Source organism: Ornithinimicrobium sediminis (assembly GCF_021272345.1).
GTDB lineage: Bacteria > Actinomycetota > Actinomycetes > Actinomycetales > Dermatophilaceae > Ornithinicoccus > Ornithinicoccus sediminis_B.
This window is the reverse complement of sequence record NZ_JAJSDQ010000004.1, coordinates 284849-338665: the sequence shown is the minus strand read 5'-3', so window position 1 is coordinate 338665 and position 53817 is coordinate 284849. Positions and strand designations below refer to the sequence as shown.

Genomic DNA, 53817 nt, shown 5'->3' with positions numbered 1-53817 from the left:
ACGCCGTTCGTCCCCTCTGAGAGGCACTGCGGCTCCTCGAGTCCCAGTCACCAGGCCCCCGGGTTCCACGGAACCCGGGGGCCTGTGCGTGTCCAGGCGGTATGCCGTCAGCAGACGGCGCCGACCTCCTCCAGCTTGTCCTCGGTCGGCGTGGCGGGAGCGTCGTCCTCGGTCGGCTCGCCGGTGGTCTCCTCCACCGTCTCGCTCGGGGTCGTGGTGTCGGTCGGGGTCGCGGTCTGGGTCGGCTCGGGAGCCTGCTCCGGGTGCATGGCCAGGTAGACCTGGTCGCGGATGTCGGCGTAGTCGGGGTCGACGACGTCGACGTTCTTGATCGTGAAGGGCAGCGACGTGATCGTGCCGTCCTGGACGCGCAGCACCAGGTCGGCCCAGGCCGGCAGCTCGCCCTGGGACACGTCGGACTTGACGTTGTCACCGGCCACCCCCACGATCGCGGGGTAGCGCTGGGCCATCGTCAGCGGGTTGACCTGGTCGAGCACCGCAGCGACGACGCAGCGCTGTCGGCGCATGCGGCTGAAGTCGTCGGTGGTGATGCGGGAGCGGGCATACCACATGGCCTGGTAGCCGCTGAGGTGCTGCTCGCCGACCTCGAGCCAGCCCGACTCGCTGCCGGGCACCAGCATGGGGTTGCCGTTGGCGTCCGTCGTCGTGCGACCGCCCATCGGCAGCCGCTCCTGCACGTTGATGTCCACCCCGCCCATGGCGTCGATGAGGTCCTGGAAGCCTGCCAGGTTGACGATCACGTGGTAGTCCATCGGCTGCCCCAGGACCGCACCGATGACGGCCTGGGTGGCGGTGCGCCCCGGGTTCGGGTCGTCCAGGTAGAGCTCGGGGTTCTCCTCGGCATGCGCCTCGGCCTCGGTCCAGATGGCGTTCATCAGGCACTCCGAGCCGCAGTCGAAGCCGTTCGGCCACTTCGCCGACAGCGGGTGGGTGGCCGGGATCGGGACGTTCTGCAGGTTGCGCGGGATGCCGAAGAGCACCGTGTCACCGGTGTCGGTGTTGACGCTGGCCACCATCATCGAGTCGGTGCGCACACCCTCGCGCTCGTCGGCGGCGTCGGTGCCGAGCAGCAGGACGTTGACCCGCGGTGTGTCCTCCCACGGGTCGTCGGCGGACAGGTCGGGTGCGGCCAGTCCCTCGTTGCGCTCGGTGTCCTCCCGGCCCACGAAGATCTGGTCGACGGCGTCGGAGTGCGCGTCGATGTAGCGCAGGCCCATCGCGGCGGGTGCGGCCAGCAGGCCGCACATGAGCAGGGTGAACGTGGTCAGGCCCAGGCGCTGTCCGCCCGTCATCCGTCGGGGACGGCTGAGCAGGGCGGTCATGGCGACCGAGCCCATCCAGAGCAGGACCAGCCCGGCAGCGATGATGCCGACGGTCTGCAGCATCTCAGGGCGCGCGCCGAGCCCGAGGACGGTCTCCTCGACCCCGTTGGTCAGGGTCCACAGGGCGACGACGACCAGGACGACGAGCGCCACCGCCAGCATCACGACGCCCAGGCGACGCCGGGGCGTCATGGTCAGGCCCAGGCCCGGGATCACGGTCCCCAGGGCGGTCAACGTGTAGGCACGGCGCATCTGGGCTGCTCTCGTCGTGGGGCCGGTCGGCTGGACCGGGTGGTGCAGCTGCTCACGGTGCTCGCGACGGGTCTGGGGGAAGTCGTGACCGTCACCCCACTCCCACTGGTCGCCGACATCACCACGGCGCGGAGGTGTGGGCATGCAGCGCGACCTTTCAGGGCAGGAACAACAGCATTGTGCCCCATGGCAGAGGGACGACAGGTCAGGATACGCCCCTTGTTTGGAGAACCCTGGACGTCGCGGGTAGCCTGATCGCCGTCCCGAGGCCGCTCTGACGAGACCTCGGGGACGGCATGGAGGCGTCGCCTAGTCTGGTCTATGGCGCCCGCCTGCTAAGCGGGTTTGGGGCTACAACCCCATCGAGGGTTCAAATCCCTCCGCCTCCGCCGACCGACGAGCCCCCGGACCGTGCTGGTCCGGGGGCTTCGTCGTGCCGCCCAGTGGCGCGGCACGGAGGGGTCGTCAGGCCGAGGGCTCGATGTCCTCCGGGTCGCGGGCGGCGTCCTCGTCCTCGGGGGATCCGACCTCGGACGACTCCTCGTCCGGGGCCTCGTCGGCCGCCTCGTCGGCGCTTCTGACCGACTCCGACCCCTGCTGACGGATGCGCTGGTCGATGGCGTCGACGATCTCGGTGATGTCCTGGCCACCCGGCGGCAGGGGCTCCACGGCCGACAGCGTGGTGGGATCGCCCCCTTCGGGGCTGCTGTGCGGACCCTCGATGCTCATGGTCGTCTCTCCTTCACGGTGTCATGATGCGCCGGGCGTCACGGTCACTCACCCAGCCGTTGCTCCAGTGTCTCCAACTCCGTGGCCATCTGCGCGGGGAGAGCGTCCCCGAACTTCTCGAACCACTCCTGGATCATCGGCAGCTCCTCACGCCACTCCTCGGCGTCGAAGGCCAGGGCCGCCGCCACCTCGTCCTGGGTGATGTCCAGGCCGGTGGTGTCGATGTCCTCCGGGCGGGGCAGCAGGCCGATGGGCGACTCCTCGGCGCCGACGCGGTCCTCGAGGCGGTCGACGACCCACTTGAGGACGCGGGTGTTCTCCCCGAAGCCGGGCCACAGGAAGGAGCCGTCCTCGCCGCGACGGAACCAGTTGACGAGGAAGATCTTGGGCATCCGGGACTCGTCGTGCTGCTTGCCCATCGCCAGCCAGTGCTCGAGGTAGTGCCCCGCGTTGTAGCCGATGAACGGCAGCATGGCCATCGGGTCACGCCGCACGACGCCGACCGCGCCGGTCGCGGCCGCGGTGGTCTCCGACGAGAGGGTGGCACCCATGAAGGTGCCGTGCTGCCAGTCGCGCGACTGCGTCACGAGCGGCACGGTCGTCTTGCGCCGCCCCCCGAAGAGGATCGCGGAGATGGGCACGCCCCGAGGGTCGTGGTACTCCGGCGCCAGGGTGGGCAGCTGCTCGATCGGTGTGCAGAATCGGCTGTTGGGGTGCGAGCTCGGGGTGTCGGACCGTGGTGTCCAGTCGTTGCCGCGCCAGTCGACGAGGTGCTCGGGCACGTCCTCTGTCATGCCCTCCCACCACACGCCGCCCTCGTCGGTGCGTGCGACGTTGGTGAAGACGGAGTGACCCTTCTCGATGGTGCGCATGGCGTTCGGGTTGGTGTCCCACCCGGTGCCCGGTGCGACGCCGAAGAGGCCGAACTCCGGGTTCACGGCATACAGCCGGCCGTCCTCGCCGAAGCGCATCCAGGAGATGTCGTCCCCGATGGTCTCCGCCGTCCAGCCCTCCAGGCTGGGGGACAGCATGGCCAGGTTGGTCTTGCCGCACGCGGAGGGGAAGGCCCCCGCGACGTAGTGGACCTCGCCTGCCGGTGAGGTGAGCTTGAGGATGAGCATGTGCTCGGCCATCCAGCCCTCGTCACGACCGATGGCGGAGGCGATGCGCAGGGCGTAGCACTTCTTCCCGAGCAGGGCGTTGCCGCCGTAGCCGGAGCCGAACGACCAGATCGCCCGCTCCTCCGGGAAGTGCACGATGTACTTGGTCTCGTTGCAGGGCCACGGCACGTCCTGCTCGCCCGGCTGGAGAGGGGCACCCACCGAGTGCAGGCCCTTGACGTATGCGGCGTCGAGCTCCTCCATCTTCTCGCGCACCGCGTCTCCTACCCGGGCCATGATGCGCATGGAGGCGACGACATACGCGCTGTCGGTGATCTCGACGCCGAACTTCGGGTCCTCCGACTCCAGGTGTCCCATGACGAAGGGGATGACGTACATCGTCCGCCCACGCATGCACCCCTCGAAGAGCGGCTCCAGGATGCCCTTCATCTCGCCCGGGTCCATCCAGTTGTTGGTGTGACCCGCGTCGGCCTCCTCGACCGAGCAGATGTAGGTGCGGTCCTCGACCCGCGCGACGTCGTCGGGGTCGGAGGCGGCATGGAAGGAGTGCGGGAGCACGTCGGGGTCGAGCGGGTGGAAGGTGCCCGCCGTGACCAGCTCGGTCTCCAGCCAGGCCCCCTCCTCGGGCGAGCCGGTGACCCACACGACAGCGTCCGGACGGGTGTGCTCGGCGGTCCGGCGCACCCACGCGTCGAGCTCTCGGTGTGTCGTTCCCCCGGTGACTGTGATCTGGTCCAACACGGAAGTCTCCCCTCTCTGGCGCCATTGCCAGTGGTTGTCGTCCTTGCAACGTATTGCTGAAAGCGCTGCCGGGGACAGTCGAAACGACTGTGGTCCTGCTCACCTTAGGCGGGCGGAGCATAGGTTGGGGTGGTGGACCCCATGTTCGTCTACCTCCTCGTCGGCCTCGGGCTGCTCCTGGCGACCGTGCTGCCGTCGGTGCTGGAGGGCCGCTCCCTGTCCGCTCCCGTGGTGGTGCTGGCCGTCGGTGTGCTGGCGGGGGTCCTGCTGCCGGGCGACGCCGAGGTCGACGTCATCCTCAACGCCACCTTCACCTCCCACCTGGCCGAGGCCTGCGTGATCATCTCGCTGATGGGGGTCGGCCTCGCGCTCGAGCGCCCGCTCAGCCGCCGGACGTGGCGGCCCACGTGGCGGCTGCTCGCGATCGGGATGCCGTTGTGCATGGCTGCGGTCGCCGGGTTCGGCTGGGGGGTGATCGGGCTGACCCTGCCGGCCGCCGTGCTCCTGGCCGCGGTGCTGGCACCCACCGACCCGGTGCTGGCCTCGGACGTCCAGGTCGAGGGGCCGGTCGTGGCCGGGATGGAGGAGTCCGAGGACGACGAGGTGCGCTTCTCGCTCACCAGCGAGGCGGGGCTCAACGACGCACTCGCCTTCCCGTTCGTCTACCTCGGGCTGTTCCTGATGGGCCGCGGTGACATCTCGGAGTGGGCACTGGAGTGGGTCCTGTGGACGCTCGTGGGCAAGATCGTGCTCGGTGCGCTCCTCGGCTGGGGCTGCGGCTGGCTGCTGGGACAGATGGCCTTCCGCAGCAGGACCACCCACCTGCGTGTGGCCGACTACGGCAACCCGCTCTTCGCGCTCGCCGCGACGTTCGCGGTCTACGGGTTCACCGAGCTGGTCGGTGGCTACGGCTTCCTGGCCGTGTTCGCGGCCGCGCTCGCGATGCGGTCCGTCGAGCGCAAGCACGACTACCACCGTGACATGCACTGGTTCGTGCACCAGGTGGAGACGATCCTCACCCTGGTGCTGCTGCTCATGCTCGGGGCGGCGCTCACCGCAGGGCTGCTCGAACGGCTGTCCTGGCAGGGCGCGCTGCTCGGGGTCGCCCTGGTCTTCGTGATCCGCCCGCTGACCGCCTGGCTCTCCCTGCTCGGCTCCCCGGGGCTGCGACGCTCGGAGCGGTGGGCGATCGCCGGGTTCGGGGTGCGCGGCATCGGCTCGATCTACTACCTGGCCTACGCGCTGAGCAGCGACTACATCGCGGAGGGGCTGGAGCTGTGGTCGGTGGTCGCGTTCACCATCGTGCTGTCGGTCGTGGTGCACGGCGTCGCGGCGACCCCGGTCATGCGCCGGCTCGACCGACAGCGCAGCGAGGCGCCGGACGGCGTGCCAGGCTGAGACGGGCCGATTTCGTGGCCTCCCGACGATCCGGTAAAGTGACGCGTCGTTGCCCAGGCAACGTGCACCTGCGCCCGTAGCTCAACGGATAGAGCATCTGACTACGGATCAGAAGGTTAGGGGTTCGAATCCCTTCGGGCGCGCACTGTGTTGAGACAGTAGACGGAGGCCCCCGAGATGTCGGGGGCCTTCACTGTCTCCGCGGCCAGGAGAACTCGATCTCGATCTGCAGCTCGTCGCCGTCGACCTCCACCTCCATCTCGGCGTCGACCTCCTCCGGCAGCTCCACGTTGACGGTGCCGGGACCGATCGGCAGCGTGGCGTGGCCCCCCTTGGCGAAGGCGTCGGCCAGGGTCCTCAGCCACGCGGCGGCCTCGGCCCGGGTGAGGTGCTGCCTGCGCTCGAACTCGAGGTCGGACATGGCGGGTGGCTCCTTCGGTGCAGGTGCGCGGATGGCGGTCGGGCACGGCGTGCCGGACGCTCCCTATTCTCTCCCTGGCCCCAGCCTGCCGCCAGGGTCTGCGGGCACGCTTCACCCCGTTGAGGTGATGTGGCGCTGACGCCCGAGCGCGAGGCTGGAGGCCTCCGGGGTCGGGGACTTCCTGCGTCGGACCACTGGCAACAAGGAGCGACACATGACAGTCGGACCCATCGACGTGGTGATCATCGGGTTCCCGGGCAACAGGTTCAGCGGCCGCATCGCGCCGGCCATCCTCGACCTGGTCGGCAGCGGCACGATCCGGGTCGTCGACCTCCTCTTCGTGAGCAAGGACGGCGACGGCGTGGTCACGACCGTCGACGCCACCGACCTCGAGGGGGGTGACGCCCCCGGCTACCACGCCATCGAGGTCCTCAAGCCCGGTGCGCTCGGGGTGGAGGACGCCGAGGAGGTCAGCGACGACCTGTCTCCGGAGAGCTCCGCGCTCCTCGTCGCGTTCGAGAACACCTGGGCGGCGGCCTTCGTCGACGCCTGCCGCGCTGCCGACGCCGTGGTCATCGACCAGATCCGCATCCCCGCCGACGTCGGCCAGGCCGTGCTCGGTGACACCGGGTCGGCGACCCTCACCTCCTGAACCCACCGAAAGGCACTCCCATGGGACTTCTGCGTATGGCGGCACGCACCGCCGTCATCTCCGGCACCGCCACCGCCGTCTCGGGGCGGGTCGCGCACCGTCAGGCCGGGCGCTACCAGCAGGAGGCTGCACCTCAGGCTCCGGCTCCGCAGTACGCTCAGCCCCCACAGCAGGTACCCGTCCAGGCCCCCGCGGCCGCACCTGCCGAGGACGAGGCCGTCGTCCACCTGCAGAACCTCGGCAGGCTGCACGCGCAGGGCGTGCTGACCGACGAGGAGTTCGCGGCGGCCAAGGCCAAGATCCTCGGGATCTGAGCAGGCACGGGTGACCCGGCCCGAGCCCTACACCCGGTTGGCGGAGGTCTACGACGAGCTGGTCGTCGACCCCTGCTACCCGGCGTGGGTGGACCATCTCGACCGGTTGTGGCGCACCGACGCGGAGGGTGTCCGCACGGTGCTCGACGTGTGCTGCGGCACCGGTCGTCTCGCGGTCGAGCTGGTGGACCGGGGGTATGCCGTGACCGGCGTCGACGCCTCCGCGGCGATGCTCGAGCTGGCGGCGCGACGGCTGCCCGGCTCGGTCGTCCTCCAGCGGGCTCGGCTGCCCGACCTCCCGGTCGACGGGCCCTTCGACGCGGCCGTGTCGACCTTCGACAGCCTCAACTACCTGAGCCCCGAGGACCTCCGTCACACGCTCTCGGCACTCGGGGGCCGCCTGCGCCCGGGAGGCTGGCTGGTCTTCGACGCGCACACCGACGCGATGATGCGGTTCACGCTGGCCAACCCCGTGGTGTGCGGTCTCGACCACGGGCGTCGCTTCGTGGTCACCACCGCCGTCGACGTGCTCGCCCGCAGCTGCCGGACGAGGATCGAGCTGTCCGGAGGCGACGGCTTCACCGAGACCCACCAGCAGTTCTTCCACTCCGACGCCACCCTGCGCGAGGCGCTGGGCCTCGCCGGCCTCGAGGTGTCCGCGGTCACCGAGGAGTACACCGCCGAGCCGGCACGTGAGGACACCCTGCGGGCGACCTGGGTCGTCCGCAGGCCTCAGGAGCCGTCGACGCGGACGATCTCGTAGGGCACGTCCGGCCCCGTGCTGCCGAAGCGGGCGTTCACCGCATACAGCGAGGACCCGAACGACGCGACCGTCGTCGGCACCGCGAAGTCGGGGTCCGTGAGCGTCTCGACCAGCGTGGCCGAGGACAGGTCGGGTGACAGCCGCAGCACGGCGATCTCGTTGAGCTGGTTGCGCACCACGGACAGCTCGCGACCCTGGAGCAGGATGCCGTCACCGGCGGTGAGCTCGGTGTCGGTGGCGACCTCGGTGGCCTCGCCGGTCCGGGGGTCCACGCGGTAGAGCGTGCCGGTGCCGCTGTTGATGACGAGCAGCGCCGCGCCGTTCGGGGTCGCGGCGATGCCGTTGGCGTTGAACCCGTCGGCCTGCACCCACTCGCCGGTGAGCGGCACGGCCTCGGGCTCGCCGGCCGGCACGCCGTTGCGCAGCGGCACGCGGTAGAGGGTGGGCTGGAAGGAGTCGGTGAACCAGGCTGCCTCGCGGGTGAGCGTGACGTCGTTGACGAACGCCCCGGGGCCGGCGAGCTGGTAGGTCTCGACCTCCGCGCCCGTGGCGGCGTCGTAGACGTAGGCCTGCCCGGTCGGCCCGCCGGCGACGAACAGCAGCCCACGGGACTCCTTCAGGCCCACGGCGATGCGACCGTCGGTGGCGGGCACGAGCACCTCGCCCGCGCCGGTGCGCAGGTCTGCCTTGTAGACCGCTCCGGTGGCCAGTGACCCGGCGTACACGGAGGTCCCGGAGCCGACGGCGACACCCTCCGCCTGCCAGCCGTCCGGCAGGGGGACGAGGTCCGGGAACGCGCCGCTCGCGCCGGCCGCCGGAGCGGTGGCGAGAGCGGCCGAGACGGCCAGGGTCAGCAGCACCTTCGTCGGCTTCCTCATCGTCCTACGGTACGTGAGGCTGGTCGGAGTCCGCGAGAGGCGTGCTCAGGTCATGTCGAAGACCAGCCGGGCGGGCACCTTGCCGGAGAGGACCTCCTCGAAGCACTCGTTGACGTCCTCGAGTCGGCGGGTCTGCGCGATGACCCGCGTGCGACCCATCGCGTGCAGCTGGAAGGTCTCGGCGAGGTCGTTGCGGGTGCCGACCAGCGAGCCGTGCACGGAGATGCCGGACAGCACCGTCTCGAAGACCGGCAGGGTCAGGCTGTTGTCGGCGGGCAGCCCCACCAGCACCAGACGGCCCCGCGGGTTGAGGGCGGCGTGGGCCGAGGCCATGACGGCGGGGGAGGGCACGGTCACCAGGGCGATGTCGGCACCCCCGGCCTCGGCGACCTGAGCGGCGAGGTCGCCTCGCGCGTCGACGACGTGGTCGGCACCGAGCTCCTCGGCGAGGGCCAGCTTGTCGTCGTCGACGTCCACCGCGATGGTCCGGCAGCCGAACACGGAGCCGTACTGCAGGCCGAGGTGACCCAGGCCGCCGATGCCGACGACCATGACCGACTCGGTCGGCTGCGGAGCCACGGACTTGAGGGCGGCGTAGGTCGTGACCCCGGCGCAGGTCAGGGGTGCAGCGTCGAGCGAGCTGACCGCATCGGGCACGCGCACCACATGGCTGGCGTAGCCGACGGCATACTCCGCGTAGCCGCCGTTCATCGTGTAGCCCATGTACTGCGGGCTCTGGCAGTAGGTCTCGTGGCCGCCGACGCAGTAGCGGCAGTGGCCGCAGGCGTGAGCGAGCCAGGGCAGCGCGACCCGGTCGCCGGGCTCGAGGGTCGTGACTCCCTCTCCCAGCGTCTCGACGCGGCCCACGCCCTCGTGGCCGGGGATGAGGGGCAGGGTGGGCTTGACCGGCCAGTCACCGTGGGCGGCGTGGATGTCGGTGTGGCAGAGCCCGCTGGACTCGATGCGCACGAGCACCTGGCCGGGGCCCGGCTCGGGGCGGTCGACCTGACCGACGCGGAGCGCGCCTCCGAACGTGTCGACGACGGCAGCCTTCATGGTGATCTCCTGGTCCTTGGGGGTGGTTGTGCTCCTCACGCTACGGAGGCACAACACCCCTGACCAGGGACTTTGGGCCCTGTTCGGGTCCGGCGGGGCCAGCGGGTGGGTCAGGCCGGACGCTGGGCGGCCGCCACGTTCGCCGCCAGCCTGCGGATGGCCAGCGCGAGGGCGACCAGGGTGACGCCGGTCATGAGCACGTGCACGGCGAGGACGACCGCGAGGACGGCGACCGAGATGAGGGGGCTGCCGAAGAGGAAGACCAGGCCGGCGAGCACCGACAGCAGGCCCATGGCGAAGCTCCAGCCCCAGCCCTTCGCCTGGCCCCTGGCACGCCACGACATGAGGGCCTGCACGATGCCGCCGGTCAGCAGCGAGATGCCGACGGTGAGCACGAGCACGAAGAGCGTCACGCCGGGCCACGCGACGGCGACGACGGCGCCCGCGGCATACAGGAGCCCGGCCAGCCAGCCCACCCAGCGGCGCTCCCGCAGTGACGCGGTGGCGAAGGCCTCGACGGCGGCGAGCACCAGGGAGATGACGACGAGCCAGCGCAGCGTGCTGACGCTCGCGGCCAGGTTGAACACGAGCAGCAGCCCCAGGCCCAGCATGAGCAGGCCGAGCACGAGGACGCTGACCCAGCTGCGGCGGACCCAGGAGGGCAGGTCGTCGACGCCTCGAGGGTCGGCGGTGGTACCAGTGGTGTCGGTGGTGCTCATGGTCTCCCCTACAGCGCAGCAACGGCGCCGGGGAACCGGCGTCGAGTGTGAGAGTAGCGCCGCCGAAAAACGCAGGTCAAGGGTGTTGACCCGAGCAGGTGCGCGCTCAGGCCACCGGGTTCGGCGGCTGCCCGCCGCTCAGCACCGCGAGCACGTTGGTGGCGGCCCGCTCGGCCATGGCGCACCGTGTCTCCTCGGTGGCCGAGCCGAGGTGGGGCAGCAGCACCACGGTGTCGAGCTCCAGCAGGCCGGGGTGCACCCGCGGCTCGTCCTCGTAGACGTCCAGGCCGGCCCCGGCGATCGACCCCGCCCGGAGGGCGTCCACGAGGGCCTCCTCGTCGACGACCGGCCCACGGGCCGTGTTGACCAGGTATGCCGTGGAGCGCATGAGCGCCAGCTGCTCGGCCCCGACCAGGTGCCGGGTCTCGGGGGTGAGCGGACAGTGCAGCGACACCACGTCGGCCGTGGCGAGCAGCTCCTCCAGCGGCAGGCGCCGGGCCCCCAGATCCTCGACCACCCCGGGGTCCGCGGGGCTGCGGGAGCTGTAGGTGATGCGCATGCCGAACGCCCGTGCCCGGCGTGCGGTGGCCCGGCCGATCTCACCGAGGCCGACGACGCCCAGAGTCCTGCCCTGCAGGCCCCGGCCCAGGAGCAGCGACATGCTCCATCGCCAGGGCTGCCCGGAGCGCACCAGCCGCTCGCCTTCGCCCAGGCGCCGGGACGCCATGAGGACCAGGGCCATCGCCAGGTCGGCGGTGGCGTCGGTGAGCACGCCCGGGGTGTTGGTGACCATCACCCCGCGCTCCCGGCAGGCCGGCACGTCGACGTTGTCGTGGCCCACCGCCACGTTGGCCACCACGCGCAGCTGTGGACCGGCGGCGTCGAGCAGCGCGGTGTCCACCCGCTCGGTGACCAGGGTCACCAGGGCCCGCGCCCCGCGCACCCGGCGCAGCAGCTCCTCACGAGGGATGAGCTCCTCGGAGTCCCACGGGTCGACCTGGTGCGCCGCGCGCAGGGCCTCGAGGGCAGGCTGCGGCAGCCGTCCCGTCACGACCACCGTGCCGTTGTCCGGTGACTCCACGAGCGTCCTCCCGTCCGTCGTCGTCACCACTGTAGGTGTCGACCTGCCGGTCGGTGTGATCTGGGCCACACCGACCGCCGGGACGGGCAGCCGCCCGCCGCGTCCGACGGGGCGGCGACGACGCTCTTCCTGGCCAGCGCCCAGTTCGTCGGCATCAACGTGATCTTCTCCTACTCCTCCACGCTGTGGCAGTCCGTCGCATTCAGCGAGGAGGACGCACTGACCCAGACCGTGATCACCTCGGTGACCAACATCGGGCTCGGTTTCGCCTACGGCTTCTACGCGACCGCTGCCGTCCTCTCCCTCCTGTTCGTCCTCACGTTCGTGCCGGAGACGAAGGGGAAGGAGCTCGAGGACATGTGACTCCGGCGCATGTGACTCGGCGACGTCGGATGCGTACCATCGACGCCCGTGTCCGACCCCGCTGGCCTCGACCGACCCGGTCTCACCATGTGCGCCCTCTGCGCCGGGGACACCCTCGGACCCGCCGACCCCCGTCCCGGTGGCCAGGGCGGCAGGGTGCGTGAGCTGGCGGCGGCGCGCCGGACCGGTCTGACGGAGGTCGAGTGCCTCGACGTCTGCGAGTCCGACGTGGTGGTGGTGCGCCCCTCCCCGGTCTGCCGCCGCACGGGTGCCCGTCCGCTGTGGCTGTCCCGGCTGGCCGGTGACGAGGCCACCGAGGCGCTGGACGACTACGTCGCGGGCGGCGGCCCGGGTGCGGTCGCGGTCCCGCCGGGCCTCACGGCATACGTCGTCCCGTCACCCGCCGAGTCCTGACGGCGGGCGCGGTCGGGTCAGACGTCCTCGGCCTTGAGCGCTCCGGGCAGCCACTTGGTCGTGCCCTCCTCGGCCCAGCCGCGGTCCTTCACGGACTCGCGGGCGGCACGCTTCCAGGGGCCGGTGAGCCGGTCGACGTAGAGGTAGCCGTCGAGGTGGTCGGTCTCGTGCTGCAGGCACCGGGCCAGCAGCCCCTCACCCTCGACGACCACCTCGTTGCCCTCCAGGTCGGTGCCGGTCACCCGTGCCCGGGGGAAGCGGGCCAGCGGGAACCACTCGCCGGGCACGGACAGGCACCCCTCACCGTCCTCGTCCTCGTCGAGGGGCTGCGGGGTGCCCAGGCGCTCCAGCACCGGGTTGACGACCACACCCCTGACGTTGTCCCCGTCGGGCATCGGGCAGTCGTAGACGAAGATCCGCAGGCGCACACCGACCTGGTTGGCGGCCAGGCCGACCCCCTCGGCGGCCTCCATCGTGTCGAACATGTCGGCGACCAGGGTGCGGATCTCGTCGGTGACCTCACGGACCCGCTTGGTGGGCTGGTGCAGGGCCCGGTGGCCGATGACGGTGATCTCACGGACTGCCACGTCAACTCCTCGTCGTCTGAAGTGTGCCGGACGAGTCTAGGTGCGGGCGCGAGCGGGCACGGAATCCTGGCACGGCCGGTGACGGTGCACGGGCGACGGCCTGTGCGGCATACCCTGCCCCTCATGGAGCTGATCGAGATCATCGGGTGGACGGGCTCGGCCGTGCTGGTCGTCTCCCTGCTGCAGACCCGCGTGGTGCGCCTGCGCCTCATCAACCTCGTCGGCTGCCTGGTCCTGATCGGCTACAACTGGGTCGTCGGGGTCTGGCCGATGGTGGGGCTCAACGTCGTGCTCGCCCTCATCAACGTCGTCTACCTGTGGCGGATGCTGAGCACCCGGCACGACGAGCGGTCCTACAGCGTCATCGAGGTCGACCCGGACGACCGCTACCTGGCGCACGTCCTGGCGGTCCACCGGGAGGACATCGTCCGGCACAACCCCGGCTTCGTCCACGACCCCGCCGCCGGCCACGCGTCCTTCCTGGTCGTCCGGGGGGACGAGACGGTCGGAGTGGTGCTGGTGCGCGACGCCGGTGACGGGGTGGCCCAGGTCGTGCTCGACTACGTCACGCCCCGCTACCGGGACCTCTCGCCGGGGGAGTTCGTCTACCGCACCTCGGAGGTCTTCACCTCACGGGGCTACCGCAAGGTCCTCACCCCCGCCGGCATGGTCGCGCCCTACTACGCGCGCATCGGCTTCCGTCAGGAGGGCCCGCACTGGGCCCTCGACCTGGTGTGACCGGAGGTCCTACCAGCCCGGCAGGGGACCGGTGATGTCGTCGTCGTCCGCCACCGGCCGCACGCTGCGCCGGCGGGCCGGCACGGGGGTGTAGGCCGCGTCGCCGGCCTGGGAGACCTCCCACCCGGGCCCGTCGTCCGTGCCGGTGTCGGCACCGGTGTCGCGGTGCCGGTCAGGCTGCTTCCCCCCGTCGTGCGGTGGCTCGTCGCGGGCCAGGCTGTCGTCGCTGTCGTAGCGTCCCTTGCCGGGGCCGAAGATGATGTCGCAGATCGAGCGGTAGGTGGTGTCGGGCTCGGGCACCCAGGTGATCTCGCGCAGGGCCTGGTCCTGGCCGGCCGACTCCATGAGGAAGGTGCCGTAGCCCAGGAACCGGCCGAAGATCGACCGGCCGTAGTTCATGTCGGTGACCTTGCCCAGCGGCATCATCGCCACCTTGTGGGTGATCAGGCCGTAGGTCTTGAGCAGCCGCTTGTCGGTGGCGACGAACCACTCGTTGCGCCATTCCAGCAGCTTCCAGCCCATCCGTGCGACCAGGGCGAACCACAGCCACCACAGCCACAGCGCCGGCTCACCGAGGGAGCGCTCCAGGACCGGGCCCACCCAGGCGACGACCAGGAACCCCGCGACAGCCGTGGCCACGGGCTCGGCCAGCTTGGCCCAGTGGTGCCGGGTCGCGACCACGACCTCCTCGCCACGCAGCAGGTAGCGCTCCAGGATGCGGCTGCTGAGCTTGACCCCGGAGACGGTGCTGGTCGACCCGAGCACGGTCAGTCCATCAGCGCCTGGAAGAACTGCCCGATGCTGGAGAAGCCCTGCACGATGATGTCCCACACGGCCTCCACGATGTCGGCCGCCCGGTCCGGGCTGGTGACGACCGCGTAGATGAGGAAGGCGAACAGCAGCCACAGCAGGATCTGCTTGATCTTGGCGGGCATGCGGGGCTCCTGGGTGCGGGCGGGCGTCAGACGTCCCGCACATCATGGCAGCAGGGGTCGCGTCCTTACCGCAGGCACGCCGACGGCGCCAGTCGAGACGACGTCACGCAGGTCAGTGCAGCAGCGGCGAGCCGGCCATCCGGTCCAGCGCCTCGTCGACCTCGGCCGTCGAGCCCGCGAAGCTGAGGCGCATCATCCGCCCGCCGCGCACCGTGTCGAAGTCCACGCCCGGGGTCAGCGCCACCCCGGTCTGCTCCAGCAGCTCGCGGCACCAGGTCACCGAGTCGTCCGTCAGGTGCCCGATGTCGCACCAGGCGTAGAAGGCGCCGTCGGGGGGTGCGTAGGAGCGGATGCCCAGCGCGGGCAGCCGTCGCAGCAGCAGCTCCCGGTTGTCCGCATACCTGCGCACGTGCCCGGCGAGCTCCTCATGGGCGCTCGCCCCGAAGGCCGGCACCGCGGCATACTGCGCGATCGCGGGTGGGCAGATGGTGAGGTTCTGCGCGAGCACCTCGATGGGCCGGCGCAGCCCGTGCGGCACCAGCGCCCAGCCGAGGCGCCATCCGGTCATGGAGAAGTACTTGCTCACCGACCCGACGACGACCCCGGAGCGCGAGGTCTGCCAGGCGCTGGCGGCCTCGCGGCCGTAGGTGAGGCCGTGGTAGATCTCGTCGCTGATGAGCAGGCAGCCGCTCGCCTCGCACCACCGTGCGATGGCGGCAAGCTCGCCGGGGTCGATGACGGTGCCGGTGGGGTTGGCCGGGCTGGCGAGGATGAGACCGGCCGGCGGCTCGGGCAGCTCCTCGAGCATGGCGACGGTCGGCTGGTAGCGGGTCTGCGGTCCGCAGTCGAGCTCGAGCACGCGGCAGCCGAGTGCCGTGAGCGTGTTGCGGTATGCCGGGTAGCCGGGCCTGGTCATCGCCACCGTGTCGCCCACGTCGAAGGCAGCGAGGAAGAGGGTGGAGAAGGCACCGGAGGAGCCCGTGGTCACCACGACGTCGTCGGCGTGGACGTCGACGTCGTACCAGTCACGGTGGTGCGCGGCGACCGCCTCGCGCAGGGCCAGGATGCCGGTCGACTCCGTGTAGCCGAGCACCTCGTCCTCGAGGGCACGCGCCGCAGCGGCACGGACCACCGCCGGGGCGGGGGTCGAGGGCTGCCCGGCACAGAGCATGAGGACGTCACCGTGCGTGCGCTGACGCTCGGCGCCGGCCTTGAGCACCTCCATGACGTGGAAGGGCTCGATGTCCGACCGCTGGGAGGGGGGCACGGGCTGCCTCTCAGACGACGCCGTAGAGACGGTCCCCGGCGTCGCCCAGGCCCGGGACGATGTAGCCCTGCTCGTTGAGCCGCTCGTCGACGGCCCCGGTGACGAGGGTGATCGGCGGCACGATCTCCTGGACCGCCTGGCGGAGCCGCTCGATCCCCTCCGGGGCGGAGAGCAGCGTGATCGCGGTGATGTCGTCGGCGCCCAGGTCGACCAGGTAGTGGATGGCCGCGGCCAGCGTGCCGCCGGTGGCCAGCATCGGGTCGAGCACGTAGCACTGGCGCCGGTCCAGGTCATCGGGCAGCCGGTGGGCGTAGGTCGTCGCCTCGAGCGTCTGCTCGTTGCGCTCCATGCCGAGGAAGCCCACCTGGGCGGTCGGCAGCATGCGCATCATGCCGTCGAGCATCCCGAGGCCGGCGCGCAGGATCGGCACCACCAGCGGCTTGGGGTTGGCCAGGTGGATGCCCGTCGTCGGTGCCACGGGTGTGTCGATGTCGAAGGGAGCGACCCGCACCTCGCGGGTGGCCTCGTAGGCCAGCAGCGTGACCAGCTCGTCGGCCAGCCTGCGGAACGTCGGGGTGTCCGTGCGCCTGTCCCGCAGGTAGGTCAGCTTGTGGGCGATGAGCGGGTGGTCGGCAACGTGGACGCGCATACGGGAAACTTACACACGTGAGCCCTGACCGCACACCGTCGCCGCCCGGCCCCAGCCTGCCCGGCTGGGGGCAGGAACGGTATGCCGGCTGGATGCGTACGGCGCTCGACGTCGCCGCCGGCACCGCGACCGGCGGCGACGTGCCGGTCGGGGCCCTCGTGCTGGACGCCGAGGGCGTCGAGGTCGGCCGGGGGCACAACCTCCGTGAGGAGGACGGCGACCCGACGGGGCACGCCGAGGTGGTGGCCCTGCGGGCGGCGGGGCGGGCCCGGGGCAGCTGGCGGCTCGAGGGCTGCACCCTCGTGGCGACCCTGGAGCCGTGCGCCATGTGTGCCGGTGCCGCGGTGCTGGCACGCGTGGACCGCATCGTGTTCGGCGCCTTCGACCCCAAGGCCGGAGCCTGCGGCTCGGTGTGGGACCTGGCCCGTGACCGCCGCGTGCTGCACCGCCCTGAGGTGGTGGGGGGCGTGCTGGAGACCGAGTGCGCGGAGGCGCTCCTGCGATTTTTCGCGGCGCAGCGCCTCGGGTAGCCTGCTCTGCGGTGGCGTGTCCGAGCGGCCTAAGGAGCACGCCTCGAAAGCGTGTGAGGGCGCAAGTCCTCCGTGGGTTCAAATCCCACCGCCACCGCCATTGTCCTGTCTCAGGACATAGGAAACCCCCGAGCCCCCGGCTCGGGGGTTTCCTGTGGGTTCAGGGGTTGGTAGGTCCTGGTGGGGTCGATGGTGAGCTCGCGGAGGAGCTCGCCGGTGGTGGCGTGGATGACGCGGACGTGGTGGTCCTGGACGAGGAGGAGGACGGGGGTTCGGGCGTGGGCCTCCCCCGAGGTGGGAGTGGACAATGCATAAACGTAACCAGATCGTGATATCGCGCATCTTGAAATGTGCGCACCGCGTCCGAACTGGTTAGATGTCCAGGACCAGGGCCAGGTGGTCGGACAGCGCCAGCCGACGGGTGACCGCGTGCCGCACCTCCGGCGGGGAGCCGTGACCGAGGGCGTGGTCGAGCTGGATGCGGGGTCCGTGGGACGGGTGGGTGCGAGCGCGTGCCAGCACCTCGAAGCCCGAGACCCGGCCCACGACCGAGGGCGGCAGGTTGAGGTCGCCCAGCAGCACCCGCGGCCCGGGCAGCGTGCGCACCCAGCGGGACAGTCGGCGCAGCTGCAGCAGGTTGGGCCCCGGCACGAAGGAGAGGTGCGCCGTCACGACGGTCATCGTGCCGTGCGGGGTGTCCACCACGGCGGCCACGGCCGCCCGAGGCTCGTCGCCCATCCACCACAGCGGTCCGCTGCGGGGGAGCGAGGCCGGCACGCGCACGGGTGCGGGCGCCATACGCAGCGTGTGCCACTGACGCACCGGGTGCCGGGACAGCAGGGCGACGCCGTATGCCGGGTGGTGGTCGGCGGCGTCGTCCGCGCCGTGGGCATGGTGCGCGTCGCCGTGTGCGTGGCGCCAGCGCCACGGAGGTGTGCCGACGAGGGCGGGCGCGTAGCGCCAGTCATGGGCACCGGTGGCCGCCGCCAGGTCCGCGGCCTGGTGCGCATGGTCGGAGCGTGGCTGCCCCAGGTCGACCTCCTGCAGGGCCAGCACGTCGGCATCCAGCGCGGCGGCAGCCGAGGCCAGGGCGTGGTTGTCCACCGGACCGTCGTCGGTGACGAGGCCGTGGTGGGTGTTCCAGGTGGCCAGCCGCACCCTTCCGACGCTACCTGCCCGCAGCGCGGGTGACGTCCCGGCACGTGGCACAGGTCGGCCCCGGGGCTCCGCTACGATGCGCGGACAAGCCTTTCGTCGGGGGAAGACCGGTGCGAACCCGGCGCTGACCCGCAACCGTGAGGTGCCACCGAGAGCGTGCCGTGCAGCGGCGCGCACACCGCGGTGGCGCCGAGCCGGAATGCCCGGGGGAGGTCTTGGCTCGAACCATCCCGTCGTGGTCTGCGGGTCCGAGCCCTGGGTGCGCCGTGCCTCGCTGCCTGCCGTCCCCCGGTCACCGGAACCTTGGACCCTTTCTGCCGAAAGGTCCTTCATGTCTCGCTCCATCCGTCGCCCCGCTCTCGCGCTGGCGCTCCTGCTCACCCTCGGCACCGCGGCCTGTGCCGAGGAGTCCACCACCGACCCGGGCGCCGGCAACGCCACCGCCGAGACGGCGGCCGAGCCCGGCGGGGACACCGCCGACGACACCGGCGACGCCACCGCCGGGTCCGACGACGTCGGCACGACCTCCGCCGCCCCGGCCGGCGCCGAGGAGTCGGCGGCCGCGGCGGCAGGCTTCCTGGCTGGTCAGCTCGAGGAGGGCTCGCACTTCCCCGAGGACGAGGGCAGCCTGACCGTCGACGGCCTCATCGCCCTCGCTGCTGCCGGCGGCCACGACAGCGAGGTGGCGGCCATGGCCGACTGGCTCGCCGAGCAGGCCCCGGCCTACACCGAGGGCAACGGCCCGGCCGCCGGCAGCCTGGCGGTCGCTGTCGCCGCGGCGGGTCAGGACCCCACCGACTTCGGGGGCCTCGACCTCACCGAGATCGTCGTGGAGTCCATCGACGACACCGGGCAGTGCGGCGAGTTCGCCGGCGCCTACACCCAGTCGCTCTGCGTGCTGGGTCTGGTCCGGGCGGAGGCCGAGGTGCCGCAGGCGGCCGTCGACAACCTGGTCGCGCTCCAGGACGCCGAGACCGGCTCCTTCGGGTTCGACAACGAGGGGGAGTACACCCCCGACCTCGACTCCACGGCCCTGGCGGTCTCCGCACTGAGCGGGGTCCTCGACCAGGACGGTGCGGTCGACGCCGTCGTGACCGCTCGCGGCTACCTGCTGAGCGAGCAGGCCGAGGACGGCTCGTGGCAGGGCTTCTCGGCCGTCAACACCACCGGCCTGGCGGCGTCGGCCCTGGCGGCGCTGGGTGAGGACGTGCAGCCTGCGGTGGACTGGCTCACGGGTGTGCAGCTGCCCGACGGCGGCTTCGCGGCCGAGCAGGGCGGGGAGCTCGCCGACGTGCGCGCCACGACGCAGGGCATCCTGCCGCTGACCGGGGAGAGCCTGCTCTCCGTCGGCGTCGGAGGCCTCGACCGGGTCGAGGTGCCCGCCGGCCGCTGAGGCCCTCGGCCCAGCAGTCCCCGTGACCGATGTGCGCTCCGGTGTCGCCTTCGAAACCGACACCGGAGCGCGCATCGGGCACGCGGGGGCACGCGGGTGCCCTCGGGGGCGGGCGTCCCGGGGCTCACACAGGGGTGGCGGCTGCGGCCGCGATGTCATCGAGGTCACGCTCGATCGTCCGGCGGGTCAGCCGCAGACCCAGCGACCCCATCGCCTTGCCGAGGGCCTTGCGCACGCCGGTCGGCGCGTCACCGTTCTCGCCGGAGAACTGCATGGTCAGCTCGGTGGACCGCTCCCCGAGCGGCTTCAGGGTGAACACGGTGCGGTAGTCGGTGCCCCCGGATGAGGCCTCGATCACGGTGCTGCGCAGGGGGTCGTTCTCGGCGACCCACATCTCCTCGGTCGTCTCGACGCCGAGCATCTTGCGCGTCTCCCGCCACCGGGTGCCCACGGCGTACGGGCCGTCGGTGAGGACCCGCACCCCGGTCACGTTGGTCAGCCGCTCCTCGGCATGGTCGAGGTCGGTGAGGACGGCCCACACCTGCTCCACGGGGGCGTGGACAGTGCGGCGGACGGTCAGGCTGTGAGTGCTCACGGGTGCTCCTCGGGCTGGCCTACTGCCTTCGAGTGTAGGCAATGTCACCGGCAGTGCTCGGCCAGGCCCGCGTCGGGCGGCCCCCAGCGACCGGGGTCGACGATCGCGGCCAGGGCCTCGATGCCGTCGACGATGCGCGGCCCCGGGCGGGCGTAGGAGGCGTTGGCGTCGACCGCCCACACCTGCTGCACACCGGGCATCGCGGCCAACGGCCCGTCCAGCAGCTCACGGGTGAGGCGCGCCGAGGTCGCGAGGTCGAACCCGCAGGGCGCGACCACCACGACGTCGGGGGCACTGGCTGCGACGGCGTCCCAGGTCGTGGCGACCGACCTGGCACCGGCCGAGCCCAGCACGTTGAGCCCACCTGCCACCTCGACCATCTCCGGCACCCAGTGCCCGGGGGCGAAGGGCGGGTCGGTCCACTCCAGGACCGCGACCCGGCGCGCCCCCGGCCCCGGGGCGCCGGGCAGTGCCTCCAGGCGGCGGCGCAGGCCCGCCACCAGGTCGAGCGCCGCCGGCTCCCGGCCGCAGGCCCGGCCGATGTCGACGATGCTCTCGAGGACCTGGCCGATCGTGTGCGGGTCGGTGGTCAGCACCTGGGCGGAGCAGCCGAGGTGCTCCAGGGCGTCGCGCACCTCCGAGACGTCGACGGCGCACACGGCGCAGAGGTCCTGCGTGACGACCAGGTCCGCGTCCAGGTCGGCCAGCGCGCCACGGTCGAGGTGGTAGAGGTCCTCGCCGGCCTCGAGACGGGCCCGCACGGCGGCGTCGATCTCGGCGGGTGTGGGGACGTCCTGTCCGTGCGCCGTCGGCAGCGAGCTGGTGGAGACGACCCTGGCGTCGGTGCGGGCCCGGGCCGGCTCGTCGCACTCGAAGGTGACCCCCACCACGTCGGGTCCGGCGCCGACGGCATACAGGATCTCGGTGGCCGAGGGCAGCAGCGAGACGATGCGCACGTCGCTCAGTCCTCGGGCTCTGCGGTCGCCTCGCTGTCGTCGGACGGGAGCTCCGGCAGCTCCTCGAAGGCGTCGCCGAGCACGAGGTCGATCTCTGGGCCCTCGCGCTCGTCGGCCACCAGCTCGGCACCGGGCACCTCCTGCTGCAGCAGCAGCGCCGCCTCCTCGCCGGACTCACCGTGGCGGATGTCGGCGGAGTGCTCGATCGTCTCGTTCTCCGGGTCGTTGTCGACGGAGCCGACCTCGAAGCCGCGGGCGGTCACGGCCTCGGCCGTGCGGCCTGCCAGCCCCGGGACCCCGCTGGCGTTGTAGACGTTGACGACCACGTCCTCGGGCTGCAGGCCCGCGTCGGTCTCGGTCGGCGAGCTCGTCGTCTGCGCGGCCTCCTCGGAGCCCGGCAGCCAGCCCTGGTAGTACGCGCCGGCGTAGGCGAAGACCCCGGCCAGCACCAGGACCATCGCCGTGAGCACGAGAGCCGTGCGGCGGCGTCGCCTCCTCGCGGCGGTGGACATCCCGCCCGTGCGCACGTATCCCATGATGGAACACCGTAACCGGACGGGTCCTCAGTCCAGCGTCAGGACACGCCCGTGCACTGCCGGGCGGCCCTGCAGCGCAGCACGCAGCGCCCGGTGCAGACCGTCCTCCAGGTAGAGGTCGCCCTGCCACTGCACGACGTGGCAGAAGATGTCGCCGTAGAAGGTGGAGTCGGCCGACAGCAGGGCGCGAAGGTCGAGGGCGGAGCGGACGGTGATGAGCTCCTCCAGACGGATCATCCTGGGCGGCAGGTGGGCCCAGTCCTTGGGGTCCTCCAGCCCGTGGTCCGGGTAGGGGCGGCCCTCACCCACGGCCTTGAAGATCACCGCGGCAGTGTATGTCGTCTGGTCCGGGCACGCCCTCGCCCGGGGACCCGCGGCTACAGTCGGACGTGTGAGCGACGACGCCCGGATGTCTCAGATCGAGTCCATCACCACCGGCTACTCGTTCGCGGAGCCGAGCATCGTGCTGGGCGCGGCCGTCGACCCGGGCGCCCCGGTGCCCGAGGCCGTGGTGCGGCTGCCGCTGGGCTCGATGAACAAGCACGGCCTGGTGGCCGGCGCCACGGGCACGGGCAAGACCGTCACCCTCCAGCTCATCGCCGAGCAGCTCTCCGCCGCGGGTGTGCCGGTCTTCCTGGCCGACGTGAAGGGCGACCTCACCGGGCTGGCCACAGCCTCCCCGGGGCACCCCAAGGTCGACGAGCGGATGCAGGCCCTGGGCCAGGAGTGGGGCGCCACCTCCTACCCCGTGGAGCTCCTCACCCTCGGTGCGACCGGCACCGGGGTGCCGGTGCGGGCCACGGTCAGCTCGTTCGGGCCGCTTCTGCTCAGCAAGGTGCTCGACCTGAACGACACCCAGGAGTCGAGCCTGGGCCTGGTCTTCTACTACGCCGACCAGCAGGGCCTGCCGCTGCTCGACCTCAAGGACCTGCAGGCGGTCGTGCAGCACCTGATCTCCGACGAGGGCAGGGCCGAGCTCAAGGCCCTCGGCGGCCTGGCCACCTCCACCGCCCGCGTGATCCTGCGTCAGCTGGTCACGCTCATCGCCCAGGGTGCCGACGAGTTCTTCGGTGAGCCGGAGTTCGACACCGCCGACCTGCTCCGGGTCGACGAGGCCGGCCTCGGGGTCATCACCTGCCTGGAGCTGCCGGGGGTGCGCGACAGACCCGTCCTCTTCTCCACCTTCCTGATGTGGCTGCTCGCCGAGCTCTTCCAGGACCTGCCCGAGGTCGGCGACCCCGACAAGCCCGAGCTGGTCTTCTTCTTCGACGAGGCGCACCTGCTCTTCGACGACGCGTCCAAGGCCTTCCTCGACTCCGTGGAGCAGGCCGTGCGCCTCATCCGCTCCAAGGGCGTCGGTGTCTTCTTCGTGACGCAGACCCCCAGCGACGTGCCCGAGGGTGTGCTCGGGCAGCTCGGCAACCGGGTGCAGCACGCGCTGCGGGCCTTCACGCCCAAGGACGCCACGGCACTCAAGGCCACCGTCTCCACGTTCCCGACGAGCGACTACGAGCTCGGCGAGGTGCTGACCCAGCTCGGCACCGGCGAGGCGGTCGTCACCGTGCTGTCGGAGCGCGGCGCCCCCACCCCGGTGGCCTGGACCAGGCTGCGGGCACCTCAGTCCACCATGGGTCCCTCCGACGAGGCCGTGCTGGCGAGTGCCGTGGCCGCCTCGCCGCTGCACCCGAAGTATGCCGCGGCGCTCGACCGCGAGTCGGCCTACGAGAAGCTCGCCGCCCGGCTGGCCCGCGGCGCGGAGGCGGCCGACGCCCCCGCTTCCGGCGGGGTGGACGCCGAGCTCGAGCAGGCGGCCGAGCAGGGGCGCTGGGCCGGGGAGGAGCCCGCGGCACCCCGGCGCCGGCCCGAGCCGCAGGAGCCGTCGATGGTCGAGAAGGCGCTGGAGTCTCCCGCGGTGAGGTCGATGCTGCGTTCTGCGGGCACCGTCATCGGCCGCGAGATCACACGCAGCCTGTTCGGCACCGGCCGCCGCCGCTGACCCGGGGCGGAGCAGCCGACGACACCACGAAGCCCCCGAGCACTGCTCGGGGGCCTCGTCGTGGTGTGGCGGAGGATGCGGGATTTGAACCCGCGAGGGGTTTCATCCCCAACACGATTTCCAATCGTGCGCACTAGGCCACTATGCGAATCCTCCGCCGGAGAGGCTACCCGAGAGCCGCGTCGCCGCCGAAATCGAGCACCGCCGAGGGCCCGTGTGCCGCCTCCCGGGCCGGTTTCACCCTCACGCGGCCGGTGCGTAGACTGCTCACCGGCCCCCCGCGTGGTGGTACCTCACTGAACTCCCCCAGGGCAGGAATGCAGCAAGGGCAGGTGAGCTCTTCCAGGTACGCGGGGGGTCCTTCCTGCCCTGCGTGCCCACCGGGCCCGCGCCGGGCTCAGGGTCGGAGCATCACCTTGATCGCGCGGCGCTCGTCCATCGCGGCGTAGGCCTCGGCCACGTCGTCCAGCGGCAGGGTCAGGTCGAAGACCGCGCCGGGGTCGATCGCTCCGGCCAGCACGTCGTCGCGCAGCTGCTCCAGGTAGTGCCGCACCGGCGCGACCCCGCCGGCGAGGTTGAGGTTGCTGCCGAACATCTGGCGGATCGGCACCTCCACCCCGTGCGGCACCCCGACGTAGCCGACGGTGCCCCCGGGCCGGAGGCTGTCGAAGGCCTGCTGCATGGACTCCCCGGTGCCGACGCACTCCAGCACCGCGTCGGCGCCGACGCCGCCGGTGAGCTCCTTGACCGCGGCCACTCCCTCCTCGCCGCGCTCGGCGACGACCTCGGCGGCGCCGAACGCGCGGGCCACCGCCTGCCGCGGCGCGTGGCGCGACATCGCGACCACCCGCTCTGCGCCCATCCGGGTGGCGGCGAGCACGCCGCACAGCCCGACAGCTCCGTCGCCCACCACCACCACGGTGTCGCCCGGCTTCACCCGGGCCGACACCGCGGCGTGCCAGCCCGTGCCCATGACGTCGCTGAGCGCCAGCATCGCCGGAAGCAGTGCCTCGTCCGGCGCCTCCGGCGCCGCGACGAGCGTGCCGTCCGCCTGCGGCACCCGCACCCACTCGCCCTGGCCGCCGTCGACCAGGTGGCCGTGCTCGTCGGGGCTGCCCCACCCGCCGCCGTGGGCACAGGCGGTGTGCACGCCGGCCCGGCAGTGCGGGCAGGTGTTGTCGGAGTAGGTGAACGGCGCGACGACGAAGTCACCGGCCCGCAGGGTGCGGACCTCGGAGCCGACCTCCACGACGACGCCGACGAACTCGTGGCCGATCCGGCGTGGCCTGCCCACCGGGCTCACGCCCCGGTAGGGCCACAGGTCCGAGCCGCAGACACAGCTGGCGGTCACGCGCACCAGCGCGTCGGTCGGCAGCACGATCCCGGGGTCGGGCACCTGCTCGATGCGGATGTCGCCGGGCGCGTGCAGGAGGGTCGCCTTCATGGCTGCCATCCTGCCACCGGGCAGTGACAGGATGGGGTCCTCGCTCGGCAGACGAAGGGACAAGGCCAATGACACTGCACGTGGGCTCAGAGGTGGGCCGGCTGCGCCAGGTGATCGTGCACCGGCCCGGTCTGGAGATGGCCCGCCTGACGCCCGACAACAAGGAGCGCTACCTCTTCGACGAGATCCTGTGGGTCGAGCGCGCCCAGGAGGAGCACGACGGCTTCACCCGGGTGATGCAGGAGCGCGGCGTGACCGTGCACCACTTCGAGCAGCTGCTCACCGAGACCCTGGCCGTGCCGGAGGCCCGCCGGCGGGTGCTGGAGGTGTCCCTCGACGAGCGCCATGTCGGTCCGCTCGCGGCGGAGCAGCTGTGGCAGATGTTCGACGACATGAGCGACACGGAGCTGGCGACCTACCTCATCGCCGGCATCACCAAGGGCGAGATCCTCGACCGGATCTCGGGCACCCGCTCCATCAGCATCGCCCAGCTCGCCGAGCACGAGTCGCTGCTCGCGCCGCTGCCCAACCACCTGTTCACCCGCGACACCTCGGCCTGGGTGTACGACGGGGTGGCCGTCAACTCGATGCACAAGAAGGCCCGGCGCCGCGAGACCGTGCACTACGAGGCGATCTACACCTACCACCCGATGTTCGCCGGCTCCGAGGCCCGGTGGTGGTCCGAGGGCCTGGAAGGGGGCCCGGCCACGGCCGAGGGAGGCGACATCCTCGTCCTGGGCAACGGCAGCGTCCTGATCGGCCTCAGCGAGCGCACGACCGCACAGGGGGTCGAACGGCTCGCCCGGCGCATGCTGGGCCGGGGCGAGGTGGAGCGCATCATCGCCGTCGACATGCCCAAGTCGCGCTCGGCGATGCACCTCGACACGGTGATGACCATGCTCGACGAGGAGAGCTTCACCCGCTACAGCCAGCTGCCCGACCTCAAGTCGTGGACGCTCACCGCCGGCGACGAGCAGGACGGCGAGGTCGAGGTCGTCGTCGAGCCGCACGCGCCGGCTCAGATGGAGCAGGTCATCGCCGGCGCCCTCGGGCTCGACAAGCTCAGGGTGCTCGCGGCCGAGCAGGACCCGCGTGCCGCCGCGCGCGAGCAGTGGGACGACGGGTGCAACGTGCTCGCCCTGGAGCCCGGCGTCGTCGTGGCCTACCAGCGCAACACCGTGACGAACGACTACCTGCGGGGGCAGGGCATCGAGGTGCTCGAGATCTCCGGCGGCGAGCTGGGCCGGGGCCGCGGCGGGCCCCGGTGCATGTCCTGCCCGATCGAGCGCGACCCGCTCGGCTGAGCCGTGCCGCCGCGTCGCAGGGTGCCCGTGGCCGACGGTGAGCAGGCGCTGGCCGTATGGCGTGCCGCGCCGGACCGCTCCCAGGTGCCACGCGCGGTCCTGGCGACCGCCGTGCGCTACACCCTGGAGGAGCTGGCGGCCCGGGCGCCCGGCCGGTCCGTCGAGGTGCGCGTCCCGCCGCACGGGGCGGTGCAGTGCGTCGAGGGGCCCCGGCACACCCGCGGCACCCCGACCAACGTGGTCGAGACCGACGGCGCCGGCTGGCTCGGCCTGGCCACCGGGGAGCTGACCTGGGAGGAGGCGCGGGCCGGTGGCGCGGTCCGGGCCAGCGGCAGCCGGTCCGACCTCACGTCATACCTGCCCCTCCTGCCCTGATCAACGGGTGAGCGGGAACGAGTCGAAGTAGACCCGCATCCGGCGCGTCGTGGGGTCGTCGGGGTCGGGGTGCGCCTCGCGTGCGGCCTCGAGGTGCCGGACGAGCACGGCGAAGACCTCGTCGCGCATGGACGTGGCCTCCGCCAGCGTCATGGGAGCGGTGGCCGAGGAGTTGACGGTCGCCTCCACCCACTCCTGAGGCTCGTCGAGTGCCTGCTCCAGCCAGCGGCTCATCGTGGTCGCCCGGTGGTCGATGGTGGCCTGCAGCATCATCCGGACCGGCAGCTCGGCGGACGGGTCGTCGCGCACCTCGGTGCCGTGCAGGGTGTAGCTGACCGGCTTCCACCAGCGCTCCCGGCCGGACCCGCGCCCCGTGTCCTCCTCGACGAACCCGTGCCGCTCGAGCTGGCGCAGGTGGTAGCTCGTCTGGCCGGTGCTCTCGTCGAGGTGCTGGGCCAGCATCGTCGCCGTGGCCGACCCGTGGTCGGTCAGGTAGTTGTACATCGCCATCCGCAGCGGATGGGCGAAGGCCTTCATCGCGCTCGCGTCGAGCACTCGCTCCTGGGGCTTGTCATCCGTCATTTCCAGAGATACCTTTGCAGAGAAGTCTTTGCAGATGTTCCTTTGGACAAGCCTACGGGAGAGACCATGACCGCCGACACCAGAGCACGCGACACCGCCGCCGGCCAGCCCGTCGCGCCGCTGGGGCGCACCTTCCACGTCCACCTGACCGGGGTCGGCCTGGCCAACATCGCCGACGGCATCATGGCCGCGGCGGTGCCGCTCATCGCGGTCACCCTGACCCGCTCGCCGCTGCTGGTCTCCCTGATCTCGGTGGCCTTCTTCCTCCCGTGGCTGCTCTTCGGCATCCTCGCCGGTGTCGTGGTCGACCGGACCGACCGCAGGCGCACCCAGCTCGCCGGCATGGCTGTGCGCGTCACCCTGCTGGTGACGCTCACGACGTTGCTCGTGAGCGACCGGCTGACGATGCCGCTGCTCATCGCGGTCGCCTTCGGCTACGGCATCACCGACGTCGTGGTCGACCTCGCCGGCTCCTCGATCGTCCCCAGCATCGCCCCGCGCTCGCGGCTGTCGGCGGCCAACGGGCGGGTCCTGGCCGTGCAGCAGGTGTGCGCGACCTTCGTCGGCGCACCGATCGCCGCCGGGCTCCTCGTGCTCGGTGCGGGCTGGGCCGCCGGCGTGCCGGCCGCCCTCGCCGTCACCTTCCTGCTGGTCGTCGGGCTGGGGATGCGGGGCAGCTACCGCGTCGAGCGCACGGGGACCGCGACGGGGTGGGCGGAGGTCACCGAGGGCGCGCGCTTCCTGCTGCGCCACCCGGTGCTGCGTCCCCTGCTGGTCAGCGGCTCGGTGCTCAACATGGCCAACACCGGCTACTTCGCCGTCTTCGTGCTGTGGGTCGTCGGCGCGGGGTCCCAGGTGGGTCTGGCGGCGGAGCACTACCCGCTGCTCGTCATGCTCCTGGCCGTGGGTGCCGTGGTCGGCTCGCTGCTGGCCGAGCGGCTGGTGCGGCGCTGGGCCGAGATGCCGTTGATGTTCGCCTGTTGGGGGGTCAACTCAGTGGGCCTGCTGGTGCCGCTGCTCTGGCCGCGCCCGGTGCCCATCGCGGCGACCTTCCTGGTGCTGGGCGTCACCAACACGATCGGCAACGTCATCGGCCAGACCGTGCGCCAGCGACTCGTCCCCGGTGAGCTGCTGGGCCGGGTCGGTGGTGCGGCACGCACCATCGGCTACGGCCTGATGCCGCTGGGCGCGGTCCTGGGCGGCCAGGTGGCCGAGACGTGGGGCCTGCCGGCGGTCTTCGTCGGGGCGACGGTGACCTGTCTGCTGGCCGTGGCGTATGTCGCCTCGCAGGTCTCGCAGAGCATGGTCGACGCGCACGACACCCAGGCCGGGGTGCGCGGATGAGCAACGGACGTGCGCGGACGGGCGGAGGGTGCGCGAGCGGCGGCGAGGCGCGAGGATGAGGGACGTGCGCTACGGCATCTGCATCCTCCCCGAACACCCCTGGCGACAGGCCGAGCCGCTCTGGCGGCACGCCGAGGAGCGCGGCTTCGACCACGCCTGGACCTACGACCACCTCGTCTGGGGCGGGCTGCCGGACTCGCCCTGGCACTCGACCGTGGCGACCCTCACGGCTGCGGCGATGGTGACCGAGCGCATCCGGCTCGGCACCTTCGTCGCCTCCCCCAACTACCGCCACCCGGTGACCTTCACGCGGGACGTCGTGACCCTCGACGACATCAGCCACGGCCGGGTCGTGCTGGGTCTGGGCACCGGCGGTGAGCGCGACGCGCAGATCCTGGGCCAGCACCTGAGCCGGGGGGAGCGGACCCGGCGGTTCGCCGAGTTCGTCGACCTGCTCGACCGCACGCTGACCACCGACCACGTCGACCATCAGGGCGAGTTCTACGGGGCGGTGGACGCCCGCAACGTCCCCGGCTGCGTCCAGCAGCCCAGGGTGCCCTTCGTCGTCGCGGCCAACGGGCCCAAGGCGATGGCGCTGGCGGCGCGGCAGGGCCAAGGGTGGGTCACGACGGGTCCGGCCGGCCAGGCGCAGGACCTCACCGACACCGCCGCCGTCGACGCGTGGTGGGACGGGGTGGGGGAGCTGTCGGAGCGTTTCTGCGTCGCCGTCGAGCAGGCGGTGGCCGACGGCCACCGTCCCGGAGGGCACGACCCCGACCGCTACCTGTCCCTCGACTCCAGCGGCGTCCCGGCGCTGCGCAGCCCGGGCTTCTTCGCCGAGCAGGTCGGCCGGGCACGCGAGCTGGGCTTCACCGACGTCATCGTCCACTGGCCGCGCCCCGAGGACCCCTACCGCGCCGACCCCGCGGTGCTGGACCACATCGAGCTGGAGCCCTGAGATGCGTCTGCTCGTGCTGGGCGGCACCGGCTTCCTGGGTGCGACGGTCTGCCGGGAGGCGCGCGCGGCCGGCCACGAGGTGACCGCGGTGGCCCGCGGGGTGTCCGGCCGGGTGCCCGAGGGGGTGCGCTGGGTGCAGGCGGACAGGGACCGGGAGGACGCGCTGGCCGAGGTGCGGGCCGAGCGCTGGGACGCCGTCGTGGACGTGGCCCGGCAGCCGCACCACGTGCGTCGTGCCGTGCGTGACCTGGCCCCCGTCGCCGGTCACTACGTCTTCGTCTCCTCGGGCAGCGCCTACGCCGAGGCTGCCGGGGGGCGCGACGAGGACGACACGCCGCTGCTGCCGGCCCTCCCGGCCGACGAGATGCAGGGCCCCCAGGACTACGGGCCGGCCAAGGTGGCGGGCGAGCAGCTGGTCGTGGCGGCCTTCGGCGCCGAGCGCAGCCTGCTGGTGCGGGCGGGCCTCATCGGCGGGCCGGGGGACCGCAGCGGCCGCAGCGGCTACTGGCCCTGGCGCTTCGCCCACCCCGGCACTCCCGGCGACCGGGTGCTCGTGCCCGAGGCCGACGACCAGCCGGTGCAGCTGGTGGACGTCCGCGACCTCGCCACCTGGGTCGCCCACGCCGCGCGGCACCGGGTCGCAGGCGCGATGGACGCCGTGGGGCCGACGACGCCGCTCGGCGACGTCCTCGCCCTGGCCCGCGCCGTGGCAGGACACCGTGGGCCGCTGGTGCCGGCACCTGCGCCGTGGCTGCAGCAGCAGGGGGTCCAGCCCTGGGCGGGGCCACGCTCGCTCCCGCTGTGGCTCGGCGGCGAGCCCACGGCATACGTCCTGATGCAGCGCACGGGCGCACGTGCGCGCGCCCACGGGCTGGCCACCCGTCCCCTGGCGCAGACCTTGGCCGACGAGCTGGCGACGCTCGAGCGGCCGCCCTCGGGTGCAGGGCTGACCGACGAGGAGCACCGCTCGCTGCTGGACGCCCTCGCCCGCCGTCAGGACGTGCCGCGTACCCTGGAGGGGTGACCGACCCGTCCTCCGACCAGCCCTCCGGCTCGCCCGACGAGGCCGCGCCGCAGGTGGGCCGCACCACCTCCGACGGCCCGCGCACTCCCCGGCTGCTGCCGTTCCTGGGGACCGGTGCGGTCCTGGGCCTGGTCGTCGGCATCGTGCTGACGCTGCTGGGACCCAGCTCCCCGGTCGCCTCCGACGGGCAGGAGCTCGTGCTGCTCGGGATCACCGGGGCCCTGCTCGGGGGGCTGGCGGGCGCGGTGGTGTTCCTCGTCGTCGAGTGGACCACGCTGCGCTGAGCCGGACTGTGGGAGACTGGGCGTCGTGGCTCGACCCGACGGACGCCTCTCCCACGACCTCCTCCCCGAGGAGTCCCTCCCGCAGGACGCCTGTGGTGTCTTCGGTGTCTGGGCACCGGGGGACGAGGTCGCCAAGCTGACCTACTTCGGCCTCTACGCGCTGCAGCACCGCGGCCAGGAGGCGGCCGGCATCGCGACCAGCGACGGCCGGTCCCTGCTCGTCTACAAGGACGTCGGCCTGGTCTCCCAGGTGTTCGACGAGTCCAGCCTGGCCTCGCTGCGCGGACACATCGGCGTGGGTCACTGCCGCTACTCCACGACCGGGCGCAACTCGTGGGAGAACGCCCAGCCGACGCTCGGCGGCACCACCGGCGGCACCGTGGCCCTGGCGCACAACGGCAACCTCATCAACACCCACGAGCTGCGCGACATCCTCATCGACCTCCACGGGGGCGACAAGCGCGACGTGCCCGGCGAGATGGGGCGCGGCAACACCACCGACACGGCCGTCGTCACCGGGCTGCTCACCGCCGACCCGGACCGCTCGCTCGAGGCCTCGGCCATGCAGGTGCTGCCGATGCTGCGTGGAGCCTTCTCGCTGGTCTTCTGCGACGAGCAGACGCTGTATGCCGCACGCGACCCCCAGGGGGTGCGCCCGCTGGTCCTCGGCCGGCTGGAGCGCGGCTGGGTCGTCGCCTCGGAGACCGCCGCGCTGGACATCGTGGGTGCCAGCGTGGTCCGTGACGTGGAGCCCGGGGAGTTCATCGCCATCGACGAGAACGGCCTGCGCAGCCATCGCTTCGCCGAGCAGGCACGCAAGGGCTGTGTGTTCGAGTACGTCTACCTCGCCCGGCCGGACACCAAGCTCGCCGGTCGCTCGGTCTACGAGTCGCGCGTCGAGATGGGCCGCCGGCTCGCGCTGGAGCATCCCGTCGACGCCGACATGGTCATGCCGACCCCGGAGTCCGGCACCCCGGCGGCCATCGGCTACGCCGAGGCCAGCGGCATCCCCTACGGCCAGGGGCTGGTCAAGAACGCCTACGTCGGGCGCACCTTCATCGCCCCGAGCCAGACGATCCGCCAGCTCGGCATCCGGCTCAAGCTCAACCCGCTGCGCGAGGTGATCCGCGGCAAGCGCCTCGTCGTCGTCGACGACTCCATCGTGCGCGGCAACACGCAGCGTGCGCTGGTGCGCATGCTGCGCGAGGCGGGCGCCGCCGAGGTGCACGTGCGCATCTCCTCGCCTCCGGTGCGCTGGCCCTGCTTCTACGGCATCGACTTCGCCACCCGGGCCGAGCTCATCGCGACCGGCCTCAACTCCGACGAGATCCGGGCCTCGGTCGGCGCCGACTCGCTGGGCTACATCAGCGAGCAGGCCATGGTCGAGGCGACCGAGCAGCCGGCCGACCAGCTGTGCACCGCGTGCTTCTCCGGGGTCTACCCGATCGAGCTGCCGCGCGGCGACCGTCTGGGCAAGGACGTGCTCGAGCTGGAGTTCCCCGGCGGCGTCCCCGTGCCGGGCGCGCCGCGCCAGGTGCCTGTCCGCGGCTCCACCGTCGACGCCGACGGGGTGCCGGTGGGGGCCCCGACGGGCGCCGCCGACGCGCTGCGCCGTCCCTGACCCCGACACCCAGCGAGGACCCGATGAGCGACGAGCCGATCACGTATGCCGCAGCCGGCGTGGACGTCCAGGCGGGTGACCGCGCGGTCGAGCTCATGAAGGACGCGGTGCGCCGTGCCCAGCGCCCCGAGGTGATGGGCGGCCTGGGCGGTTTCGCGGGCATGTTCGACGCCTCCGCACTCAAGGGCATGAGCCGACCGGTCCTGGCGACCAGCACCGACGGGGTCGGCACGAAGGTCGCCGTCGCCCAGGCCATGGACGTGCACGACACGATCGGCATCGACCTGGTGGGGATGGTCGTCGACGACATCGTGGTGTGCGGCGCCGAGCCGCTCTTCATGACCGACTACATCGCCTGCGGCAGGGTCGTGCCCGAGCGGATCGCCGCGGTCGTGGGCGGCATCGCCCAGGGCTGCGAGCTGGCCGGGGTGGCCCTGGTCGGCGGTGAGACCGCCGAGCACCCCGGCCTGCTCGGCCCCGACGAGTACGACCTCGCCGGGGCGGCCACCGGGGTCGTGGAGCACGACGACGTGCTCGGCCCGCAGCGGGTGCGGGCCGGCGACGCGGTCGTCGCGCTGGCGGCCTCGGGTCTGCACTCCAACGGCTACTCCCTCGTGCGCCGCGTCGTGGCGGCCGCCGGTCTGGACTGGGGCACGCACGTCCAGGAGCTCGGGCGGCCCCTGGGGGAGGAGCTGCTCGAGCCCACCCGGATCTACACACGCCTGCTGCTCGACCTCGTCCGCAGCGACGGTGTCGACGTGCACGCGCTGTCCCACGTCACCGGCGGCGGGCTGGCGGCCAACCTGGCCCGGGTGCTGCCGGCGGGGGCCATCGCCACGGTGGACCGGTCCACCTGGGCCCTGCCGCCGGTCTTCGGCGCCGTCGCGCGCTGGGGGCGCGTGCCGCAGCACGACCTGGAGCGCACCCTCAACATGGGGGTGGGCTTCGTGGTGGTGCTGCCCGCGGAGCAGGCCGACGCAGCGGTCCGGCACGCCCGGGAGCGGGGGGTGGCCGCCTGGGCGCTGGGGGAGGTCGGGGTGGTCAGCGACCTCGACGAGGCCGACGTCGTGCAGGCAGACGTCGTGCAGGGAGCCAAGGGCGTCGACGGCGGCGCGGTCCGCATGGTCGGCGCTCACCGCTGACCCGACTGCTCAGGCGGTCCGGGAGCAGGCCGGTCTCAGCTGGTGCCGGGACGCGGGCCGACGAGGAGGATGAAGTCCTCGCTCTCGGCGACGTCGAAGGGGGAGCTCCAGCGCGTGCCCGCGACGTCCCCGTTCATCTCGCGACCGGGCCGCGGCGGGTCGGCGGCGGCGTCCACCAGCACGATGGCCGTGGCCGGGTTCTCCAGCACCACCTTGAGCGAGAGGTTGACGGCGTCGCCGTCGACGGACGGCACGACGACGGGGTCGGTGCCGGTCTGCCCGGACACCGGGGCGACACCGTGCAGGAGCTCGATCTCGAGGTCGAGGTCGGCCTGCCGGCAGCCGGCGCGCTCCAGGGCGGCCCACGACCGGTCGGCGGAGGGAGTGCTCGTGCACGACCACGCGTCGATGGTGATCTCGCGCTCGTCGAACCGGGTCCACTGGCTGGTCACCAGGAGGGCGAAGCCCACGACGATGAGGACCAGCCAGACCCACCCGGGCACGGTGGGCCGGGTGTCGGAGCGGCGAGTCCGCGCGGGGCGTCCGGCGAGGGCAGCATCGCGACGCGACGTCTCCCCCCGGTCCGCATCCATCCGGTGAGTCTAGGGCGACACGGTCCGGGCGCGAGAAATCCCGGGGCGGTGGCGCCCCGGGATGTCACACGTCGTGCGAACGGTCAACGACCGTCCGCGGCCCAGGGGCCTGATGTGTCGTCGACGTCGTCACCGTCCGCCTCGTCGTCCTCGGCGTCGTCAGGGACGACGTAGGTCGACTCGGCACTCTCGCGAGCTCGTAGCTCACGCTCCAGTGCGGTGAGGTCGGTGTCCGGGGAGTAGTACTTCAGTCTCCGGGCAACCTTCGTCTGCTTGGCTTTGGCTCGGCCGCGCCCCATGGCGTGACCCCCTCGTGCGTCTGCCGGGGCGGCATCACCTGACGGTCGATGCGTGGTGCACCGACCGGCGAGCGGAGCCGGCCCGGGAATGTGTATTTCTCGTAGGCGTAACGGTACATGAGCCGGAGAGGTGCCCGTGCACCCGGCGCGGACTCAGCGTCGTCGCACCGCGATCGCGCCCACCCCGCCGAGCACGAGCAGCGCTGCTCCGAGCACGACCCAGACCCAGACCGGCGTGCCGCCGCCGGCGCTGCCGGGGGTCTCCGGCACGACGGCGTCCGTGGCCGCGGCGCGCTCGGTGGCGGGCGCGTCGTCGGCGCCCGGGGTGCCGGCCGGGGCGCTGGTGGTCGCCGCGTCGTCGTCCGAGGCTGCGCCCTCGTTCTCCGGGGCGGTCGTCGCCGCGGGATCCGCCGTCTCCGGGTCACCGGTCACCTCGTAGGTGAAGTCCCCGGAGATGGGGTGCCCGTCCTCGGAGGTGACGCGCCAGACGACGGAGTAGTCGCCGGCGGGAGCGTCGGGTGAGACGGGCTGGGTGACGGTGACGCCCTCGACCTCGGGGTCGCCGTCGGCCACTGTCCCGTCGGGGCCCTCCACCACGACCTGTGCACCGATCGTGGCGATCTCGCCGGAGAAGGTGAGCACGATCTCCTCCGGGGCGCTCTCCTCCACGGACCCGTCCTCCGGCGAGGAGCCCAGCAGGACGTCGTGGGCACGAGCAGGCCCCGCCGCGGCGACGAGGGTCACCAGGAGCGCCAGGAGGACGGTGAGGACGGCAGCGGTGCGCGTGCCGGCGCGGTGCGGCCCGGCGGCGCAGGTGGGGGACGACATACCGCCAGTCTAGGAACGCGCCGTAGGCTCCTGCGATGGCCCCCGAGAGCTACCGGACGCCGGCCCGGCCGGTGGAGGTGCGCACCGAGGAGCGACGCTCGGTGTTCGTGTGCCGTCTCGAGCCCGTGCGCACCGAGGCGTCCGCCTGGGGCGTCGTCGAGGCGGCGCGCGCCCGGCACGGGGACGCCGGACACCACTGCTCGGCGTTCCTGCTGGGCCCCGGTGGCACGGTGCGACGCTCCAGTGACGACGGTGAGCCGGGCGGCACGGCCGGTATGCCGATGCTCGAGGTGCTGGACGGAGCAGGCCTGAGCGACGTCGTCGCCGTCGTGAGCCGCTGGTTCGGCGGTGTGCTCCTGGGCACCGGAGGCCTGGTGCGGGCCTACGGGGGAGCCGTGAGGGCGGCCGTCGCGGAGGCCCGCGTCGTGCGGCGTACCCCGGTCGTGCTGCTCGAGGTGGTCGTGGGCCACGAGGCCGCGGGCCGGCTGGAGCACGACCTGCGGGCGCGGGGCACCACGGTGCACGGTGTCGACTACGCAGCCGAGGTCACCCTCCGCCTGGCTGCTGCGCAGACCGAGGTGGCCGCGCTGGAGGCCTCCGTGGCGGCCCTCACCTCCGGACAGGCGCGCTGCTCCGTCACCGGGACCGACTGGGTGGACCTGCCGGACTGATCAGAAGCCCGAGTCCGTGGGCCGCGGGTAGTACGTCGCGTACTTCTTCACGTAGTTGGCCTTGGCCGCAGCGACATAGGCCTTGCGCTTGAGGGAGTCGTGGGTGACCAGCGGGTGGAAGACCCCCTTGCGGGTGACCTTCTTGACCAGGGTCTTCAGCTCGGGGCTGAGGTAGCGGCGCAGGAGGAACATCGGCAGCACCGAGTAGAGGATCTCGTTGCGCACGACGACCTGGTCCAGCTCCCGGCCCTGGATGAGGTCACCGGTGATGAACTCGGCCACGTTGGCCCCGGCCGCGGTCACGTAGTAGTTGTTGCGGCCGATGCGGGGGTTGACCTCGAAGAACTTGGCGACGCCGTCACGCGGGTCGACCTTGACGTCGAAGTTGGCGAAGCCCCGGTAGCCGACGTGCTGGAGCAGGCGCGCCGCCTGCTCCATGAGGTCGGGGTAGGGGGTGGTCACCATCGCGGCGGGGTTGCCGATCGCCAGGGGCTGGTGCTCCTGGAGCAGCACCTGGGCGGTGGCCAGGAGGGTGACCTCGCCTCGCTGGTCGACGTAGGCCGTGATGCTGCGCATCGCGGTGTCGTCGCCGGGGATGAGCTCCTGCACCACGAAGCGGTCGCGGAAGCCGGCGCGGCGCACCCGCGCGAAGATGTCCAGCAGCTCCTCGGGGGTGTCCACCTTGTAGATCTTGTTCTTGCCCTCGAAGCGCAGGCCCTCGTAGGCCGCGCCGACCGCGGGCTTGGCCACCACGGGGAACGTGAGGTCGACGGTGTCGGGGGTCCAGCCGGGGTCGTCGGCCGTGCCGAAGTCCTGCACGAGGGTGCGCGGGACGGGGATGCCGAGCTCCTCGCAGACCCGGCCGAACTCGATCTTGTCCGCGATCATGTCCAGCACCGGACCGTCGACGGCGGGCACGACGTACCACTGCGAGAGCCACTCGGCCTGCTCGCTGAGCATGCGGCTGAACGAGTCGGCGTTGGACAGCAGCAGGGTGGTGCGGCCGGCGGCCTTGCGCTCGGCGCCGACGCGCTCCAGCGCGGCCAGCGTGTCCGCCCGCTGCGCGTCCTCGCCCAGCTCGACCGTCTCGATGAACGAGGACCAGTTGATCGGCCCGGCCACCACCCGGGAGATCACGGTGCTGGTGAGGCCGTAGCGCTCGTGGAAGGCACGTGCGAGGGCGTAGATGCCGATGTCGGTGCCGAGCAGGACGACGTCGAAGTCGGGCTCGGAGGTCGAGGCGGTCATGGCTCTCCTGGGAGGGTGTCAGGCGATCTGGGGAGCGAGACTACGGCAGCGGGGTGCGGCACCGTACGTTCCTGCAGTGAACAGCGTAGGGGGCGTGCGTGGCCGGCCGCGGAGCCGCGTCGTCGCAGGTCTCGTTCCGATGGCGGAGATGGGGGTGGTGGAGGCGGGCACGCCCGCCGACCGGTCTCGGACTGCAGGACCTGCCCCGCGCCACTACGTTGGCAACAGTCGGGGGCTCGCCCAGGGGCTCTCAGGGACAGGGAGGGCCCATGGAAGCCATCGACCCGGCATACGGTGCCGGAACACTGCTCACCATCGCTGCGGCAGCCGTGGCGCTGCTGCTGGTGCTCATCATCGTCGTGCGGATGCACGCGTTCGTCGCGCTCATCCTGATCAGCTTCGTCACCGCCGTCGTCGCGGGCATCCCGCTCGCGGACGTGCCGGGTGTCGCGATCGGGGCCTTCGGGTCGACGCTGGGCCAGGTGGCCCTGCTCGTGGGGCTCGGGGCCATGATCGGCCGGCTGCTCGAGGTGACCGGCGGTGCGCAGGTGCTCGCCGACACCCTCATCGCCCGGTTCGGCGAGAAGCGTGCGCCCTTCGCGCTCGGCGTCGCGGCGCTGCTCTTCGGCTTCCCGATCTTCTTCGACGCCGGTCTGGTCGTCTTCCTGCCCATCATCTTCTCGGTGGCGCGACGCTTCGGCGGGTCGCTGCTGCTCTACGCGCTGCCCGCGGCGGGTGCCTTCGCCGCCATGCACGCGATCGTGCCGCCGCACCCCGGGCCGGTCACCGCCGCCACCGAGCTGGGCGGCTCGGTCGGTCTCACGCTGCTCGTCGGCGTGCCGGTGGCCTTCGTCAGCTGGTATGTCGGGGTCTACCTGTTCGTCAAGGCCTACGCAGGCAAGATCGACGTGCCGATCCGCGAGAGCATGCTCGCCGGCATGTCCGGCGGTGACCCGGTCGAGCTCGACGACGGGCCGGACGGCCGGCCGCGGGAGGCCACCCCGCCGAGCTTCGGCTCCGTGCTGGCGATCCTGCTGCTGCCCCTGGTCCTTATCGCTCTCAACACCACCCTGACGACCCTGCGCACCGTCGGCACGGTCGCGGAGGACGCGGGCTGGGCCGACGTGCTGATCCTGGTCGGGCAGACCCCGGTCGCGCTGCTCATCACCGTGCTGGTGGCGAGCTACACCCTCGGCAGGCGAGGCCGCTCACTGGCCACCGTCGAGGGCATCCTCAACGACGCGCTGGCACCCATCGCGGCGGTCGTGCTCATCACCGGCGCCGGAGGGATGTTCGGCGGGGTGCTGCGGCAGAGCGGCATCGGTGCCGCCCTGGAGGAGAGCCTGGCCGACCTGGGCCTCCCGCTCATCGTCTCGGCCTTCCTCATCGCCACGATCCTCAGGGTGGCGCAGGGGTCGGCCACGGTCGCCCTGGTCACCGCCTCGGGCCTGCTGTCGACCGCCGTGGTCGCCGCCGACCTGTCCGACCTCAAGGTCGTGTGCCTGGTGCTCGCGATCGCTGCCGGCTCCACGGTGCTCTCGCACGTCAACGACTCCGGCTTCTGGCTGGTCAGCCGGTTCTTCGGGATGGACGTCAAGACCACCCTCAAGACCTGGACCGTCATGGAGACCACCCTGGGTCTGGCCATCTTCGCCCTTGCCGTGCTGCTCTGGTTCGTGGTGCCATGACCGGGATGACCCCCACCGTTCCCTTCCCCGACCCGCCCGTGCACCTGGTGGTGATGGGGGTGTCCGGCTGCGGCAAGAGCACCGTGGCCCGCGAGCTGGCGGACCGCCTGGGCTGGCCGTTCGCCGAGGGCGACGACTACCACCCCCAGGCCAACCTGGACAAGATGGCCAGCGGGCGCCCGCTGATGGACGAGGACCGGTGGCCGTGGCTGCACATCCTGGCGGACTGGACGGCCGAGCACCATGCGCGCGGTGAGTCGACGGTGCTCACCTGCTCGGCGCTGCGGCGGGTCTACCGCGACATCCTCCGCAAGGGCGGTGACGGCACCTTCTTCGTGCACCTGCACGGTGACAAGAACCTGCTCATGGAGCGGATGCAGGGGCGCGAGCACTTCATGCCGCCGTCGCTGCTGGAGTCGCAGCTGGACACCCTGGAGCCACTCGGCGCGGACGAGGCCGGGATGGTGCAGGACGTGGTGAACCCGCCGGCCCGGATCGCCCGCGTGGTGCTCGCCCAGCTCGACCTCGCCTGAGCGGCCGTCAGACCAGCTCGAGGCCCTCGGCCACGACCCGGCCGGCGTGGATGACCGTCCGGTCCTGCGGCCGGTCCATCACCGCCGAGGTCACCGTGTCCCCGGGAAGCAGCGTGAGGTGCGCGTCGGCGCCCACCTCCAGGCCGGGCCGGTCGTCGACCGAGGCGGGCCGCGGCCGCGCGCGGTCCATGACGGCGGCGCCGCCGGCAGTCGCGACCGCGACGCAGTGCTCGACGAGCACGTCGGCCCGGAAGCCGCTGGTGAAGGCGAGCTGCCAGGTGCGGTCCAGCATGTCGGCGTTGCCGTAGGGCGACCAGTAGTCACGCTGGCCGTCCTCGCCCAGCCCCACCCGCACCCCGGCCTCGGTGAGCTGCACGAGCGGTATGCCGCGCCCTCCACCGGGTGCGACCGTGGCCGTTGCCACGTCGGCCTCGGCGAGGTCCTCGACCAGGGCGCGCGTCTGCGACTCGGTGCCGTCCCAGAGCCCGTAGCCGTGTGAGAGGAGCACGTTGCCCTGCATGCCGAGGGCCCGGGTGCGCTCGAGGACGAGCGAGGCGCTGAAGCGGCCGAGCTCGCCGGGCTCGTGCAGGTGGATGTCCACCGGCCGCTGGTACCGCTCGGCCAGGCCGAAGACGATGTCGAGGTGGCGCACCGGGTCGCGGTCGAGGGCGCACGGGTCGATGCCACCCACGACGTCGGCCCCGGCGCGCAGCGCGTCCTCCAGCACCTGCGCGGAGCCCTCCTCGCGCAGCAGCCCGGCCTGGGGGAAGGCGATCACCTGGACCTCCGCCCGGCGCCGGTGCGTCTCGCGCGCAGCCAGCACGGCCTCCAGCCGCTCCAGCCCGCAGTCCACGTCCACCTGGGCGAAGCTGCGCACCCGGGTCGTGCCCCGGGCGACCATCGCCCCGAGTGTGTGGGCCACCCGCTCGACGATCCCGACCTCGGCCTCGCGCCAGTGCGCACGGTCGTTGAGCATCATCTCCCACACCCCGGAGCCGCCGGTGTGCGGCCGGAAGGGCAGCCCCAGCCGGGTGGAGTCGAGATGCACGTGCACGTCGGCGAACGTCGGCAGGATCAGCCGGCCGCGGCCGTCGAGCTCGTCCTCCTGTGCCGGCGCGGCCGGGTCGTGCGCTGTCACCTCGGTGATGACACCGTCGCTCACCTGCACGTCGGACAGCGCCGCCCCCCAGGGGCGGCAGCCACGGATGAGCACCTGCGGCTCAGCCCTCCCGCGGGGGACGGGCACCGCGGGTGGTCGCGGTCGTCCGCTCGGCCTCGGCCGTGGCGTCAGCAGCCTCCTGCCGGGCGCGGCGCAGCGCCTCGTTGGGGTCCTCGAGCTGCGGCTCGTCCACCTTGATGTCCAGGTCGGACCCCTCGCCGTGCGCGTCCGGGCTCACGCTGCCGGCCGGGCCGTCGAGGGAGGACCCGCCCGAGGTGTCGCCCCCGAGGGCGTTGCCGATGCCGCTGAGGGCCTTGGTCAGCTCCGTCGGCACGATCCACATCTTGTTGGACTCGCCCTGGGCGATCTGCGGCAGCATCTGGAGGTACTGGTAGGCCAGCAGCTTGCTGTCGGGGTTGCCCTTGTGGATGGCGTCGAAGACCTGCAGGATCGCGCGGGCCTCACCCTGTGCCTCGAGGATCGCGGCCTGGGCGGTGCCCTCGGCGCGCAGGATCTGGGCCTGCTTCTCACCCTCTGCGGTGAGGATCTGCGACTGCTTGACGCCCTCGGCGTTGAGGATGGTGGCGCGGCGGTCACGCTCGGCGCGCATCTGCTTCTCCATCGAGTCCTGCACGCTGGCGGGCGGGTCGATGGCCTTGAGCTCGACCCGGTTCACGCGGATGCCCCAGCGGCCGGTGGCGTCGTCGAGGACGCCGCGCAGCTGGCCGTTGATCTGGTCACGGCTGGTCAGGGTCTGCTCCAGGTCCAGCGAGCCGATGACGTTGCGCAGCGTGGTGACGGTGAGCTGCTCGATGCCCTGGATGTAGTTGGCGATCTCGTAGGTCGCCGCCTTGGGGTCGGTGGGCTGGAAGTAGATGACGGTGTCGATCGAGACGACCAGGTTGTCGCTGGTGATCACCGGCTGCGGCGGGAAGGAGACGACCTGCTCGCGCAGGTCGACGGTGGCCCGTGCCTTGTCGACGAAGGGGATGAGGATGTGCAGCCCCGCGTCCAGGGTGCGGCTGTAGCGACCGAGCCGCTCCACGATGACAGCGGTCGCCTGCGGCACGATGCGCACCGCGCGGGCGATGGCTGTGGCCACGAACAGGACCAGGAGGAAAAGGACGAGGTAGAGAGCGATGGTCTGTGGGTCCGGCATGTCGTGCCTTTCGTCGGTGCAGCGGATCTGGGGTGGCGGTCGCCGGGTCGGGGTCTCAGGTGGCGGTGACGATGGCGGTGGCGCCGTCGATGCGGACCACCCGGACGATCTGGCCGACCTCGAGCTCCACGTCCGGTGTCTCGGTGCGTGCGGTCCACTGCTCACCGCGCAGCTTCACCATGCCGCTGCGGTCGGTCACCGGGACGAGCACCTCGGCGCTCTGACCGACGTTGGCGTCGGTGTTGGTCGGGACGACCGGGCCGCTGAGCTTCAGCTTGCGCAGCAGCAGGGGCCGCAGCAGGGCCAGCGACAGCAGGGCGGCAAGGACGAAGAGGATGACCTGCAGGGGGAAGCTCAGACCGAGGGCGGCACCGACGGCGGCGACCACGGCGGCCAGGGCGAGCATGGTGAACACCAGGTCGAGCGAGGCGATCTCGATGAGGCCCAGCACCAGTGCGGCGCCCACCCACCAGAGCCACTGGGTCTCCTGCAGCCAGTCCATCCCCACTCCCTTCACCGGTGTCTCCCACCATCGTAGGTGGCAGGACCCTCACGGGCTCAGACGCAGCGAAGGACACCGTGGTTGCCCCCGGGTTCGCATCGACCCAGGTGCGCGCAGGTCACCGCGAGCAGGTCACCAGAGACCGGAGGGTCGCAGGCTGCGGGGAGTGGCGGCGCGCACCGCCGGGGGAGTGGCCTGCAGCGCCCGGCTGATGACGTCGAAGACCTGCTCGGTCTCGATGAGGAAGGCGTCGTGGCCGTAGGGGGAGTGGATCGTCGCCAGCTCACGGCAGGCCGGCGCCTGGGCGATGACGGCACCGTCGGCGGGCGTGAAGAGCCGGTCGCTGTCCACGACGGCCACCGTGAGCTCTGCGGTGATGCGGCGAAGGGCCGCCTCGACGCCGCCGCGGCCCCGGCCGATGTCGTGGCTGTTCATCGCCTCGGTCAGCACCAGGTAGGAGTTGGCGTCGAAGCGGCGGACCAGCTTGCGGCCGTGGTGCTGCAGGTAGGACTGCACGGCATACCGTCCGCCCCGCAGGGGCTCCTCGCCCAGCTGGGGTGCGGGTCCGAAGCGGTCCTGGAGCTCCTCGGCCGCACGGTAGGTCGTGTGCGCGATCATGCGGGCGACCTCCAGGCCCGCCCGCGGCCCCGGCCCCGGGTAGTAGTCGCCACCGGCGAACCCTGCGTCGCCGCGGATGGCGTGCAGCTGGGGGGTGGCCCACGCGATCTGGTCGGCCGTCGCGACCGCACACGTGGCCAGGGCCAGGCAGCGGCGGACCCGCCCTGGGTAGGACACCGCCCACTCGAGCGCGCGCATGCCGCCCATCGAGCCGCCGACCACCGCGGCGAAGGAGCGGATGCCGAGCGCGTCGGCCAGCGCGGCCTCCGCGCGCACCTGGTCGCGGATGGTGAGGACGGGGAAGCTGGACCCGTAGGGCCGCCCGTCGGCGGCCGGCGTGCTCGGCCCGGTGCTGCCGCGGCACCCACCGAGCACGTTGGGGGCCACGACGAACAGCTCCTCGGTGTCCAGCGGGCAGCCCGGCCCGATGAGCCCCGGCCACCACCCGGGGGTCGGTTGTCCCGGTCCCGCCTCACCGACGACATGGGGGTCGCCGGTGAGGGCGTGCAGCACCAGCACCGCGTTGTCGCCCGCCTCGTTGAGCCGGCCCCACGTCTGGACGGACATCCTGACCTCGGGCAGGTGCTCGCCACCGTCGGTGTCCAGGCTGCCCACCACCACTGAGCACAGACGCGAGGCGGGTCCCTCCAGGAGTCGGGCCGGCTCGGCCATCAGGCGCCCTTGGCGGCGATGAAGCCGGCCTCCAGGTCGGCGATGATGTCGTCGACGTGCTCCAGGCCCACCGACAGCCTGACCAGGCCCGGGGTCACGCCGGCCGCCCGCTGTGCGCTCTCGCTGAGCTGGGAGTGCGTGGTCGAGGCAGGGTGGATGACCAGCGACCGGACGTCGCCGATGTTGGCCACGTGGGAGTGCAGCTGCAGCGCGGAGACGAAACGGCGCCCCGCGTCGGCGCCGCCGTCGATCTCGAAGGCCAGCACCGCTCCGGCGCCCGCGGGCAGGTAGCGCTGGGCGCGGGCGTGGGACGGGTGACCCGGCAGCCCGGCATACGACACCGACTGCACCTGCGCGTGCTCGAGCAGCCAGCCGGCGACCGCCTCGGCGTTGGCGACGTGCCGCTCGATCCGCAGCGAGAGCGTCTCCAGGCCCTGGGCGATGAGGAAGGCGTTGAACGGCGCGGCGGCCGGGCCGAGGTCGCGCAGCAGCTGGACGCGCGCCTTGAGGACGTAGGCGAGGTTGGCGCCCAGCGCGCCGCCCACCCCGAGGTCACGGGCGTAGACCAGCCCGTGGTAGCTCGCGTCCGGGGTGTTGAAGCCCGGGAACCGCTCCGGGTGCTGGGCGAAGTCGAAGTTGCCGCTGTCCACGATGACGCCGCCGATGGCCGTGCCGTGACCACCGAGGAACTTGGTCGCGGAGTGCACCACGATGTCGGCGCCGTGCTCGATCGGGCGGCACAGGTAGGGCGTGGGCACGGTGTTGTCCACGATCAGCGGCACGCCGACCTCGTGCGCGACCTCGGCGACGGCGGTGATGTCGAGGACGTCGCTGCTGGGGTTGGCCAGCGTCTCGCCGAAGAAGGCCTTGGTGCGCTCGGTCGTCGCGGCACGCCACGACCGGGGGTCGGCGGGGTCGTCGACGAAGGTCACCTGGATGCCGAGCTTGGGCAGGGTGTGCTCGAAGAGGTTCTGCGTGCCGCCGTAGAGGCTGGGGGAGGCGACGATGTGGTCCCCTGCCTCGGCCACGTTGAGCAGGGAGAGCGTGACGGCCGACTGCCCGGAGGCGACCAGCAGCCCGCCGACGCCACCCTCGAGGTCGGCGATGCGGGCCTCGACCACCTCGTTGGTGGGGTTGCCGATGCGGGTGTAGATCGGGCCGAGCTCGGCCAGGGCGAAGCGGTTGGCCGCCTGGTCGGCGTCCTCGAAGACGAACGACGTGCTCTGGTAGATCGGCAGTGCGCGTGCGCCGGTGGCGCTGTCGGGGCTCTGGCCGGCGTGGATCTGACGGGTGGCGAAGGACCAGCTCATGGGTTGTGCTCCAGGTGTCTGCGGGGGAGGTGGAAGGGGGAGGGTGCCTGCCGGGTCCGCAGCCGGGACGTCAAGGCGTCGCGCGCGGGGGTGCCCCGGGGCGGCTGCAGGCGTCGTCGGCGCGACGGGTGGCTGCGAGTGGGCTCAGCAGCGACACATTCGACGGGTCACAGCGGCGCTCCTGATGGTCGGCGTCGGCTGGGCCCCTCGGCTGAGAAGCCCGCGCTTGTGCCCGGCCGCGAGGACGGGCACCTGGTCATCACCCGGGGCACCCCACCGCGAGTGGAGGGTTGCCGCCCAGCCGGCCGGGGCCTTCGGCTGGGACTCATGACCTCATGCTGGGAAATGTGTAACACCCCGAGCTGGCCGAAGTCAATGCGACGCCATCGCCTGCGAGCCGCGCCGTTCCGAGGGATCTGCGGCTTGAGCGCCGTGGAGACGATGTGTCTTCGGCGCTGTGTGTCGTGGTCCTCGGGTATGACGTGGCCGAGGCCGCACGGTCGGTGACCGTGCGGCCTCGGAGGAGCCGGTGGCCGGGTGCCGCCCCGGAGGGCACCCGGCCACCAGGTGCCTAGCGGGTCCCGTCCTCGGAGCGGCCTCCGAGCAGGCCGACCAGGCCGAGGAGCACGAGCAGGGCGCCCGCGCCGACGACCGCGACCGGGGTCGCGATCGACCAGTCGACGGTGATGTCGATCAGCTGGTAGGTCAGGGCCATGCCGGCGACGACGATGCACACGATGCCGAGGGCGACCGTCGGCCAGGACGGCCCGGAGGGTCGCACCGGCTCCGCTGCGCCGGGGGGTGCGCTGCCGCCGGTGGGCCTCGTGGAGTCGCGAGGTGTGGAGTGGCGAGGTCCCTCCTGCGGGGCGGTGTCGGCGCGTCCGGTGCTCTGAGGCTCCGTGGGGTCGCTGTGCGGTGCGGTCATGGCGTTCACTCCTGGACGATGGTGATCGTGCCGAGGCCGACGTTGGCCTCGATCTCGAGCTGGCTGGGGAGGTCTCCGAGGACGGTCTGCTCACTGACTCCGAGACCACCCTCGACCGAGCTGCCGCGGCCGTCGCCCTCGAGGGTGACCTCGCCGGCTCCGACGTCGGAGTTGACGGTCACGTCGAGCCCCTCCGGGACGACGATGCGCAGCTCCCCGGCACCCAGGTCCACGTCGATGCGCTGGCCGTTCAGGTCGGCCGGGTCGAGGCTCTCCAGGGTGAGCTCGGCCGTGCCGGCGCCCAGGGAGTAGTCGCGCAGCTCGGAGACCTGGGTGGGGCTCCAGGTGACGTCGCCGCCGCGGTCCCCCCAGGTGAAGCTCGAGGGGAAGGGCGCCGTCAGCGCCGCAGCGACCAGGGTGACCCAGGCGAGGAAGCCCACGAAGCCTGCCCTCCGGCCGACGAGCCCGAGGCCCACCAGGACGAGACCGACCAGGAGCAGACCGGCCGCGAGCGCCACCGAGAGGGTGTTGCCCGACAGGGTGACGCTGTCGGCCGCCCAGATGAGCCCGCCGACGACCATCAGCAGCAGACCGCTGACGATCAGACCGCCGACGGCACCGGGGCTACGGCGTCGCAGGTGAGACGGTGCCGGGGGAGCAGGTGGGGGACCTCCCTGCTGTGGGGGCCCACCGGGCCCGCCGCCCTGGCCGTAGCCGCCGTAGCCGGACCCGCCGAACCCTGTGCCACCGGTGGGGACAGGTCGGCTGGGGTCGTACCCGCCGGTGGCACCCGGCGGTGGCGGCGGTGCGGCATACGTGGAGGCCGTCCCGGCCGCGGGGGAGCGGGTCTGCGGCCCACCGCCGGCACCCGCCGACGGGGCCATGGCGACCACGGGCATGCTGCCGGTCCGGCCGACCTCGCCGGGGGCCGAGCGCCGTTGCCACACCGACCACAGCGCCCAGGCCAGGCCGGCGACGACCAGCAGCGAGACCAGGCCCGAGCCGGGCGCGTCGAAGGTCATGAAACCCCACCACGGCAGGGAGCCCACGAGCACGACCGCGGTCGCGACCAGCAGGACGATCGAGCCTGCCTCGCCGCCGCGCAGGCCGCGCTCGAGGTGCGTCTGCTCCCGGGTGTCGGGCACGAGCAGCCACGCGAGCAGGTAGAGCGCCAGGCCCAGGCCGAGCACGATCCCGAGCACCACCGCTCCGGCGCGCACGACGATCGGGTCGAGCCCGAGCCGGTGGGCCAGCCCCGCGCAGACGCCACCGATCCACCCGTCGTCGGTGCGGCGCACGTCGATGCCGCGCAGGCCGGCGAAGAGGCGGTCCGTGCCGGACCCGCCCGGGGGTGGCGTGCCGTAGCCGGCGCCGTGGTCACCATCACCACCGGAGCTCTGGCCACCACCCGGGGTGCCATCGGGAGGCGACGGGGTGCCACCGGGAGGCGACGGGGTGCCACCGGGAGGCGGCGGGGTGCCACCGGGAGGAAGTGGGGCGGTGGGCTGCTGTGCGGCCGGGGGCAGCTCGCTGCGCGGCCGGCCGTCGGAGGGGTGCTCGGTCATACTCCCAGCCTGTCCCTGCGCGCCCTCGCGCACCATGAGGGTCGACCCTGAGCGGACCCTGGTCGTGCCCTGAGTCCCGTATGCCGGGGTGTCCGCCGGGGCTGTGGTGGGTCAGGATGGAGGGGTGTCGACCGACCACGCGGCCCCGTCCCCGCACCACCACCGACCCCCACTGGTGCGCCCGGTGCGAGGCAGGGTGCTGGCCGGGGTGGCCCAGGGCCTGGCCGACCACCTCGGGATCGAGGCGACCGTGGTGCGGGTGGGCCTGCTGGTGCTGGCTGTCGCCGGCGGTGCGGGCGTCGTCGCGTACGGGTTCATGTGGATCTTCGTGCCCCAGGACGAGTCGGACGGGGCGACGGAGCCGGTCACGGCCCCGGAGCAGCGCTCCACCCGGGCCGCCTGGGTCGTGGTGCTGGGCATGGGGCTGCTGCTGCTCGGCATCGCGTCGCTGTCGGGCTTCCGGCTCGACGTCTCGGGATGGATCCCGCTGTTGCTGGTCACCGTCGGTGCCGTCTTCGCGTGGTCCCAGCTCGACCGTGGGACGGGGCGTCGGTGGATGCCCGAGGACCCCTGGTCGCGCCAGGGGGTCGCCCTCCGTGTCGGGGCGGGGGTGCTGCTCGCCGTCGTCGGCCTGGTGCTGCTCACCACGCGCGGGCTGGGCCTGGCCGAGCTGTGGGACGTCGTGGTCGCGGTGCTGGTCGTGCTCGTCGGTGCTGCCGTCATCGTGGCGCCCTACGGCAACCGGCTCTGGGGTGAGCTCCGGTCCGAGCAGGCCGCCCGCATCCGCGCCACCGAGCGCGCCGACATCGCCGCCCACCTGCACGACTCCGTGCTGCAGACCCTGGCCCTCATCCAGCGCAGCTCGCAGGACCCGCAGGTCATCCGGCTGGCCCGGGCCCAGGAGCGGGAGCTGCGCCAGTGGCTGTACGCCGGCCCGCCCGGTGGCCCGCAGACCCTCGCCTCCGCGGTGACCGAGGTGGGCCACGAGGTCGAGGACCGGCACGGCATACCGGTCGAGGTCGTCGTGACCGGCGACCACGTGGTGGACGAGCGTGGCGCTGCACTGGTGGCCGCGCTGCGGGAGGCGCTGACCAACGCGGCTCTGCACGGCGCGCCCCCCATCACGGCCTACGTGGAGGTCGGCCAGGGACGCGTCGAGGCCTTCGTGCGCGACCACGGGCCGGGCTTCGACCCCGACGCGGTGCCCGCCGACCGGCTGGGGGTGCGGGAGTCGGTCATCGGCCGGATGCGCCGGCACGGCGGGTCCGCCCGGGTCCGGGTGCTGGACGGCGGCACGGAGATCAGCCTCGAGCTGCCGCTGGAGACCGACGAGGAGAGCACTCCCGCCGGAGCCCCCCGAGAAGGAGCGACCTCATGACCTCCCCCCGCCCCGTGCGTCTGGTGCTCGTCGACGACCACCGCATCTTCCGCGCCGGGGTGCGGGCCGAGCTCGCCGAGGTCGCACCCCAGCTCGACGTCGTCGCCGAGGCCGGCACCGTCGATGCCGCGGTCGAGCAGATCCGGCAGGAGCGGCCCGAGGTCGTGCTGCTCGACGTGCACCTGCCGGGAGGCAACGGCCGCGGAGGCGGCGACGTGATCCGTGGATGTGCCGGGCTGACCACGGAGTCGGGTGCGCCGGTGCGCTTCCTGGCTCTGTCGGTCTCCGACGCCGCCGACGACGTCATCGCGGTGATCCGGGCCGGGGCCCGGGGGTATGTCACCAAGACGATCAGCGGCCGTGACCTGGCCTCGGCGATCAGCAGGGTGGCCGACGGCGACGCGGTCTTCAGCCCCCGGCTGGCCGGCTTCGTGCTGGACGCCTTCGGTGCGGCCGCCGGGGAGATCGCCGAGGTCGACGAGGAACTGGACCGGCTCAGCGCCCGTGAGCGCGAGGTGATGCGCCTGATCGCCCGCGGCTACCAGTACAAGGAGGTGGCCAAGGAGCTCTTCATCTCGGTCAAGACCGTCGAGACGCACGTCTCGTCGGTGCTGCGCAAGCTGCAGCTGTCGTCGCGGCACGAGCTCACCGCCTGGGCGATGGACCGGCGCCTGCTCTGAGGGCCCGCACGTCCAGACCCCCTGTCGGGTCTGCACGCGCAGCACCCCTGTCGGGTCTGCAGACGTGGCTGTATGGAGCCACATCTGCACACCCGACGGGCGGGCAACACCCCAAAGGGGCGGGCAACGACGCAGGGGAGAGCCGTGCCTCAGAGGTTGATCATGTGCCCGGCGATGCCCTCGATGGCCTCCTTGACCGACTCGCCGAGCGTGGGGTGCGCGAAGACGTTGCGGGCGACCTCGTCCGCGGTGAGGTCCCATCGCTGCGCCAGCGTCAGCACGGGCAGCAGCTCGGTGACGTCCGGGCCGATCATGTGCGCGCCGATGATCTCGTTGTGCTCGGCGTCGGCCACGACCTTGACGAACCCGACGGTGTCGCCGAGGCCGGCGGCCTTGCCGTTGGCGCTGAACGGGAACTTCGAGGTCTTGACGTCGAAGCCCTTCTCCTTGGCCTGCTCCTCGGTGTAGCCGAACGAGGCGATCTGCGGCTGGCAGTAGGTCGCCCGCGGGATGAAGTCGTAGTCGAGCTCCATCGTCTCGGCCCCGGCGATGGTCTCGGCCGCCACGACCCCCATGGCCTCAGCGGTGTGCGCCAGCATGAGCTTGGCCGTGACGTCGCCGATGGCGTAGACGTGCTCGACGTTGGTGCGGCCGCGCCCGTCGATCTTGATGGCCCCACGATCGGTGAGCTCGACGTCGAGCTTCTCCAGCCCGTAGCCCTCGAGCCGCGGCGCGAACCCGATCGCCTGCATGACCTTGTCGGTCTCGATGACCTGCGCGTCGCCGCCGGAGGCCGGGCTGACGGTGACCTTGACCTTGTCGCCGCTGTCGTCGATCGACTCGACCTTGGTCGAGGTCATCACCTTCACGCCCAGCTTCTTGTAGTGCTTGGCGAGCTCCTTGGAGATCTCGGGGTCCTCGGTCGGCACCATGCGGTCGAGGAACTCCACGATCGTGACGTCCACCCCGAAGTTGGCCAGGACGTAGGCGAACTCGACGCCGATCGCGCCCGAGCCGGCGATGACGATGCTGCCCGGCAGCTCGTCGGTGAGGATCTGCTCCTCGTAGGTCACGACGCGCTCGGACAGCTCGGTGCCGGGGATGAGGCGGGTCTCCGCGCCGGTGGCGATGATCAGGTCGTCGCACGTCAGCCGGCTCGTGCTGCCGTCGTTGAGCTCGACGTCGACCGAGGTCGGCGAGGTGAGGGTGCCCCAGCCGTCGACCTCGGTGATCTTGTTCTTCTTCATCAGGTAGTGGACGCCCTTGACGATGCCGTCGGACACCTGGCGGCTGCGCTTGTAGGTCGGCCCGAAGGCCATGGACGCCTCGCCCTCGATGCCGAACTTGGCCTTCTCGTGCTGCAGGATGTGCGCCAGCTCGGCGTTGCGCAGCAGGGCCTTCGAGGGGATGCAGCCGACGTTGAGGCACACACCGCCCCAGTACTTCTTCTCGACGACGGCCACCTTCTTGCCCAGCTGCGACGCGCGGATCGCCGCGACATACCCACCGGGGCCAGCGCCCAGGACAACAACGTCATAGTGATCGGCCATGCGCTCAGTATGCCGAAGCGCCGGTGGGCGTGCAGGTCCCGGCCCGACAGCCGTGGGCACCGAGGTTCGGCATACCTGGTCGTGGGTGGGCGCGAGGGCTACCGTGAGGAGGGACGGGGGAGAAGGAGGGACCATGGTCCGCACCATCCGGCCCGCGGTGGCGCTCGCCGCCGCAGCCCTGCTGCTCGTCGCCCCACTGCCGTCGAGCGCCACCCTGTCCGCCGGCCCTGCGAGCTCCGGTCCGTCGAGCGCCGGTGTGTCGGGCACGCCCCCTTCGGCCGCTGTGGTGGCTGTCGCCGCCCTGCAGATGTCGGCCGACATCGGCCACGGGGAGAAGGTGTCCCGAGCGGCCTCGGCGCCGGGTGGCCCGACCGTCCCCGAGGGGTGCCGCAACTTCGGCCACTGGGTCTCCTCGGAGGCGCGCGGCACGACCTGCGAGGACTCCCCGCGACCCGGTGGTCCCCAGGACGCACGGCCGAAGGACAGGAAGGACGCGCGCCCCGGTGGCTCACAGGACTGAGCCGCGTGCCCCGCACGACGGAGAGGGACGATGACCGACCGGGTCCGGCAGGTGATGCGCGAGGTCCCGCGACGGAGGTTCCTGCCGAAGGCGGAGCGGGCCTGGGCAGGCCTGGACCGGGCTCTGGACATCGGCTACGGCGCGACCTGCTCCCAGCCCAGCACCGTGGTGCGCCTGCTGGAGCTCCTCGACGCCCGGCCCGGTCACCGGGTGCTCGACGTCGGCTCGGGCTCGGGGTGGACCACCGCGATGCTCGCCCGCCTGGTGTCCCCGGACGGATGGGTCGTCGGGGTCGAGATCGTGCCGGAGCTGGTCGAACGCAGCCGGGCAGCGCTGGAGGCGCACGACGTGCAGGGCGCGAGGGTCGAGCAGGCGGTGAAGGGGGTGCTCGGCCGCCCCGCCGACGGACCCTACGACCGCATCCTGGTCAGCGCCGAGGCCCACGACGTGCCGCAGCCGCTGCTGGACCAGCTCGCGGACGGGGGCCGGATGGTCGTCCCGGTGCGGGGGCGCCTGGTGACGGCGGAGCTCCACGACGGCAAGGTCAGCACCGAGAGCGAGGGCTGGTACAGCTTCGTCCCGCTGCAGGGCTCCTGAGCAGGAGCCTGCGCCGAGGGGCTTGACGCGACGGCAATCATGGTTCATGGTTGAGCCCATGCACACCGCTCTCGTACTTATTGCCCCAGGACGCGTATCGCGCTGACCGCAGCCGATCGCGTCCTCCCCTCGTTCGTCCTCCCGGACCGAGGGGTTTTTTGTTGCCCGACCTTCACGCACCGCCAGACACCAGCCGACAGGACACCGCTTCCATGAGCACGGTCACCCGCACCGCCGCAGCCACGGACACCGACCGCCCCGCGCCGCGCACCGGCGCGGAGAGCCTCGTCGAGACCCTCCAGCGCGTAGGCGTCGAGCACATCTTCGGCCTTCCCGGCGGCGCGGTCCTCCCGCTTTACGACGCGCTCTACGGCGCCCGGGGCCTGCGGCACATCCTGGTGCGGCACGAGCAGGGCGCGGGCCACGCGGCGCAGGGGTATGCCGCGGCGACCGGCCGGGTGGGCGTGTGCATGGCGACGAGCGGTCCGGGAGCGACCAACCTGGTCACCCCGCTGGCCGACGCCAACATGGACTCGGTGCCGATGGTCGCGATCACCGGCAACGTCCCCAGCGCGGCGATGGGCTCGGACGCCTTCCAGGAGGCCGACATCCGCAGCATCACGATGCCGGTCACCAAGCACTCCTTCCTGGTCACCGACCCCAACCTGATCGCCGACACCGTCGCCAGCGCCTTCCACCTGGCGCAGACGGGCCGTCCGGGGCCGGTGCTCGTCGACGTGTCCAAGGACGCGCTGGCGGCACTGGTCACCCAGCCGGGCCGCGGTGAGCTGGTGCTGCCCGGCTACCGCCCGCAGACCGAGCCCACGCCCGAGTCGGTCCGCGACGCGGTCGAGCTCATGCTGCGCTCGCGTCGGCCGGTGCTCTACGTCGGCGGCGGCACCGTCCGCGCGGGGGCGCACGCCCAGGTGCGTGCGCTGGCCGAGCTGACCGGCATCCCGGTGGTCACGACGCTGATGGCCCGGGGCGCGTTCCCCGACAGCCACCCCCAGCACATGGGCATGCCGGGCATGCACGGCACCGTCTCCGCGGTGGCCGCGCTCCAGAAGTCGGACCTGATCATCAGCCTGGGCGCCCGCTTCGACGACCGGGTGACGGGCGCCCGGGACTCCTTCGCCCCGCACGCCAAGGTCATCCACGCCGACATCGACCCCGCCGAGATCGGCAAGAACCGGCCGGTCGACGTGGGCCTGCTCGGCGACGCCCGGGTCGTCGTCGACCAGCTCGTCACGGAGTTCACGATGCGCACCGCGCAGGGCGCCGAGCCCGACTACGCCGCCTGGGTCACCCGGTGCCTGATGTGGAAGAGCCGCTACCCGCTGGGCTACGACGAGCCGGCCGACGGCTCCCTGGCGCCGCAGCACGTCATCCAGCGGATCGGCGCCATCGCCGGCCCCGACGCGATCTACACCTCCGGCGTGGGCCAGCACCAGATGTGGGCCAGCCAGTTCATCGGCTACGAGCGCCCCCACGCCTGGCTCAACTCCGGTGGCCTGGGCACCATGGGGTATGCCGTGCCGGCGGCGATGGGCGCCAAGATCGGCTGCCCGGACTCCACGGTCTGGGCGATCGACGGCGACGGCTGCTTCCAGATGACCAACCAGGAGCTCGCCACCTGTGCGGTCGAGGGCATCCCGATCA

At 72.3% G+C, this 53817-nt stretch carries 58 protein-coding genes, 4 tRNA genes, 1 other RNA gene, 2 pseudogenes and 1 riboswitch (2 of these 66 only partly in view); of the genes and pseudogenes, 31 read left to right on the top strand and 34 right to left on the bottom strand.

Features of this window, described 5'->3' with window-relative positions; all coding sequences use genetic code 11:
- Positions 1 to 20 carry the 3' portion of a cold-shock protein gene (locus LVO85_RS11760; RefSeq protein WP_232747661.1) on the top strand. The gene continues 184 nt to the left of window position 1, outside the view, so 20 of the gene's 204 nt are visible here — the last part of the coding sequence; its start codon lies off the left edge, out of view; it ends in the stop codon at positions 18 to 20.
- An 87-nt stretch (positions 21 to 107) separates the two neighbouring features.
- Here the strand turns inward: LVO85_RS11760 and LVO85_RS11755 are convergent, their stop codons facing one another.
- Positions 108 to 1739: an LCP family protein gene (locus tag LVO85_RS11755; RefSeq protein WP_232747660.1), complete on the bottom strand. Its 1632-nt coding sequence runs from the start codon at positions 1737 to 1739 to the stop codon at positions 108 to 110.
- Between the two features lie 154 nt (positions 1740 to 1893).
- Between LVO85_RS11755 and LVO85_RS11750 the strand changes: the two genes are divergently transcribed.
- A tRNA-Ser gene (locus LVO85_RS11750) sits at positions 1894 to 1984 on the top strand.
- Positions 1985 to 2060: 76 nt separating this feature from the next.
- Here LVO85_RS11750 and LVO85_RS11745 read toward each other — a convergent pair.
- Complete coding sequence (locus LVO85_RS11745; RefSeq protein ID WP_232747659.1) at positions 2061 to 2324, bottom strand: hypothetical protein; 264 nt, start codon at positions 2322 to 2324, stop codon at positions 2061 to 2063.
- Positions 2325 to 2368: 44 nt separating this feature from the next.
- Positions 2369 to 4183 carry a phosphoenolpyruvate carboxykinase (GTP) gene (locus tag LVO85_RS11740; protein WP_232747658.1) on the bottom strand — a complete coding sequence of 605 codons (1815 nt, stop codon included), beginning with the start codon at positions 4181 to 4183 and terminating at the stop codon, positions 2369 to 2371.
- 144 nt (positions 4184 to 4327) lie between these two features.
- Between LVO85_RS11740 and LVO85_RS11735 the strand changes: the two genes are divergently transcribed.
- Positions 4328 to 5584, top strand: coding sequence for a cation:proton antiporter (locus tag LVO85_RS11735; protein ID WP_232747719.1), 1257 nt, complete (start codon positions 4328 to 4330; stop codon positions 5582 to 5584).
- Between the two features lie 70 nt (positions 5585 to 5654).
- Positions 5655 to 5727, top strand: a tRNA-Arg gene (locus LVO85_RS11730).
- 47 nt (positions 5728 to 5774) lie between these two features.
- Here the strand turns inward: LVO85_RS11730 and LVO85_RS11725 are convergent.
- Complete coding sequence (locus LVO85_RS11725; RefSeq protein ID WP_232747657.1) at positions 5775 to 6005, bottom strand: amphi-Trp domain-containing protein; 231 nt, start codon at positions 6003 to 6005, stop codon at positions 5775 to 5777.
- Between the two features lie 214 nt (positions 6006 to 6219).
- Between LVO85_RS11725 and LVO85_RS11720 the strand changes: the two genes are divergently transcribed.
- Genes LVO85_RS11720 through LVO85_RS11710 form a run of 3 tightly spaced genes read left to right on the top strand, consistent with a single transcriptional unit; the run spans position 6220 to position 7734 of the window.
- Entirely contained in the window at positions 6220 to 6657 is a 438-nt protein-coding gene (locus LVO85_RS11720) for a DUF6325 family protein (protein WP_232747656.1), read from the top strand.
- 20 nt (positions 6658 to 6677) lie between these two features.
- Positions 6678 to 6971: an SHOCT domain-containing protein gene (locus LVO85_RS11715; RefSeq protein ID WP_232747655.1), complete on the top strand. Its 294-nt coding sequence runs from the start codon at positions 6678 to 6680 to the stop codon at positions 6969 to 6971.
- 10 nt (positions 6972 to 6981) lie between these two features.
- Complete coding sequence (locus LVO85_RS11710) at positions 6982 to 7734, top strand: class I SAM-dependent DNA methyltransferase (RefSeq protein ID WP_232747654.1); 753 nt, start codon at positions 6982 to 6984, stop codon at positions 7732 to 7734.
- Here the strand turns inward: LVO85_RS11710 and LVO85_RS11705 are convergent.
- The 4 genes from LVO85_RS11705 to LVO85_RS11690 all read right to left on the bottom strand — a co-directional run bounded on the left by LVO85_RS11705 (position 7704) and on the right by LVO85_RS11690 (position 11495).
- A complete protein-coding gene (locus tag LVO85_RS11705) occupies positions 7704 to 8612 on the bottom strand; it encodes an SMP-30/gluconolactonase/LRE family protein (RefSeq protein WP_232747653.1) in 909 nt (302 codons plus the stop codon). The two genes, LVO85_RS11710 and LVO85_RS11705, sit on opposite strands and share 31 nt — an antisense overlap.
- A gap of 45 nt (positions 8613 to 8657) precedes the next feature.
- Entirely contained in the window at positions 8658 to 9707 is a 1050-nt protein-coding gene (locus LVO85_RS11700) for a zinc-dependent alcohol dehydrogenase (protein ID WP_232747652.1), read from the bottom strand.
- 71 nt (positions 9708 to 9778) lie between these two features.
- A complete protein-coding gene (locus tag LVO85_RS11695) occupies positions 9779 to 10387 on the bottom strand; it encodes an HdeD family acid-resistance protein (RefSeq protein ID WP_232747651.1) in 609 nt (202 codons plus the stop codon).
- 106 nt (positions 10388 to 10493) lie between these two features.
- Complete coding sequence (locus tag LVO85_RS11690) at positions 10494 to 11495, bottom strand: 2-hydroxyacid dehydrogenase (protein WP_232747650.1); 1002 nt, start codon at positions 11493 to 11495, stop codon at positions 10494 to 10496.
- A gap of 114 nt (positions 11496 to 11609) precedes the next feature.
- Between LVO85_RS11690 and LVO85_RS11685 the strand changes: the two are divergent.
- Positions 11610 to 11831 (top strand): annotated as a pseudogene (locus LVO85_RS11685) (hypothetical protein); the annotation flags it as partial.
- A 48-nt stretch (positions 11832 to 11879) separates the two neighbouring features.
- Positions 11880 to 12245, top strand: a complete 366-nt coding sequence (locus LVO85_RS11680) for a hypothetical protein (RefSeq protein ID WP_232747649.1) — start codon at positions 11880 to 11882, stop codon at positions 12243 to 12245.
- Positions 12246 to 12262: 17 nt separating this feature from the next.
- Here the strand turns inward: LVO85_RS11680 and def are convergent, their stop codons facing one another.
- Positions 12263 to 12832, bottom strand: coding sequence for a peptide deformylase (gene def / locus LVO85_RS11675; RefSeq protein WP_232747648.1), 570 nt, complete (start codon positions 12830 to 12832; stop codon positions 12263 to 12265).
- Positions 12833 to 12955: 123 nt separating this feature from the next.
- Between def and LVO85_RS11670 the strand changes: the two genes are divergently transcribed.
- On the top strand, positions 12956 to 13570 hold the full coding sequence (locus LVO85_RS11670; protein ID WP_232747647.1) for a YgjV family protein: 615 nt from the start codon (positions 12956 to 12958) through the stop codon (positions 13568 to 13570).
- 9 nt (positions 13571 to 13579) lie between these two features.
- On the opposite strand, the gene LVO85_RS11665 is transcribed toward LVO85_RS11670, so the two are convergent.
- The 4 genes from LVO85_RS11665 to upp form a co-directional block, all read right to left on the bottom strand.
- Positions 13580 to 14335, bottom strand: a complete 756-nt coding sequence (locus LVO85_RS11665) for a PH domain-containing protein (RefSeq protein ID WP_232747646.1) — start codon at positions 14333 to 14335, stop codon at positions 13580 to 13582.
- Positions 14336 to 14337: 2 nt separating this feature from the next.
- On the bottom strand, positions 14338 to 14505 hold the full coding sequence (locus LVO85_RS11660) for a hypothetical protein (protein ID WP_232747645.1): 168 nt from the start codon (positions 14503 to 14505) through the stop codon (positions 14338 to 14340).
- Positions 14506 to 14617: 112 nt separating this feature from the next.
- Positions 14618 to 15772, bottom strand: coding sequence for an aminotransferase class I/II-fold pyridoxal phosphate-dependent enzyme (locus LVO85_RS11655; RefSeq protein WP_232747644.1), 1155 nt, complete (start codon positions 15770 to 15772; stop codon positions 14618 to 14620).
- A gap of 10 nt (positions 15773 to 15782) precedes the next feature.
- Positions 15783 to 16421 carry a uracil phosphoribosyltransferase gene (upp, locus tag LVO85_RS11650; protein WP_232747643.1) on the bottom strand — a complete coding sequence of 213 codons (639 nt, stop codon included), beginning with the start codon at positions 16419 to 16421 and terminating at the stop codon, positions 15783 to 15785.
- A 92-nt stretch (positions 16422 to 16513) separates the two neighbouring features.
- Between upp and LVO85_RS11645 the strand changes: the two genes are divergently transcribed.
- Together LVO85_RS11645 and LVO85_RS11640 are read left to right on the top strand one after the other, a co-directional pair.
- Positions 16514 to 16951, top strand: a complete 438-nt coding sequence (locus LVO85_RS11645; RefSeq protein WP_232747718.1) for a nucleoside deaminase — start codon at positions 16514 to 16516, stop codon at positions 16949 to 16951.
- 10 nt (positions 16952 to 16961) lie between these two features.
- Positions 16962 to 17051: transfer RNA gene (locus LVO85_RS11640), tRNA-Ser, on the top strand.
- A gap of 10 nt (positions 17052 to 17061) precedes the next feature.
- On the opposite strand, the pseudogene LVO85_RS17260 reads toward LVO85_RS11640, so the two are convergent.
- Both LVO85_RS17260 and LVO85_RS11635 read right to left on the bottom strand, forming a co-directional pair.
- A pseudogene (locus LVO85_RS17260) lies at positions 17062 to 17241 on the bottom strand (IS481 family transposase); the annotation flags it as partial.
- 82 nt (positions 17242 to 17323) lie between these two features.
- Positions 17324 to 18109 carry an endonuclease/exonuclease/phosphatase family protein gene (locus LVO85_RS11635; protein ID WP_232747642.1) on the bottom strand — a complete coding sequence of 262 codons (786 nt, stop codon included), beginning with the start codon at positions 18107 to 18109 and terminating at the stop codon, positions 17324 to 17326.
- 331 nt (positions 18110 to 18440) lie between these two features.
- On the opposite strand from LVO85_RS11635, the gene LVO85_RS11630 reads away from it, so the two are divergent.
- Complete coding sequence (locus LVO85_RS11630) at positions 18441 to 19502, top strand: prenyltransferase/squalene oxidase repeat-containing protein (RefSeq protein WP_232747641.1); 1062 nt, start codon at positions 18441 to 18443, stop codon at positions 19500 to 19502.
- A gap of 124 nt (positions 19503 to 19626) precedes the next feature.
- Here the strand turns inward: LVO85_RS11630 and LVO85_RS11625 are convergent, their stop codons facing one another.
- From LVO85_RS11625 to LVO85_RS11610, 4 genes are read right to left on the bottom strand one after another with little or no spacing between them, the layout of a single operon-like run.
- Positions 19627 to 20097 carry an SRPBCC family protein gene (locus LVO85_RS11625; RefSeq protein WP_232747640.1) on the bottom strand — a complete coding sequence of 157 codons (471 nt, stop codon included), beginning with the start codon at positions 20095 to 20097 and terminating at the stop codon, positions 19627 to 19629.
- Between the two features lie 44 nt (positions 20098 to 20141).
- Positions 20142 to 21053, bottom strand: coding sequence for a cobalamin-binding protein (locus tag LVO85_RS11620; RefSeq protein ID WP_232747639.1), 912 nt, complete (start codon positions 21051 to 21053; stop codon positions 20142 to 20144).
- A gap of 5 nt (positions 21054 to 21058) precedes the next feature.
- Positions 21059 to 21589, bottom strand: a complete 531-nt coding sequence (locus LVO85_RS11615; RefSeq protein WP_232747638.1) for a LytR C-terminal domain-containing protein — start codon at positions 21587 to 21589, stop codon at positions 21059 to 21061.
- A gap of 27 nt (positions 21590 to 21616) precedes the next feature.
- Entirely contained in the window at positions 21617 to 21913 is a 297-nt protein-coding gene (locus tag LVO85_RS11610; protein WP_232747637.1) for a type II toxin-antitoxin system VapB family antitoxin, read from the bottom strand.
- A gap of 85 nt (positions 21914 to 21998) precedes the next feature.
- Between LVO85_RS11610 and LVO85_RS11605 the strand changes: the two genes are divergently transcribed.
- A complete protein-coding gene (locus LVO85_RS11605; protein WP_232747717.1) occupies positions 21999 to 23585 on the top strand; it encodes a helicase HerA-like domain-containing protein in 1587 nt (528 codons plus the stop codon).
- Positions 23586 to 23651: 66 nt separating this feature from the next.
- Here LVO85_RS11605 and LVO85_RS11600 read toward each other — a convergent pair.
- Positions 23652 to 23741 (bottom strand) — tRNA-Ser (locus tag LVO85_RS11600).
- A gap of 113 nt (positions 23742 to 23854) precedes the next feature.
- Between LVO85_RS11600 and ffs the strand changes: the two genes are divergently transcribed.
- An RNA gene (gene ffs, locus LVO85_RS11595) (signal recognition particle sRNA small type) lies at positions 23855 to 23951 on the top strand.
- 31 nt (positions 23952 to 23982) lie between these two features.
- Here the strand turns inward: ffs and LVO85_RS11590 are convergent.
- The gene (locus LVO85_RS11590; protein ID WP_232747636.1) at positions 23983 to 25029 is read right to left on the bottom strand and encodes a zinc-dependent alcohol dehydrogenase family protein; all 1047 of its coding nucleotides are present in this window, start codon (positions 25027 to 25029) and stop codon (positions 23983 to 23985) included.
- A gap of 68 nt (positions 25030 to 25097) precedes the next feature.
- Here LVO85_RS11590 and LVO85_RS11585 point away from each other — a divergent pair, with 68 nt between their 5' ends.
- Positions 25098 to 26333 (top strand): arginine deiminase, encoded by a 1236-nt coding sequence (locus LVO85_RS11585; protein WP_232747635.1) that lies wholly within the window; start codon positions 25098 to 25100, stop codon positions 26331 to 26333.
- A gap of 3 nt (positions 26334 to 26336) precedes the next feature.
- Positions 26337 to 26708: a sterol carrier family protein gene (locus tag LVO85_RS11580; RefSeq protein WP_408637689.1), complete on the top strand. Its 372-nt coding sequence runs from the start codon at positions 26337 to 26339 to the stop codon at positions 26706 to 26708.
- Here LVO85_RS11580 and LVO85_RS11575 read toward each other — a convergent pair whose 3' ends face one another.
- The gene (locus LVO85_RS11575) at positions 26709 to 27290 is read right to left on the bottom strand and encodes a winged helix-turn-helix domain-containing protein (protein WP_232747634.1); all 582 of its coding nucleotides are present in this window, start codon (positions 27288 to 27290) and stop codon (positions 26709 to 26711) included.
- Between the two features lie 66 nt (positions 27291 to 27356).
- On the opposite strand from LVO85_RS11575, the gene LVO85_RS11570 reads away from it, so the two are divergent.
- The 6 genes from LVO85_RS11570 to purM are packed head-to-tail and all read left to right on the top strand — an operon-like array spanning position 27357 to position 33663.
- On the top strand, positions 27357 to 28634 hold the full coding sequence (locus tag LVO85_RS11570; protein WP_232747633.1) for an MFS transporter: 1278 nt from the start codon (positions 27357 to 27359) through the stop codon (positions 28632 to 28634).
- Between the two features lie 55 nt (positions 28635 to 28689).
- The gene (locus LVO85_RS11565; protein WP_232747632.1) at positions 28690 to 29592 is read left to right on the top strand and encodes an LLM class flavin-dependent oxidoreductase; all 903 of its coding nucleotides are present in this window, start codon (positions 28690 to 28692) and stop codon (positions 29590 to 29592) included.
- Position 29593: 1 nt separating this feature from the next.
- On the top strand, positions 29594 to 30616 hold the full coding sequence (locus LVO85_RS11560) for an NAD-dependent epimerase/dehydratase family protein (RefSeq protein ID WP_232747631.1): 1023 nt from the start codon (positions 29594 to 29596) through the stop codon (positions 30614 to 30616).
- Positions 30613 to 30900, top strand: coding sequence for a hypothetical protein (locus LVO85_RS11555; RefSeq protein WP_232747630.1), 288 nt, complete (start codon positions 30613 to 30615; stop codon positions 30898 to 30900). The genes LVO85_RS11560 and LVO85_RS11555 overlap by 4 nt, the downstream gene beginning before the upstream one ends.
- A 25-nt stretch (positions 30901 to 30925) precedes the next feature.
- On the top strand, positions 30926 to 32521 hold the full coding sequence (purF, locus tag LVO85_RS11550; protein ID WP_232747629.1) for an amidophosphoribosyltransferase: 1596 nt from the start codon (positions 30926 to 30928) through the stop codon (positions 32519 to 32521).
- Positions 32522 to 32544: 23 nt separating this feature from the next.
- Positions 32545 to 33663, top strand: coding sequence for a phosphoribosylformylglycinamidine cyclo-ligase (gene purM / locus LVO85_RS11545; RefSeq protein ID WP_232747628.1), 1119 nt, complete (start codon positions 32545 to 32547; stop codon positions 33661 to 33663).
- 35 nt (positions 33664 to 33698) lie between these two features.
- Here purM and LVO85_RS11540 read toward each other — a convergent pair whose 3' ends face one another.
- The 3 genes from LVO85_RS11540 to LVO85_RS11530 form a co-directional block, all read right to left on the bottom strand.
- Positions 33699 to 34256, bottom strand: coding sequence for a hypothetical protein (locus LVO85_RS11540; protein WP_232747627.1), 558 nt, complete (start codon positions 34254 to 34256; stop codon positions 33699 to 33701).
- 83 nt (positions 34257 to 34339) lie between these two features.
- Positions 34340 to 34555: a DUF3073 domain-containing protein gene (locus LVO85_RS11535; protein WP_232747626.1), complete on the bottom strand. Its 216-nt coding sequence runs from the start codon at positions 34553 to 34555 to the stop codon at positions 34340 to 34342.
- 153 nt (positions 34556 to 34708) lie between these two features.
- Positions 34709 to 35383 carry a copper resistance CopC family protein gene (locus LVO85_RS11530; protein WP_232747625.1) on the bottom strand — a complete coding sequence of 225 codons (675 nt, stop codon included), beginning with the start codon at positions 35381 to 35383 and terminating at the stop codon, positions 34709 to 34711.
- A 35-nt stretch (positions 35384 to 35418) separates the two neighbouring features.
- Here LVO85_RS11530 and LVO85_RS11525 point away from each other — a divergent pair, with 35 nt between their 5' ends.
- The gene (locus tag LVO85_RS11525; RefSeq protein ID WP_232747624.1) at positions 35419 to 36054 is read left to right on the top strand and encodes an IMPACT family protein; all 636 of its coding nucleotides are present in this window, start codon (positions 35419 to 35421) and stop codon (positions 36052 to 36054) included.
- On the opposite strand, the gene LVO85_RS11520 is transcribed toward LVO85_RS11525, so the two are convergent.
- On the bottom strand, positions 36055 to 37302 hold the full coding sequence (locus LVO85_RS11520; protein WP_232747623.1) for a carboxylate--amine ligase: 1248 nt from the start codon (positions 37300 to 37302) through the stop codon (positions 36055 to 36057).
- Positions 37303 to 37571: 269 nt separating this feature from the next.
- Here LVO85_RS11520 and LVO85_RS11515 point away from each other — a divergent pair, with 269 nt between their 5' ends.
- Positions 37572 to 38990 carry a GntP family permease gene (locus LVO85_RS11515; RefSeq protein ID WP_232747622.1) on the top strand — a complete coding sequence of 473 codons (1419 nt, stop codon included), beginning with the start codon at positions 37572 to 37574 and terminating at the stop codon, positions 38988 to 38990.
- A gap of 5 nt (positions 38991 to 38995) precedes the next feature.
- Positions 38996 to 39523 (top strand): gluconokinase, encoded by a 528-nt coding sequence (locus LVO85_RS11510; protein WP_232747621.1) that lies wholly within the window; start codon positions 38996 to 38998, stop codon positions 39521 to 39523.
- A gap of 7 nt (positions 39524 to 39530) precedes the next feature.
- On the opposite strand, the gene LVO85_RS11505 is transcribed toward LVO85_RS11510, so the two are convergent.
- The 7 genes from LVO85_RS11505 to LVO85_RS11475 form a co-directional block, all read right to left on the bottom strand.
- A complete protein-coding gene (locus LVO85_RS11505) occupies positions 39531 to 40769 on the bottom strand; it encodes an amidohydrolase family protein (RefSeq protein WP_408637688.1) in 1239 nt (412 codons plus the stop codon).
- Entirely contained in the window at positions 40744 to 41841 is a 1098-nt protein-coding gene (locus LVO85_RS11500; protein ID WP_232747620.1) for an SPFH domain-containing protein, read from the bottom strand. Before LVO85_RS11500 ends, LVO85_RS11505 begins: the two co-directional genes overlap by 26 nt.
- Positions 41842 to 41896: 55 nt before the next feature.
- Entirely contained in the window at positions 41897 to 42343 is a 447-nt protein-coding gene (locus LVO85_RS11495) for an NfeD family protein (RefSeq protein WP_232747619.1), read from the bottom strand.
- 132 nt (positions 42344 to 42475) lie between these two features.
- Positions 42476 to 43633, bottom strand: coding sequence for a homoserine O-acetyltransferase MetX (metX, locus tag LVO85_RS11490; protein WP_232747618.1), 1158 nt, complete (start codon positions 43631 to 43633; stop codon positions 42476 to 42478).
- Positions 43633 to 44943, bottom strand: coding sequence for a bifunctional o-acetylhomoserine/o-acetylserine sulfhydrylase (locus LVO85_RS11485; protein ID WP_232747617.1), 1311 nt, complete (start codon positions 44941 to 44943; stop codon positions 43633 to 43635). Before LVO85_RS11485 ends, metX begins: the two co-directional genes overlap by 1 nt.
- Positions 44944 to 45160: 217 nt before the next feature.
- Positions 45161 to 45276, bottom strand: a riboswitch (SAM riboswitch).
- A 238-nt stretch (positions 45277 to 45514) separates the two neighbouring features.
- Positions 45515 to 45868, bottom strand: coding sequence for a hypothetical protein (locus tag LVO85_RS11480; protein WP_232747616.1), 354 nt, complete (start codon positions 45866 to 45868; stop codon positions 45515 to 45517).
- 5 nt (positions 45869 to 45873) lie between these two features.
- The gene (locus LVO85_RS11475; protein WP_232747615.1) at positions 45874 to 47433 is read right to left on the bottom strand and encodes a PspC domain-containing protein; all 1560 of its coding nucleotides are present in this window, start codon (positions 47431 to 47433) and stop codon (positions 45874 to 45876) included.
- 124 nt (positions 47434 to 47557) lie between these two features.
- Here LVO85_RS11475 and LVO85_RS11470 point away from each other — a divergent pair, with 124 nt between their 5' ends.
- Both LVO85_RS11470 and LVO85_RS11465 read left to right on the top strand, forming a co-directional pair.
- The gene (locus LVO85_RS11470; protein ID WP_232747614.1) at positions 47558 to 48811 is read left to right on the top strand and encodes an ATP-binding protein; all 1254 of its coding nucleotides are present in this window, start codon (positions 47558 to 47560) and stop codon (positions 48809 to 48811) included.
- Positions 48808 to 49491, top strand: a complete 684-nt coding sequence (locus LVO85_RS11465; RefSeq protein WP_232747613.1) for a LuxR C-terminal-related transcriptional regulator — start codon at positions 48808 to 48810, stop codon at positions 49489 to 49491. Before LVO85_RS11470 ends, LVO85_RS11465 begins: the two co-directional genes overlap by 4 nt.
- Before the next feature lie 149 nt (positions 49492 to 49640).
- On the opposite strand, the gene lpdA is transcribed toward LVO85_RS11465, so the two are convergent.
- The gene (gene lpdA, locus LVO85_RS11460) at positions 49641 to 51041 is read right to left on the bottom strand and encodes a dihydrolipoyl dehydrogenase (RefSeq protein WP_232747612.1); all 1401 of its coding nucleotides are present in this window, start codon (positions 51039 to 51041) and stop codon (positions 49641 to 49643) included.
- A 133-nt stretch (positions 51042 to 51174) separates the two neighbouring features.
- Between lpdA and LVO85_RS11455 the strand changes: the two genes are divergently transcribed.
- The 3 genes from LVO85_RS11455 to LVO85_RS11445 all read left to right on the top strand — a co-directional run.
- Complete coding sequence (locus LVO85_RS11455) at positions 51175 to 51561, top strand: hypothetical protein (protein WP_232747611.1); 387 nt, start codon at positions 51175 to 51177, stop codon at positions 51559 to 51561.
- A gap of 30 nt (positions 51562 to 51591) precedes the next feature.
- Positions 51592 to 52158 (top strand): protein-L-isoaspartate O-methyltransferase family protein, encoded by a 567-nt coding sequence (locus LVO85_RS11450; protein WP_232747610.1) that lies wholly within the window; start codon positions 51592 to 51594, stop codon positions 52156 to 52158.
- A gap of 158 nt (positions 52159 to 52316) precedes the next feature.
- Positions 52317 to 53817, top strand: partial view of an acetolactate synthase large subunit gene (locus LVO85_RS11445; protein WP_408637687.1) — the 5' portion only. It continues 338 nt past the right edge of the window; 1501 of the gene's 1839 nt are visible here — the first part of the coding sequence; the start codon lies at positions 52317 to 52319; its stop codon lies beyond the right edge, outside the window.

What these genes read in the sequence shown, in the direction of transcription:
- LVO85_RS11480 (WP_232747616.1), bottom strand. Translation starts at nt 45,868, where the DNA reads ATGACCGCACCGCACAGCGACCCCACGGAGCCTCAGAGCACCGGACGC.
- LVO85_RS11520 (WP_232747623.1), bottom strand. Translation starts at nt 37,302, where the DNA reads ATGACCGCCTCGACCTCCGAGCCCGACTTCGACGTCGTCCTGCTCGGC.
- LVO85_RS11575 (WP_232747634.1), bottom strand. Translation starts at nt 27,290, where the DNA reads ATGACGGATGACAAGCCCCAGGAGCGAGTGCTCGACGCGAGCGCGATG.
- LVO85_RS11735 (WP_232747719.1), top strand. Translation starts at nt 4,328, where the DNA reads ATGTTCGTCTACCTCCTCGTCGGCCTCGGGCTGCTCCTGGCGACCGTG.
- purM (WP_232747628.1), top strand. Translation starts at nt 32,545, where the DNA reads ATGAGCGACGAGCCGATCACGTATGCCGCAGCCGGCGTGGACGTCCAG.
- LVO85_RS11465 (WP_232747613.1), top strand. Translation starts at nt 48,808, where the DNA reads ATGACCTCCCCCCGCCCCGTGCGTCTGGTGCTCGTCGACGACCACCGC.
- upp (WP_232747643.1), bottom strand. Translation starts at nt 16,421, where the DNA reads ATGCGCGTCCACGTTGCCGACCACCCGCTCATCGCCCACAAGCTGACC.
- LVO85_RS11695 (WP_232747651.1), bottom strand. Translation starts at nt 10,387, where the DNA reads ATGAGCACCACCGACACCACTGGTACCACCGCCGACCCTCGAGGCGTC.
- LVO85_RS11565 (WP_232747632.1), top strand. Translation starts at nt 28,690, where the DNA reads ATGAGGGACGTGCGCTACGGCATCTGCATCCTCCCCGAACACCCCTGG.
- LVO85_RS11585 (WP_232747635.1), top strand. Translation starts at nt 25,098, where the DNA reads ATGACACTGCACGTGGGCTCAGAGGTGGGCCGGCTGCGCCAGGTGATC.
- LVO85_RS11715 (WP_232747655.1), top strand. Translation starts at nt 6,678, where the DNA reads ATGGGACTTCTGCGTATGGCGGCACGCACCGCCGTCATCTCCGGCACC.
- lpdA (WP_232747612.1), bottom strand. Translation starts at nt 51,041, where the DNA reads ATGGCCGATCACTATGACGTTGTTGTCCTGGGCGCTGGCCCCGGTGGG.
- LVO85_RS11485 (WP_232747617.1), bottom strand. Translation starts at nt 44,943, where the DNA reads ATGAGCTGGTCCTTCGCCACCCGTCAGATCCACGCCGGCCAGAGCCCC.
- LVO85_RS11475 (WP_232747615.1), bottom strand. Translation starts at nt 47,433, where the DNA reads ATGACCGAGCACCCCTCCGACGGCCGGCCGCGCAGCGAGCTGCCCCCG.
- LVO85_RS11645 (WP_232747718.1), top strand. Translation starts at nt 16,514, where the DNA reads ATGCGTACGGCGCTCGACGTCGCCGCCGGCACCGCGACCGGCGGCGAC.
- LVO85_RS11530 (WP_232747625.1), bottom strand. Translation starts at nt 35,383, where the DNA reads ATGTCGTCCCCCACCTGCGCCGCCGGGCCGCACCGCGCCGGCACGCGC.
- LVO85_RS11590 (WP_232747636.1), bottom strand. Translation starts at nt 25,029, where the DNA reads ATGAAGGCGACCCTCCTGCACGCGCCCGGCGACATCCGCATCGAGCAG.
- LVO85_RS11560 (WP_232747631.1), top strand. Translation starts at nt 29,594, where the DNA reads ATGCGTCTGCTCGTGCTGGGCGGCACCGGCTTCCTGGGTGCGACGGTC.
- LVO85_RS11670 (WP_232747647.1), top strand. Translation starts at nt 12,956, where the DNA reads ATGGAGCTGATCGAGATCATCGGGTGGACGGGCTCGGCCGTGCTGGTC.
- LVO85_RS11615 (WP_232747638.1), bottom strand. Translation starts at nt 21,589, where the DNA reads ATGGGATACGTGCGCACGGGCGGGATGTCCACCGCCGCGAGGAGGCGA.
- LVO85_RS11540 (WP_232747627.1), bottom strand. Translation starts at nt 34,256, where the DNA reads ATGGATGCGGACCGGGGGGAGACGTCGCGTCGCGATGCTGCCCTCGCC.
- LVO85_RS11605 (WP_232747717.1), top strand. Translation starts at nt 21,999, where the DNA reads ATGTCTCAGATCGAGTCCATCACCACCGGCTACTCGTTCGCGGAGCCG.
- LVO85_RS11500 (WP_232747620.1), bottom strand. Translation starts at nt 41,841, where the DNA reads ATGCCGGACCCACAGACCATCGCTCTCTACCTCGTCCTTTTCCTCCTG.
- LVO85_RS11720 (WP_232747656.1), top strand. Translation starts at nt 6,220, where the DNA reads ATGACAGTCGGACCCATCGACGTGGTGATCATCGGGTTCCCGGGCAAC.
- LVO85_RS11630 (WP_232747641.1), top strand. Translation starts at nt 18,441, where the DNA reads ATGTCTCGCTCCATCCGTCGCCCCGCTCTCGCGCTGGCGCTCCTGCTC.
- LVO85_RS11450 (WP_232747610.1), top strand. Translation starts at nt 51,592, where the DNA reads ATGACCGACCGGGTCCGGCAGGTGATGCGCGAGGTCCCGCGACGGAGG.
- LVO85_RS11570 (WP_232747633.1), top strand. Translation starts at nt 27,357, where the DNA reads ATGACCGCCGACACCAGAGCACGCGACACCGCCGCCGGCCAGCCCGTC.
- LVO85_RS11535 (WP_232747626.1), bottom strand. Translation starts at nt 34,555, where the DNA reads ATGGGGCGCGGCCGAGCCAAAGCCAAGCAGACGAAGGTTGCCCGGAGA.
- LVO85_RS11755 (WP_232747660.1), bottom strand. Translation starts at nt 1,739, where the DNA reads ATGCCCACACCTCCGCGCCGTGGTGATGTCGGCGACCAGTGGGAGTGG.
- LVO85_RS11510 (WP_232747621.1), top strand. Translation starts at nt 38,996, where the DNA reads ATGACCCCCACCGTTCCCTTCCCCGACCCGCCCGTGCACCTGGTGGTG.
- LVO85_RS11515 (WP_232747622.1), top strand. Translation starts at nt 37,572, where the DNA reads ATGGAAGCCATCGACCCGGCATACGGTGCCGGAACACTGCTCACCATC.
- LVO85_RS11725 (WP_232747657.1), bottom strand. Translation starts at nt 6,005, where the DNA reads ATGTCCGACCTCGAGTTCGAGCGCAGGCAGCACCTCACCCGGGCCGAG.
- LVO85_RS11660 (WP_232747645.1), bottom strand. Translation starts at nt 14,505, where the DNA reads ATGCCCGCCAAGATCAAGCAGATCCTGCTGTGGCTGCTGTTCGCCTTC.
- LVO85_RS11495 (WP_232747619.1), bottom strand. Translation starts at nt 42,343, where the DNA reads ATGGACTGGCTGCAGGAGACCCAGTGGCTCTGGTGGGTGGGCGCCGCA.
- LVO85_RS11525 (WP_232747624.1), top strand. Translation starts at nt 35,419, where the DNA reads ATGGCCCCCGAGAGCTACCGGACGCCGGCCCGGCCGGTGGAGGTGCGC.
- LVO85_RS11455 (WP_232747611.1), top strand. Translation starts at nt 51,175, where the DNA reads ATGGTCCGCACCATCCGGCCCGCGGTGGCGCTCGCCGCCGCAGCCCTG.
- metX (WP_232747618.1), bottom strand. Translation starts at nt 43,633, where the DNA reads ATGGCCGAGCCGGCCCGACTCCTGGAGGGACCCGCCTCGCGTCTGTGC.
- LVO85_RS11745 (WP_232747659.1), bottom strand. Translation starts at nt 2,324, where the DNA reads ATGAGCATCGAGGGTCCGCACAGCAGCCCCGAAGGGGGCGATCCCACC.
- LVO85_RS11705 (WP_232747653.1), bottom strand. Translation starts at nt 8,612, where the DNA reads ATGAGGAAGCCGACGAAGGTGCTGCTGACCCTGGCCGTCTCGGCCGCT.